Raw genomic sequence first — 43,527 nt, 5'->3', positions numbered from 1 at the left:
GGGGGGTGGGGGTGGTGGAGTGTGGAGGTGGGTGGGTGCTGTAGCGAGCCCCCCCCCCCCCCCCCCCCCCCCCCCCGGGGGGGGGGGGGGGGGGGGGGGGGGTGGGGGGCCAGTTCCGCTCGGCGTAACGAGTCCGGATTGGGACCTGCTTTGCGGCCCCCCACCCCAGCCCTCCCCACCGCAAGCGGGGGGAGGGAGAACGCCTCGATCGGCAGTCGCATTCCGCGTCTAGACGGACAGCCGAAGGTTGCGGGAACCGAGATCTACGGTGCCGACGCGGCGCCCGACGACGCGCTCTGGCTGCGGGCCTTGCGCTCGCCCCATCCGCGCGCGCGCTTCACGCTGGGCGATCTCGATGCCTTCGTCGCGGCCCGGCCGGGTCTGGTGCGGGTCTTCACGGCCAAGGACGTGCCGGGCGAGAACTCCTTCGGGATCTATCCGCATCTCAAGGACCAGCCGGTCTTCTCGACCGGCGAAACGCGCTATCGCGGCGAATGCGTGCTTGCCATCGTCGGCGAGAAGGAGGCCGTCGAGGCGATCCGCATCGACGAGTTCCCGATCGCATGGGAGCCCCTGCCCCCGATGATCGGCAGCAAGGCGGCGCTGGCAGAGACCGCCTTTGCCTTGCATGACTTCGTGCCGGACAATGTGCTGACGCGCGGCCGGGTCGAGCGCGGCGATGTCGAGGCCGGCTTCGCGCAAGCCGCCCATGTCGCCAGCGGCGCCTTCGAGACCGGCTTCGTCGAGCACGCCTATATCGAACCCGAAGCCGGCGTTGCCCGGCGCGTCGGCAACACGATCGAGGTCTTCGCCTGTACGCAGGCGCCCTATATGGACCGCGACGAGGTCGCGCGCGTCATCGGCCTGCCGCTGGAGAGCGTGCGCATCGTCCCTTCAGCCTGCGGCGGCGGCTTCGGCGGCAAGCTCGATGTCTCCTTGCAGCCGATGCTGGCGGTTGCGGCCTGGGTGCTGGACCGGCCGGTGCGCTGCGTCTTCTCGCGCATCGAGTCGATGATCTCCTCGACCAAGCGCCACCCCTCCTCGATCCAGGCCAAGGCCGCTTGCGATGCGGAGGGCCGTCTCGTCGCCTATGCGATGGAGGGCGATTTCGACACCGGCGCCTATTCCTCCTGGGGGCCGACAGTGGCCGGCCGTGTGCCGGTGCATGCGACCGGGCCCTACAAGGTCCCCCATGTCCGCAACCTGTCACGGGCGATCTACACCAACGGCCCGCCCTCGGGCGCGTTTCGCGGCTTCGGCGTGCCGCAGGCCGCGATCGCGCAGGAGACGCTGTTCGACGATCTCGCGGAGGATGCCGGAATCGACCGTCTCGCATTCCGGCTGCTCAACGCCATCCGCGCCGGCGATACGACTCCCTGCGGGCAGTTGCTGGAAGCCAGCGCCGGCCTGGCCGAATGCCTGGAGGCGCTCAAGCCGCATTGGGGCAGGCTGCTGGCGGATGCGGCCGCGTTCAATGCCGGCGAGGGCCGGACGCGACGCGGCGTCGGCATCGGCTGCATGTGGTACGGCATCGGCAACACCGGCATGTCCAACCCCTCGACCATGCGCGTGACGCTGTCGGGCGATGGCCGCCTGGTCTTCTGGAACGGGGCCGTCGATATCGGCCAGGGCTCGACCACGGTTCTGACCCAGATCGCGGCGGATGCGCTGGGCCTGCCCGTCGCGCGCTTCGAGCTCGTGGTCGGCGACACCTTCCGGACCTTCGACGCCGGAAAGACCTCGGCCTCGCGCCAGACCTTCGTCTCCGGCCGGGCTGCGGAGGCGGCTGCAGCGGCGCTGCGGGCCGAGATCCTGCGCCTGACCAATGCCGGGCCGACCGCCAGGCTGTCGCTCGACGGCACGATCGTGACTGTCGAGGAGAACGGCGTCGTCGCGCGCGTCGATCTCGCCGCCCTTCCCGCCAAAGCCGACGGCACCGTGCTCGAAGGCATCGGCTCCTTCGACCCGCCGACCGTTCCGCTCGACGCGATGGGCCAGGGCGTGCCCTATGCGACCTATGGCTTCGCGGCGCAGATCGCCTCGCTCGACGTCGACCTCGATCTCGGCACGATCAAGCTGAACCGCATCGTCGCGGCCCATGACGTCGGCCGCGCGATCAACCCGATGCTGGTCGAGGGCCAGATCCATGGCGGCATCGCCCAGGGCATCGGACTCGCTCTGCTGGAGGAGTATCTGCCCGGCCGCACCGAGAACCTGCACGACTACCTGATCCCGACCGCCGGCGACGTGCCTGCCATCGACATCATCCTGGTCGAGGACCCCGAGCCGCTCGGCCCCTCCGGCGCCAAGGGCATCGGCGAACCGGCCCTGGTCCCGACGGCGCCCGCAATCCTCGGCGCGATCCGGCACGCGACCGGTGTCACGCCGCGCCAGGTGCCGGTGCTGCCGCATCGGCTGTGGGAGTTGCTGCGCGAGAAGGAGGGCCGCTCGTGAACGAGCTCAACCCGATGCCGGCGCAGGACGATGTGCTGGCCGAACGCTCGCGCAAATTCGGCGTGTCCGAGGGCCAGGACGGCATCGTGCGCTGCGATGCCTGCCCGGTTTTGTGCCGCATCAGGCCCGGCCGTGCGGGCGCTTGCTCGCGCTATGCCAATGAGAACGGGCTCCTGGTGCGCACCGACCCGGTCGTGCTGCTGGCGGAGGCCGTGAGCGAAGGCCAGCCTGTCGTTCCCTTCGCCGAGAAGGCCGAGGATTGGGCAGGCGACATCCTGCCGGCGAACCGCACCTTCGTCACCGGCATCGGCTCGGGCACGACCTATCCCGACTACAAGCCCGCGCCCTTCATCGTCTCGTCGCAGCATGAGGGCGTCGATACGGTGACGGTGGTGACGGAAGGCATCTTCTCCTATTGCGGCGTCAAGGTGAAGATCGACACCGACCGGCATCTCGGCCCGGAGACGGCCGCCGTGCGCAGCAACGGCGAGCAGGTGGGCCATGTCACGACGGCCGAATACGGCTCGCAGATGCTCTCGCTCGGCGGCGTCCGCCATCTCACCGGCGGCTCCAAGAAGGAAGGCAACGCCACCTGCGAGGCGATGCTGAAGCTGAGCAATGGCGAGGCGGTCGAGCTGACGATCGATGGCGGCCACGGCGTCATCGTCCAGGCTGGCCAGGCTCCGATCGTCGACGGCAAGCCGGAGACGCGGATGCGCGTCGGCTGCGGCTCCGCCACGGTCGGCATCTTCGCGCAGCAATGGCAGGGCCATGTCGACGAGGTCATCGTCGTCGACGACCACATCACCGGCGTGCTCAGCGAGCATCAGGCCGGACGCGTGCTCGACATGCGCCCAACCGGCATCCGCGTGCGCGGGCGCAAATCGACCCCGGGCCGCTATTTCCAGGTCGCCGAACCCGGCCTCGGCTGGGGCGGCACCGACATCACCGACCCGCTCGCGATCATCCAGAAGATCGACCCGGCCACGGCCTGGCCCGGCATGCGCCTGCTGATGACGTCGACGACGGGCGAAGATTCGGCCTTCTTCATCCTTGACCAGGATCTGATCCCGATCGAGGCGCAGATGCCTGCGGCGGTTGCGCAGGTGGTCGAGCGCATCGGCGAGAATTGCGAGCCCTCGCTGTGCACCGTCACCTTCGTCGCCGGTGCCGGCGGCTCGCTTCGTGCCGGCGTGACCGAAAACCCGGTGCTGCTGACGCGCTCGGTCCAGTCAGGCACGACGCGGGTCACGATGGGTGGCGCGCCGGTCTACGTCTGGCCGGGCGGCGGCATCACCGTGATGGTCGATGTCCTGCGCATGCCCAGGAACGCCTTCGGCTATGTGCCGACACCCGCCATCGTGGCGCCGATCGAGTTCACGCTGTCGCGCGACCTCTATCTCGCCTCGGGCGGCCATGCCGACGAGATCGTGCCAATCGAGCGGGTGCTGCGGGCGCATGGCGGCCAGGCCCGGATCGAGGCGGGGGCCGCCGAGAACCCCTGGCCGCTCAGGCGTGATGGCGGCTGAGCGCGCGACGACTTTCCCTTGTCACCCGTCCAGGCTTTAGACTGACCGCTTGTGGAAGCGGGAACGGGATGAAGACCCATCAGCGCGTGCATCTGGCCGATCGCCGCCTGCATCTGCAGGAAGGCCCGATCGACCTCGTCATCGCGGCCTTCGGTGGGCCGCGGGCGGTCGCGCGCGCCTATGCCGCCGCCGAGGACCGCTTCGAGGGGTTGCTGACCGAGCTGGTCGGCGAGATGCGCCTGCTGCGCCAGCCGCTCGATCACCAGCCGCCCTCATTGAAGGGCGCGACGGCGCAGCGGATGGCGCGGGCCTGCTGGGCATTCCGCAGCCAATACATCACGCCGATGGCGGCGGTGGCGGGCGCTGTCGCCGACACGATCCTGCTCGCCATGGTCGAGGCTTCGCCGCAGCTAGAGCGCGCCTATGTCAACAATGGCGGCGACATCGCGGTGCATCTAACGCCGGACAATCCGCTCGACATCGGCGTCGTTCCCTCCCTGGCGAAGGCCTATCCCGAGGGTTTTGTGCGGCTCGAAGCGGATAGCCCGGCGCGCGGCATCGCGACCTCGGGCTGGCGCGGCCGATCCTTCTCGCTGGGCATCGCGGATGCCGTCACCGTGCTCGCCCGCAGCGCCGCCGAGGCCGACGCGGCAGCGACCATCATCGCCAATGCGGTCGACATCGCTCATCCCGCCGTGACGCGTCGCCCCGCGCGCGACCTCGACCCCGACAGCGACCTGCGCGACCTGCCCGTCACCGTCGATGTCGGCCCGCTCCCTGCCGAGGCGGTCGCCGCGGCGCTCGGATCGGGTGTGAGGATGGCGGAGGCGCTGCGGCGCGACGGGCTGATCGAGGGCGCGCTGCTGGCGCTCGCGGACGAGTGGCGCAGTGTCGGTGGGATCGTGGCCATCTCGCGTCATGGTCGGGCCTGACCCGACCATCTCGGGACCGGTGAGGCTCATTCTGCATGAGATTCTCGGGTCGACGCTTCGCGCCGCCCGAGAATGACGGCGGCGCGGTCACACCGACAGATATTGCGACCTCACCGCCTCGTTGCCCTTGAGCTCGTCCATCGTGCCGGTGAAGCGGATCACCCCCTTCTCGATGATGGCGGCGCGGTCGGCGACATTTCCGGCGAAATGCAGGTTCTGCTCGGAGATCAGCACGGTCAGCCCCTCGGCCTTCAGGGCCAGGATGGTCTTCGCCATCTCCTCCACGATCACCGGCGCCAGTCCTTCGGACGGTTCGTCGAGCAGCACCAGCCTGGGGTTGCCCATCAGGGTACGCGCGATCGTCAGCATCTGCTGCTCGCCGCCCGACATCGCGCCGCCGGGCCGGTCGCGCATGCGGCCGAGATTGGGGAAGAGCGCAAACAGCCGCTCCGGCGTCCAGTGCGGCGCGTCGCTGCGGGCCGGGCGCTGGGCGACAGAGAGGTTTTCCATCACGCTCAGTTCCGAGAAAATTCGCCGGTCCTCCGGCACATAGCCGATCCCCAGGCGCGCGATCTCGAAGGGTTCGCGGCCATCGACCCGCTGCCCCTCGAAGCTGACCGATCCGCCGGCCGGCGGCACCAGCCCCATCACGGACTTCATCGTGGTCGATTTGCCGGCGCCGTTGCGGCCCATCAGTGCCAGCACCTCGCCGCGATTCATGGAAAAGCTGACGCCCTGCAGGATATGGGCGCGGCCGTAATAGGCGTCGAGCGCCGTGATCTCGAGCATGGCGCTCATCTCAATGCCCTCCCGAGGTCGCGCCGGAGCCGAGATAGACGGCGCGGACATTGGGGTCCTGGCGGACCTCCTCGGCGGTGCCATGAGCGATCAGGCGGCCGCGATCGAGCACGATGACGGCGTCGGAATGGGTGAAGACGACATCCATGTCGTGCTCGGTGAAAAGCACTGCGATGCCCTTTGCTGCGGCGATCTCCGCCGTCAGCGCCATCAGGTCGATGCGCTCGCGCGGCGCCATCCCGGCCGTGGGCTCGTCCATCAGCAGAAGCCGCGGCTGATTGGCCAGCGCAACGGCAAGTTCGACGCGCTTCAAGTCACCATAAGCCAGAACGCCGCAGGCCCGCTCGGCCTGGGCGGCCATGCCGACCTGGGCAAGCAGCACGTCGGCCGCCTCGCGATGCCGGTCACGGGCCCGGCCGAACGGACTCCAGATCCCGCCGGCATGGGAGATCAGCGCCATCTGGACGTTCTCGCGCACCGTCATCGAGGTGAAGGTCGCGGTGATCTGGAAGGTGCGGCCCACGCCCATGCGCCAGACGATGCGGGGTTTGAGGCCGGTGATCGGGCGGCCAGCCAGCAGAACCTCTCCGCCATCGGGCCTGAGCTGGCCGTTGAGCATGTTGAAGCAGGTGGTCTTGCCGGCACCGTTGGGACCGATCAGCGCCAGCATCGTGCCGGGCAGGACCGAGAAGGAGACGCCGTCGACTGCGCGCACGCCGCCGAAGGATTTGGCGAGATCGCGCACGACGAGGACCGGCTCGCTCGCCGCCACGGCGGTCGCGATCTGCGCGGGCGAGAGCGTGCTCACGGCTTGACCTCCGCCAGCGCAGGGGCGGGTTCCGGCTCCTTGCGCCAGCGCTCGCGCAAGGCCAGCGCGGCCCCGACCAGCCCGCGCGGAAACAGAACGACCAGCAGCACGATCGAAAGCCCCAGCACGAAGCGCCAGTACATCGTCATCTTCGTCAATTGCTCGCTGAGCCCGGCATAGGCGAATGCGCCGATGATCGGCCCCGATACCGTCTGGACGCCGCCGAGCAGCACCATCAGCAGCGCGTCGACCGAGCGCGGGATCGCCATATAGGTCGGGAAGACCGAGCCCTTGAAAAAGGCGAACAGCCCACCGGCAATGCCGGCGCAGAAGGCCGCGACCGCAAAGGCGACCCACTGGATGCGGACGACGTCGAGCCCGATCGCCTCGGCGCGCAGCGGGTTGTCGCGCGCGGCGCGTAAGGCGTAGCCGAAGGGCGAGAAGATCGTCAGCCGCAGCGCCACGATCGAGGCGGCGCAGACAGCCAGCGTCAGATAATAATAGGCCGGCTTCGAGACCGCCCAGGCAGAGGGCCAGACGCCGAGGATGCCGTTGTCGCCGCCGGTGAGATCGACCAGCTGGAAGGCCGTCGCCCAGGCAATCTGCGCGAAGGCCAGCGTCAGCATAGCCAGATAGACGCCCGAGAGGCGCACGCAGAACCAGCCGAAGACGACACCCGCGATACCCGCCAGGAACGGCGCCAGCAGCAGAGCCGGCTCCATCGGCGCGCCCCACCATTTGACCGCGAGCGCCGCTCCATAGGCGCCCAGCCCGAAATAGGCGGCGTGGCCGAAGGAGGCCATGCCGCCCGGCCCCATCATGAAATGCAAGGAGGCGGCAAAGAGCGCGAAGATGACGAGTTCGGTCAGCGTCAGCAGGATGTGGTCGGGGGCCACCAGCGGAGCGAGCGCCAGGATCACCAGCCCGATCAGCCCGGCGAGCTTGGTCAGGCCGTCGGCCGGCAGCAGCAGCGGCTCGGCTGGACCATGAGCGCGTTGATGGCCGACCGGCGCCTTGCCCATCAGCCCATAGGGCTTGACCACGAGAACGACGGCCATGACCAGAAAGACGAGGACGAGGGTGATCTTGGGAAAGATCAGGATGCCGAAGGCGTGCAGGATGCCGATCAGCACGGCGGCGAGATAGGCGCCCGTGACGCTGCCGAGCCCGCCAACGACCACGACCACGAAGGCCTCGGAGATCATCGACAGGTCCATGTGCAGCGTCACCGCCTCGCGCGGTAGCTGGAGCGCGCCGCCCAGGCCCGCCAGCATCGAACCGAAGGCGAAGACCGAGGTGAACAGCAGGCGCTGGTTGACGCCGAGCGCGCCGACCATCTCGCGGTCCTGCGTCGCGGCCCGCACGAGCGTGCCCCAGCGCGTCTTCTGAAACAGCAGCCAGAGGATCAACAGCACGATCGGCCCGACCGCGATCAGGAGCAGTTCATAGGTCGGGAAGCGATTGCCGAAGAGGATGACGAAGCTCTTGAAGCCCGGCGCGCGCGGCCCGACCTTGTCCTCCGCGCCCCAGAGGCCGAGCGCCACGTCCTGCAGCATCAGCACGACGCCGAAGGTCGCGAGCAACTGGAAGAGCTCCGGCGCCTGATAGATCCGTCTGAGGATCAAGACCTCGATGACGACGCCGATCAGCCCCGTCAGGGCCGCCGCCGCCAGCACGCCGCCCCAGAAGCCGAGCGCGTCCGCCGGTCCGAAGCGCCCGACCAGCGTCCAGGCGAGATAGGCGCCGAGCATATAAAGCGAGCCGTGGGCGAAGTTCACGATCCGCGTGACGCCGAAGATGATCGACAGGCCCGATGCGACGAGGAACAGCGACGAGGCCGAGGCCAGGCCGTTCAGCGTCTGGTTGAGGATGAGGTCGATCATGGCGATTCCGTCATTCCGGGGCGGCGCGTAGCGTCGAACCCGGAACCCACGACTGGGCGAGACACAACACACCGCGGCGGCGAAGGCTCACCCGGTCGTGGGTTCCGGGTTCGATCCTGCGGATCGCCCCGGCATGACAGTCCTCACCCGGCCGGGCGCAGCAGCTTCACCTCGGCATCGCTGGGCAAATACTTGGCGCCATCCCGATAGCTCCAATCGACCATGACACCCTTGCCGTCCTTCAGCGCGGTCTTGCCGACGAAGGCGCCCAACGTCGACTGATGATCGACGGCGCGATATTCGGCCGCACCGAAGGCGGAGGGGAACTTCAGGCCCTTCAGCGCATCGACCAGCTTCTCCGTGTCGGTCGAGCCCGCCTTCGTCAGCGCAGCCGCGATCGAGTTCATCGTGTCGAAGCCCACCACCGAGCCCAGCCGGGGATAGTCGTTGAACTTCTTCATGTAGGCCTCGCGGAACTTGACGTGTTCCGGAGTCTTGATGTCGGCTTGCGGATAGCCGGTGACGATCCAGCCGACGGGGGCCTCGGCGCCGAGTGGATCGAGATATTCCGGCTCGCCGGTCAGCATCGAGACCACCGTCCTGCCTTCGAACAGGCCGCGCGTATTGCCCTGCCGGACGAAGTTCGTCAGGTCACCGCCGAAGGTGACGTTGAAGATCGCATCCGGCTTGGAGGCCTCCAATGCCTGCACCGTCGCACCGGCGTCGATGCGGCCGAGCGCCGGAAACTGCGGTGTCGCGAACTCGACATCGGGCTTGGCCTTCTTGAGCAGTTCGGTGAACCACTTCACCGCCGACTGGCCGTATTCGTAGTTCGGCGCGACGATCGCCCATTTTTTCGCAGGAAGCTTCGCGGCCTCCTCGACCAGCATCGCGGCCTGCATGTAGGTCGAGGGCCGCAGCCGGAAGGTGTAGCGGTTGCCCTTGGCCCAGACGATGGCATCCGACAGTGGCTCGGAGGCGACATAGAGCTTCTTGTTCTGCAAGGCGAAGTCGGCAATGGCGAGGCCGACATTGGAGAGGAAGCCGCCCGAGAGCAGATCGACCTTCTCGGCATTGATCAGATCGCCGGCATGGCGCACGGCGTCCTCCGGCTTGCCGGCATCGTCGCGGAAGATCGTCTCGATCTTGCGGCCGAGCACGCCGCCGCCCGCATTGATCTGCTCCAGCGCCAGTTCCCAGCCCTGGCGATAGGGCTTCAGGAAGGCGGGCTGAGCGGTGTAGCTGTTGATCTCGCCCACCTTGATGGGCCCCGCCCCTTGCGCCCACAGGGCGGACGGGGCGGCAATCACGGTTGCTCCGGCGGAGGCGCCGGCCAGAAAACTCCGACGGTCGATCGTCATCGCTGTTCCCCATCTCTGGCCCGGTGGCGGATGCCCCGAGGTTTTTGTCTCTTGGACAGATGTCGCATGCCGCCGACCTCACGTCAGCCGGCAAATTCATTTGTATGCCTACGAATTTGAATAGGGGCAAACTGACTGTCAACGCCTAAAAAACGGCACTGGCTGAGCCAATACGAGGCGATTTCGGCAGGCAGGAGCGCCTGAAATCCAAGCACGCGACGCCTGAGAGTGCCGGTGGCGAAGCATGCTCAAAAATAGGACAATGATGCTGCCCTTTTGCGCTTGCGGACGGGGCGACCCGCACCTATGTCTGCCGCACCGCAGCAGCGATGCTGCGTCGCCCTCCTTGGGCGTTTCCTCCCTAGACTTGGGCTGCGCTCACGCGTGGCCCTTTTTTTTGCCCGGTTGGGCGCCAGGCTGACGGAGCCGTGCCGACAGTCATGTCCGTCCGGAACGACCGCTGCGGCCAACGGTCGAGATCGATTTTGCGGTGCAAGCGTTCGCGCCTCAGCGCGCGAACCTGACCGGCACGGCCAGCATGACGGTGCTGCCGCCCAATCCCGCCGGTGGGGCCGGAACCGGACTGGCGCGGCGCACCATCGCCACCGCCTCCTCGTCCAGGACCGCGTCGCCGGATCCGCTGACGAGGCGGGCGGACAGCACCCGCCCGGACCTGTCGATGCTGAAGGCAACTTGCACCGTGCCGGGGCTCGCCCCGCTGGGGAAGCGCTTGTAGCGGTTGAGGTGGGCCAGCATCGTGCCGCGCCAGCTCGCGGGTGACACGGACGGAGCCGAATCGGCGCCCTGCGACGGTGCCGCCGCGGTCGGCGCAGCCTGAGCCTGCGCCGTGGGCGCGCTGGTGCGCTCGGCCGGCGGCTTGTCCCGGTTGATCGGCTTGCGGCGCTCGACGACTTGCTTCCTGGGCGGCGGCTTACGCTCGACGACCTTGGGACGCGGCTTGAGCGCAGGCGGCGGCGGAGCCAGCACAGCAGCCGCATCAGGCAACGTCGGCAACTCCGGAATCTTGATCTCGGGCTCGGGCTGGGCGACGGGCTGCGGCTCCACGACCGGCGGGGGCTCCACCGGCGGCGGCTCAACGACCGGCTCGCGCAGCGGCGGCTCGGGGTCCGGCGGCTTCTCGACGACGGGTTCCGGCTGCGGCTCGGGCTGGGCCTCTTCCATCTGCGGACCCGGCGCAACTTCCTGCGGCGGCGCCTCGGGCGCGACGGCAAGCGGCGCGAGCTCGATCATCACGGCAGCGGGCGGCGTGCCCATGGCCGCCTCGGCGCGCTGCCAGCTCACGATCATCCAGCCGGCCGCAACATGTGCACCCGCGACGACGACCATCGCCAGCGCCCATCGCAAGGCCGCCGGCCACAACCGGGAGCCCAGCGAGTTCGAGCGATGGGCAAGGTTCCCGAGCGCGCTCATGGCTTCGCCGCTCCGCCCGCCGGCGCTGCCTGTGCCGCGCCCTGCCCTGTGTCCTCCAACCCGACCAGGCCGATCTTCAGATAGCCCGCCTGCCTGAGCAGGTTCATCACCTCCATCAATTCGCGATAGGCGACAGCGCCGTCGGCGCGCAGGAAGATGCGCTGCTCGCGGTCGTTGCTGGTGCGGGCGTCGAGCGTCGGCCCGAGCGCCTCGCGCGCCACGCCGTCATTGCCTAGCGCTAGCGAGAGGTCGCCCTTCACGGTCAGGAAGATCGGCGTATCCGGGCGTGGCTGGGGCTGCGCGTTCGACACGGGCAGATCGACCGCGACATCGACCGTGGAGAGCGGGGCCGCGACCATGAAGATGATCAGCAGCACCAGGATCACGTCGATGAAGGGCGTGACGTTGATGTCGCTGACCTCGCCGAGGTCGCCATCCTGCGAGTCCTTGAGCGAGACGGCCATGGCTCACTCCGCAGGCACGCGCGGAAGCGACGCGGCTGGCTGCAGTGCCGGCTGCACGGCATGCAACGAAGCACGGGGCGCAGCCGCTGCTGGAGCGGCGAGCGGCTGGCGGCGCTGGCGCTCGAGATCGCGCGAGAGGTGCTGGAGAATCTCGCCCGAGGCGTCGGCAAGCGTCGCGCGGTAGCCGGTGATGGCGCGGGCGAAGACGTTGTAGATGATCACGGCCGGAATCGCCGCGACGAGACCGATCGCGGTCGCCAGCAGCGCCTCGGCGATGCCCGGAGCCACCACGGCGAGATTGGTGGTCCTGGCCTGGCTGATGCCTATGAACGCGTTCATGATGCCCCAGACCGTGCCGAACAGGCCGACGAAAGGCGCCGTCGAGCCGATCGTGGCGAGCAGACCGGTGCCGCGCGCCATCGAGCGCCCCGCCCACGCCTCGATCCGCGAGAGCGCGATGGCGACGCGTTCCTTGATGCCGTCCTCGCCGAGATCCGAGGAGCGCTTCGTCTCCGTCAGCGCCGCACCCAGAAGCGAGCCGACCGCGCCGCGCATCTGGCCGCCATCGCCGGCGATCAATCCGGCGGCGTCTTCAAGCGAAGCCGCGGACTGGAGACGACGCAGGGCGCGCCCTGCCCCGGCCTTGGCCGTTGCGAGCTCGATCACCTTGGCAAGCCAGATCGTCCAGGTCACCAGCGAGGCGAAGGCGAGCCCCACCATCACGCCCTTCACCACGATGTCGGCCGCCAGGAACATGCCCCAGGGCGAGAGGTCATGCGGCAGGGCGGGCAAGGCGGCAGGCGTGGCCTGCGGAGCCGTAGAGGGAGCCGGGTGGGCGAAGGACGGAGGCGCGATGCCCATTTGCGGGAAAGCCGGCGGGACCGCAGTCGCCGGAGCGGCCGGCGTCGCGACCGGCGCCGGAGACGACGCGGGTGGCTGGGCTTGCTGGGCCGAGACGGGGGCCTGGCTCGTCGAAAGACAGAACAGGGCGAGCGTCGCCCAACGCGACAGGAGCGTCCCGGGCATGGCTCGCAGCCGGCGCGGCAAATTGAAGGACGACACCGCCTTCTCCTTGGAATAATTAAAAAAAGCCTTTGCGATCAATGCGATGCACGGCAACACGCCTCGGCCAATCGGCACCGCATGTCAAGCTGGAGCTGGCCTGCAGGCATGCGCTCTCTGCCCTTCCGAGCGAGTGATCGGAGCGGGAACCGGGACTTCCGGCGAGCGATTTTCAGATGAATGAGCGGGGCGCGGGAGACCCTATCCGGGCCGTGATGGCATCGCCTGACGTGGCCGGTGGGTACGGCCGGCCGCGCTACTCCCGCTGCGCGTCCGGGAAGCGCGCTCCAAACGCCCCTTCCCGCTCCGGCGGCAGCCGCACGCGCAGGGACAGGGCGCCGTCCTCGGCGTCCTCGCGTTCAAGGATCTCGCCATTGGCATGGAGCCAGGCCAGCGATTTGCCGTCGCCGGGCGCCAGCGCCAGACGGTAGACCGGCCGGCTGCGGGCGATGCGTGTCTCGATCGCATCGGTCAGTCGGCCGATCCCGTCTCCGGTCAGCGCCGAGACCAGCACCGGGCGCGAGACCTCCGGCTTCAACCCGGCGAGGCCCAGCTGGCGCTCGCGCTCCTCGGGCGCCAGCAGATCGGACTTGTTCCAGACCTCGACGACGCGCTGTCCGTCATCGGGGTCGATACCGAGATCGCGCAGGATGCCTTGCACATCGGCAGCCTGGGCCTGCGTGTCCTCATGGGCGACGTCGCGGACATGCAACAGCACGTCGGCCTCGATCGCATCCTCCAGCGTGGCGCGGAACGCGGCGACGAGCTGCGTCGGCAGGTCGGAGATGAAGCCGACCGTGTCCGACAGCATGATCCTGGCGCCATGCGGCAGCTTGAGGGCGCGCGCGGTCGGATCGAGCGTCGCGAACAGCATGTCCTGCGCCAGGACCTCGGCCGAGGTCAGGCGGTTGAACAGCGTCGACTTGCCGGCATTGGTGTAGCCGACCAGCGCAACCACCGGGTAAGGCACGCGCTTGCGGCTGGCGCGATGCAGCCCGCGCGTGCGCTTGACCGCCTCCAGATCGCGCTCGATCTTGGTCATGCGCTCCTGGATGATGCGCCGGTCGGCCTCGATCTGGGTCTCGCCGGGACCGCCGAGGAAGCCGAAGCCGCCGCGCTGGCGTTCAAGGTGGGTCCAGGACCGCACCAGGCGGCTCTTCTGGTAATTGAGATGGGCAAGCTCGACCTGCAGCGCGCCCTCTTTGGTGCGCGCACGACGGCCGAAGATTTCGAGGATCAGGCCGGTGCGGTCGATGACCTTGCAACCGAAGGCCTTTTCGAGGTTGCGCTGCTGCACCGGCGACAATGCGCAGTCCATCACGACGAGGCCGATCTCTTCGATCCCGATGCGCTCGGTGATTTCCTCGACCTTGCCCTTGCCGAGATAGGTGGCCGGGCGCAGCGCCGTCAGCATGACCTGGATCGGCTCCACGACCGTCAGGTCGATCGCAGCCGCGAGGCCGACGGCCTCATCGAGCCGGGCCGCGAAGGAACGCTGGTTGGCATCGCTGACGCCGCGACGCTGTTGATAGGGGCCGATGACAAAGGCCCGGGTATTGGCCGCGATCTCGCGCTCGATGGCGTCGAGCGGCTTGACCGCCGCCCGCGCCTCATCCGCATCGCTGCGGGTGCTCACCGGGGTCAGGCCTTGTCCTGTTCCTCGGGCTCGAACAGCTGCACCGGGTGCCCGGGCATGATCGTCGAGATCGCGTGTTTGTAGACCAGCTGGGAATGACCGTCGCGCCGCAGCAGCACGCAAAAATTATCGAACCAGGTGACGACGCCCTGCAGCTTCACGCCGTTGACGAGGAAGATCGTCAGCGGAATCTTCTGCTTGCGTACATAGTTGAGGAACGTGTCCTGTAGATTTTGTGCCCGCTCTGCGGCCATGGGTAGCCCCTGTTGTTGGGATCGCTCATCGGGTTCAGGCCCGCGATCCATTTCGTCCCGTTCGCGGCTCAGGCGGATGCCTGCCGCTTCGGCACACCGATCTCTTATTAGATCGTCGAGTCAGCCGACAACGCAAGTGCAACATTGCTTTGTTGCGGGGCGATCTGCCTGCGTCTTGCGCAGACCCGCATGCAGGATGCGCCTGTCTGCTCAGCCGACGCCGAGCGATTTCAGCTTCCTGTGGAGCGCCGAGCGCTCCATGCCGATGAATTCCGCCGTGCGCGAGATATTACCGGAGAAGCGGGCGATCTGCGCGATCAGGTACTCGCGTTCGAAGATTTCGCGGGCGTCTCGCAATGGCAGGCTCATCAGCCGCTCCCCGCCTGAGCCCGACGGCGTGGTCGGCACCATGGCGCCAACCTCGGCCGGCAGCATCTCGACCGTGATGTCGGCGGTCGGATCGCCCTTGGTCAAGATCATCAGCCGTTCGACATTGTTGCGCAGTTCGCGAACGTTGCCCGGCCATTCATGCGATTGCAGCACGGCCATCGCGTCCGATCCGATCCGGCGCTTGGGCAGGCCCGACGCGACCGAGATCTGCTCCATGAAGAACTCGATCAGTTCCGGCACGTCCTCGCGCCGCTCCGACAGAGCCGGCACCTTGACCGGCACGACGGAGAGGCGATGGTAGAGATCCTCGCGGAAGCGGCCGTCGGCGATGAGCTGCGCCAGATCGCGGCTGGTCGAGGAGACGATGCGGACATCGACATGGACGCGGGTCGCGCCACCGACGCGCTGGAAGTTCTGGTCCACCAGCACGCGCAGGATGCGGCTTTGCGTCTCGCGCGGCATGTCGCCGATCTCGTCGATGTAGAGCGAGCCGCCATGCGCCTCCTCGAGCGCGCCGACACGGCGCGAGCGGCCCTCGCCGGCTTCGACGCCGAACAGCTCCTCCTCCATCGTCTCGGGCGTGATCGTCGCGGCGTTGATGACGACGAAGGGGCCCGATGAGCGCGTCGAGGCCTCGTGCAGGGTGCGCGCGGCGAGCTCCTTGCCGCAGCCGGGCTCGCCGGTGATCAGCACGCGCGCATTGGTCGGCGCAACGCGATCGATCGTCTGGCGGAGCTGGTTCACCACGGTGGAGTGCCCGACGATGCGGCTGGCCTGGGTCGAGCCCTTCTTGAGCTCGCGGACCTCGCGGCGCAGACGCGAAGCCTCCAGCGCCCGCTCGGCGACGAGCACGAGCCGATCGGCCTTGAAAGGCTTCTCGATGAAGTCGTAGGCGCCGCTCTTGATCGCCGAGACCGCCGTCTCGATGTTGCCATGCCCGGAGATCATCACCACGGCGAGATCGGGATGGCCCTGCTTGATCAGTTCGAGCACCTGCAAGCCGTCGAGACGGCTGCCCTGGAGCCAGATGTCGAGAAAGACAAGGTTGGGTCGGCGCGCCGCGATGGCCGCCAGCGCCTCGTCGGCGGAGCCAGCCTTTCGCGTCCGGTAGCCTTCGTCCTCGAGCAGGCCGGCCACCAACTCGCGGATGTCGGTCTCGTCGTCGACGACCAGAATGTCAGCGCTCATAAGGGTATCCCATCCTGCGTTTCCCGTGCGGCCACGCGGGTCGATCCTTGGTCGCCGCGCTCGCCGTCGGGGTTCTCATCGGTTGCCGGCCCGGTTTCGGGGAACCAGAGCCTGATGCGGGCGCCGCGCTTGCCCTGTGCGGCGTCGGGCCGATCGAGCAATTCGATGCCGCCGCCATGGTCCTCGAGGATCTTGCCAACGATGGCCAGGCCCAATCCGGTGCCGCCTTCGCGGGTCGTCATGTAGGGCTCCAGCAGCTTCTGGCGCTGGTCGGCCGGGAGCCCCTTGCCGTTATCGACCACGTCGATGACGATCCGGCCATCCTCGCGCCGCTCGAAGGCAATGTCGATCTTGCCCGGGCCGCGTTCGTCCATCGGCACGGCCTCGATCGCCTCGGTCGCGTTCTTGATGACATTGGTCAGGGCCTGCGAGATCAGCCGCCGGTCGAACCGAGCCAGCACGGAGCCTTCCGGCAGGTTCTCCGAAATCGTCAGTTCCGGATTGCCGACGCGCATCAGGAAGACGATCTGGCGCACCGTCTCGGCGATGTCGTCGCGCATCAGCGAGGGCTTCGGCATCCGCGCGAAAGACGAGAATTCATCGACCATGCGGCGAATATCCTCGACCTGACGCACGATCGTCGCCGTACATTGCTCGAAGACATCCTTGTCCTCGATGATGACCTTGCCGAACTTTCGCCGGATGCGCTCGGCCGAGAGCTGGATCGGCGTCAGCGGGTTCTTGATCTCATGGGCGATGCGGCGCGCGACATCGGCCCAGGCCGCCGTGCGTTGTGCCAGGACGAGGTCGGTGATGTCGTCGAGCGTGACGACGAGCCCGGCACCGCTGCCCTCGCCCTCGCGCACCGCCCGGACATTGACCATCCGGTCGCGGCCGCCGCGCGTGATCGCGATCTGGCCGGCGCTCTGGCGCTGGCGCCCCTGCAAGGCTTCGGCGACGAAGGCGGCGATCTCGGGGGCGACGAGGGAAATCGATTCGCCGAGCAGCCGCCCGCCGGTCCCCAGCAAGCTTTCGGCGGAGCGGTTGATGATGGTGATGTGGCCGTCGCCATCCAGGCTGAGCACGCCTGATGACACGCCCGACAGGACGGTCTCGGTGAAGCGCCGCCTGCGGTCGATCACCTCGCTGGCGGTGACAAGCCCGTCGCGCTGGCGGCGGAGTTCGGCTGTCATCTTGTTGAAGGTTTCGCCGAGATGGGCAAGGTCGCCCTCGGATCTTCGAATCGGCACCTGGACATAAAAGTTCCCGCTCGAAACCTGATCGGTGGCGTGGATCATCCGCCGGATCGGCGCGACGAGACCGTTGGCGAAACTCAGGCCGAGCCAGATCGCCGACAGCAGCAGGATCACCGCGATCAGCCCATACATCGAGGCGAAAGCGATCTGCACGCCCTTGCGCCGGGCATCGATCGACAGGTACTCGGCTGCCGCCCCCCTGGCCACGGACGGGAACTCGACCGCGAGCGGATCGACCTCGCGCGCAATGTGCAGGAAGGCGTTGTCATAGGCCGGCAGCTTGACCAGAGCCCCGAAGATGCGCCCGCTGGAGGGAATGACGCAGATCGGCTCGGGCGCCGACTGAGCATCCTCGAAAGCCGCGGCGTCGGGCTTCGGCGCGCCGCGCAGGACGTCGATATTGGCCCGCGCCAGCACCTTGTCCGGCGGCTGCATGATCGCGGCAACGGGCACACCGAGCGCCGTCGCCCGCGAGGTCAGGAAGGTATCGAACCATTTCCGGTCGACGTCATAGGCCGGTTTCGCCCGCGACAGATCGTCGGCGAGGATGCGGATCTCGCGACCGAGCGATTTGCACTGAGACGCCGCATAGGCATCGGCGACCTCGACGGACCGGAAGATCGCATCGCGCATGCGGTCGGAGAACCACGGCTCGAGGCCGCGCTCGATGGTGATGGTCGCGATCACGGCGACCAGTACGGCCGGCAGCGCCGCGATGATGCTGAACAGGCCGACGATGCGCACATGCAGCCCGGCAGCGGCGGCACCCGCCCGGCGTGCGCGGATCAGCACGGCGGCCTCGAAAGCGACGACGACCAGCAGCAGCAAAATCAGGAAGGCATTGAGGACGAAGACGCCGATGACGACCTCGTGGACCGGGGCGACAGGCGTGACCCCCGACAGCACGAGGAATGTGACCAGCCCCGATACGAGCGCGAACACGACCACGGTGGCGCCAAGCCAGCCCGAGACGCGGCGCGGCGTATCCTCGGCGCGCGGTGCAATCCTGGCGTCACTGGCAGAGGTAGACACGATTTCGAACAACTCCCGGACCTCCGGAGCCCTGGACGGACCCGGTCGGCGCGCGGCACTGATGCGCCGCCGCAACGGTGTTGTCAAAATATGACATATGAAAGGCGGACTCGGCCTGCCCTCCAAATCAGCGTGGCGAGCGGACCACCTGCATGTCGAGCTCGCGTATTTTCTTCCTCAACGTGTTGCGGTTGAGGCCCAGCAGCTCTGCAGCCCGAATCTGATTGCCGCGCGTCGCGGCGAGCGCAGCCGCGATCAGCGGCGGCTCGACCTCGCGCAGGATGCGATGATAGAGGCCGGGCGGTGGGATGTTGTCGCCGAAGCCGCCGAAATACTGGTTCAGGTGGCGCTCGACCGAACCCGACAATGTCTCGGCGCGCTCCTGCGAGGAAGCGCCGGAGAAGCTCGTCGTCGCGCTTGCCGGTTGCAGCTCGGCGTCCACGATCGGCGCCGTGATGGTTTCCTGGGGATAGAGCGCAGCAAGGCGGCGCACGAGATTCTCGAGTTCGCGGACGTTGCCCGGCCAGCGATAGCGACGCATCACGTCCATCGCTTCCGAATCGATCTGCTTGCGCGGCAGCCCTTCCTTCTCGACCAGCGTGAAGAAATGGCGCGCCAGATCCGGAATGTCCTCGACGCGCTCGCGCAAGGGCGGCAGGCGGATCGGCACCACGTTCAGCCGGAAGAACAGGTCCTCGCGGAACAGCCCTTGCGCGATCGAGATGCGCAGATCCTTGTTTGTCGCCGCCACGATGCGGACATTGGTCTTGATCGGGGTGCGGCCACCGACAGTGGTGTACTCGCCTTGCTGCAGCACCCGAAGCAGGCGTGTCTGGGCCTCCATCGGCATGTCGCCGATCTCGTCGAGGAAGAGCGTTCCGCCCTCGGCCTGCTCGAAGCGGCCGGACGATCGCGTCAGCGCGCCGGTGAAGGCACCCTTCTCATGGCCGAAGAGCTCGGATTCGATCAGGTCCTTCGGGATGGCCGCCATGTTGATGGCGACGAAAGGCCCGTTCTTGCGCTTGCCGTAGTCGTGCAGGGCGCGCGCGACCAGCTCCTTGCCGGTCCCGGATTCGCCGTTGATCATCACGGTCAGGTCGATCGGCATCAGCCTGGCCAAGGCCCGGTAGACGTCCTGCATCGCCGGCGAACGGCCGATCAGCGGAATGTCGTCGGGTTCGGCGGCAACCGAGCGCCCGCCATCGCCGCGCGGGCGAGACAAGGCACGGCCGACGATGGCGACGAGTTCCTTGAGGTCGAATGGCTTGGGGAGATATTCGTAGGCGCCGCGCTCCGACGCCTTGATCGCCGTCATGAAGGTGTTCTGCGCGCTCATGACGATGATCGGCAGCTCCGGCCGCACGCGCTTGATGCGCGGCAGCAGGTCGAAGGCATTGCCGTCCGGCATCACCACGTCGGTGATGATCAGGTCGCCCAACCCCTGGGCGGCCCAGGTCCAGAGCGTCGCCGCCTGGCCGGTCGTCCGCACCTCGTATCCAGCCCTCGCAAGGGCCTGATTGAGGACGGTGCGGATCGCGGCATCGTCGTCCGCGACAAGAATGTTACCGGTCGGCATTCACTGTGGTCCTGTAGGCCTTACGCTGTCTGTCGCGCCCGAAGTTGGTGCAGCGGCAGCAGAATCCTGAACGTCGTGCGGCGAGAGACGGATTCGCATTCGACGATTCCGCCGTGATCGCCGATCACTTTGGCGACAAGTGCAAGTCCAAGGCCACTGCCCTGCGCCTTGGTCGTGACGAAGGCATCGAAGAGATGCGGAAGAAGATCGGCAGGCACGCCTGGGCCATTGTCGCGGACGCCGATTTCGAGCGGCAGCGCGATGCGGCCCGACGAGCCCGCGACCTGCATGCGGATGCCCGGCCGGTAGGCGGTGGTCAGGGTGATCTCGCCGTCGATCGACTGGGTTCCGATCGCTTCCGCTGCATTTTTCACCAAATTGAGCAAAACCTGAACGAGTTGGTCGCGATTGCCGGAGACGGGAGGCAGAGAGGGATCGTAGATCTCGTTGAAGCGGATATGCCGCGCGAAGCCCGACTGCGCCAGCCGCTTCACATGGTCGAGCACATCATGGACGTTGACCGGGTCGCGCTCGGTGGGACGTTCGTCGCCGAACAGCTCGACCCGCTCGACCAGCTTCACGATCCGGTCGGTTTCATCGCAGATCAATTGCGTCAGCATGCGCTCGCTGTCAGGAACAGTCGCCTCGAGAAGCTGGGCGGCGCCGCGAATGCCCGAAAGCGGGTTCTTGATCTCATGGGCGAGCATGGCTCCGAGCGCCGTGATGGACCTCGCTGCCCCGCGGTGGGTCAGTTGTCTGTCCATTTTTTCAGCAATTGTCCGTTCTTGCAGCATAAGCACGACGGTATCGCCGTGACCGGGCAAAGGCGACGCAAAAACATCGACCACCCGATCGGAGCCCAGCCGCGGCGAGCCAAGGTCGAGCCGGTACTCGCTGACGCTCGAGCCGCGCCGCTGGACCTCCTCGACGAGAGCAAGGACCGGGGAGCCGAAGGCGATCAGGTCGTCGATACGCTGGCGCTTGAGCACGACGGCGCTCGACTGGAAGAAGTCCTCCGCCGCGGTATTGGCGTAGAGGATGCCGTGGCCATCGCCGACGACCACGACCGGCATGGGCAGGACATTGAGGGCCTGCATCTCGATCGGATCGAGCAGATAATCATCCATGCTCTTTCCGCCACTCTCGGCGACCGCCATCGTCATACGCGTTACCCTTGGCTTCAGGCCGCAACGCGGCTGTACTCGACAGAAAACAGGCGCGTCATCGCCTCGATCACCTGGCTCGGCTCGTCCGCCGTCAGAAGGACGCGGCGCCGATCCTGATCAGGGTGGCCGCCACTGGCGACAGCATCATCGGCATAGGCCGCCAGGTGCTTGCGTGCATGGCGGACGCCATGAGCCTGCCCCATCAAGCTCAGCAGACCTTCATAGTGCTCGCGCGCCAGCGCCAGCTTCTGCGGCAGCGTAAGGTCCGGCACTGGCCGCCCGGTGAGCTGTGCGCCGATCGCGCCGACCAGCCAGGGCCGCCCCAGAGCAGCCCTGCCGACCATGACGAAGTCGGCGCCCGACTGCGACAGGCAGGCGCGCGCATCGGCAACGTCGTGGATGTCGCCATTGGCAACGAGCGGAAAATCGCCAGCCTCGCGTACAGGACGGATCGCCTTCCAATCGGCGACGCCCTTGTAGAATTGCTGGCGCGTGCGGCCATGCACGGTGATCATCCCTGCGCCCGCGGAGACGGCGCGCCGCGCCAGTTCCGGCGCATTGCGCGAAGCATCGTCCCAGCCGAGACGCATCTTGACCGTCACCGGCACTTTTACCGCAGCGACCGCGGCCTCCACCAGCGACACCGCATGGTCGAGATCGCGCATCAAGGCGGAGCCGGCCCAGCCGCCGGTCACCTTCTTGGCCGGGCAGCCCATGTTGATGTCGACGATCGCGGCGCCGTTCGCCTCGGCCAGGCGAGCCGCCTCGCCCAGCCAGTGCGGATCGCAGCCGGCCAGCTGCACGACATGGGGCGAGATGCCAGCGCCTTCGGCGCGGATCCTTGCTTCCTCGCTGCCACGCACGAACTCATCCGATGCGACCATCTCGGAGATGACGAGCCCGGCGCCGTGGCGCGCGGCAATGCGGCGCATGACGATGTCCGTCACGCCGGACATCGGGGCCAGGAACGCGCGCGACACCAGCCCTGCGCCAAGCGAAGAGATGATGCCAGGGCCTGAATTTGAGGCAACCTGCATTGTGCTTATTTATTGGACATTGTGACAGCTGCGCAAGAGCCGCGCGTCGATATTGCATCGCATCATTGCCGCACCCCCCTGCCGCACCCACAGCGCCGTTTCCGGCTTGGCGATCCCCGCCCCTGCGACTATCACCGAACCTCACGCAGGACCAATAGCCGTGACCGCCGAACCACATGACAACACCTTGCCCGTCGCGGCGCTCATCGTCGCGGCCGGTCGCGGCCTTCGCGCCGGAGGCGATGGCCCCAAGCAGTATCGCCTGATCGGGGGGCGCCCTGTTCTCGATCATGCTCTGGCGCCGTTTTTGGCGCAGCCGGCTATCAGTCTGATCGCGGTGGTGATCGGGGCTGGAGACGAGACACGCTATGACGGCGCAGTCGGCCACATAGCCGATGCCCGGCTTTCATCACCGACGCCGGGGGGCGAGACCCGCCAGGACTCGGTCCGGCTCGGTCTGGAGGCGCTGGCGGAAGCAGGCTTCGATGGCTCGGTGCTGGTCCATGACGCGGCTCGCCCCTTCGTCTCCGCCGCGCTGATCGGCGCCGCGATCGAAGCCATCGGCGCCAACGGCATCGCGGCGATACCGGCCCTGCCGGTCACGGATACCATCAAGCGTATCGACGTCGCCGGCCAGATCGCCGAGACGCCGCCGCGCGACCGGCTCGTCAGCGTGCAGACGCCTCAGGCCTTCCGCTTCGAGGCGCTCCTGGCGGCCCATCGCGCTGCCTTCTCCGCAGGCCTGGACGGCTTCACCGACGACGCGGCGCTGATGGAATGGGCCGGGCATCCCGTCGCCACCTTTCCGGGCGAACCCGCGAACCTGAAGCTGACCCACCCCGAGGACTTCATCCGCGCCGGCGCACCGGCCGCAGGCAACCTGGTCGTTCGCGTCGGCACCGGCTACGACGTACACGCCTTCACCGATGGCGACCATGTCTGGCTCGGCGGAGTCCGGATCGCCCATGATCGTGGCGTGCTGGCGCATTCCGACGGCGACGTCGCGCTCCACGCCTTGACCGACGCGCTGCTGGGAGCCTTGGCCGAGGGCGATATCGGCACGCATTTCCCGCCGAGCGATCCCCAATGGAAGGGCGCGGCCTCGCATCGCTTCCTGAGCTTTGCCGCTCAGCGTGTCCGGCAGCGCGGCGGTCGGATCGATTTCCTCGACCTCACCATCGTCTGCGAGGCGCCCAAGGTCGGGCCGCATCGCGAGGCGATCCGCCAGGCCATCGCGGTTGCAGCCGGCATCCGCGTCGATCAGGTTGCGATCAAGGCGACGACCTCGGAGAAGATGGGTTTCACCGGCCGCAGGGAGGGCCTTGCGGCCCTCGCCACCGCGACGATCCGGCTGCCGGAACAGGAGTAGCTGATATGTTCGACCTCGATATCCGTTCGCTCGCCGCAGAGCTGCTGAATATCAGCCGAGAGCGCGGCACCACGGTCGCGACCGTCGAATCCTGCACGGGTGGTCTCGTCGCCGGCGCGCTGACGTCGATCTCCGGGTCGTCCAGCATGGTCCTGGGCGGACTCGTGACCTATTCCAACGAGGCCAAGACGATCCTGGCCGGCGTTCCGCCGGAATTGATCGCGCAGCACGGCGCCGTCAGCGAGCCGGTCGCGCGCGCCATGGCGGAGGGCGGGCGGGACAGGCTTGGCGCCAAGCTGACAGTCTCGATCACTGGAATCGCCGGGCCCGATGGCGGCAGCGAGGCCAAGCCGGTCGGCCTGGTGCATTTTGCCTGCGCGACGCAAGGCGCGACGCTGCATCGCGAGAAGCGGTTCACCGTCGTCGGCCGCGACGAAATCCGTCGCGTGAGCGTGCTGGAAGCTCTCGATCTGCTGCGCGAGGCAGCGCTGGCGCAGCCCTGACCGCATCAGCGACAAAGCGCCAGGTGTTCAGGGGGCGGTGACCGCCGTGCTTACGCTACCGCCATAGACGAGATCGGCGCGGCGTTCGAAGGCTTCGGCGAATTTGCGGAAGGCCTTGTCGAACATCGCCCCCATCAGGAGCCCAAGCATGCGGCTGGCGAACTCATAGGAGATGAAGAAGCCGATCTCGCAGCCGCTGTCATGCGGCTTGAAGGTCCAGCGGTTTTCCAGATAGCGGAACGGCCCGTCGACATATTCGACCAGGATCTTGAGATTGGCGGGATCGAGCGTCACCCGGCTGGTGAAGGTCTCACGGATCGCCTTGTAGCCGACGCTCATATCCGCCAGCAGAACTTCGCTGCCGCCTTCGCCCGGCGTCCGGCGGCGCACCGTCAAGCCCTCGCAGAGCGGCAGAAATAGCGGGTATTTCTCGACATCCGCGACGAGCGCGAACATCTGCTGCGGCGTGTGCTTCACCCGGCGGGTGTTGTTGAACATCGGCATGAGCGGAGCGGCAGCCTCAGCCGGTCTTGGCGGCGCGGGCCGCGCGCAGCTGCGCGAAATCCTCGCCGGCGTGATGCGACGAGCGCGTCAGCGGCGTCGAGGACACCATCAGGAAGCCCTTCACATAGGCGATCGATTCGAACCCCTTGAACTCCTCGGGCGTCACGAAGCGGATCACGGCGTGGTGCTTGCGCGACGGCGCGAGATATTGGCCGATCGTGATAAAGTCGACATCGGCCGAGCGCAGGTCGTCCATCAGTTGCAGGATCTCGTTCCGCTCCTCGCCGAGGCCGACCATGATGCCGGATTTGGTGAAAATGGTCGGATCGAGTTCCTTGACCCGCTGCAGCAGCCGCAGTGAGTGGAAATAGCGCGCGCCCGGCCGAACGGTGAGGTACTTGCCCGGTACGGTCTCGAGATTGTGGTTGAAGACGTCCGGCTTCGCCGCGACCACGACTTCGAGCGCGCCGGGCTTGCGCAGGAAGTCCGGCGTCAGGATCTCGATCGTGGTGGCGGGCGAGGCCTTGCGGATGGCGCGGATCACCTGGGCGAAATGCTCGGCGCCGCCATCCTTGAGATCGTCGCGATCGACCGAGGTGATGACGACATGCTCGAGCCCGAGCTTGGCGACGGCCTGGGCGACCTTCGCCGGCTCCAGCACATCGAGGGCCTGCGGCACGCCGGTCTTGACGTTGCAGAAGGCACAGGCGCGCGTGCAGGTGTCGCCCATGATCATGAAGGTGGCGTGCTTCTTCTCCCAGCACTCGCCCATATTGGGGCAGCCCGCCTCCTCGCAAACTGTGACGAGCTTGTTTTCCTTGACGATTTTCTGGGTCTCTGCCCATTTCGGCGAGCCTGGCGCCTTGACGCGGATCCAGTCCGGCTTGCGCAGGATCGGATTCTCCGGACGCTTCTGCTTCTCCGGGTGGCGCGGCGGTTCCGACACGCCGGGACCTCCGGCCTTGGGATTGCCGACATTGGGTCGCGGATCGCGATTGAGCAGGTCGAGGACGAGAGCCATCGGGACATAATCCATCGCGGCGGCCCGCTGGCCGCCGCCCGCCCTCTAGCTAATCGCCCCGGAGCGTCAGGGCAACCTCGTCAGGTCCCGCCTCGCGCCGTCCGGACATGCGAATGCGTCAATTGCGACCGCGCGCCGCGTTCCAGATCACGATCACGATCACCGCACCGACGACTGCTGCCGCGAGCGTCCGCCAGAAACCGAAGATCTGGATGTCCATCAGCTCGGCGACCCGGCTGCCGAGGAAGGAGCCGGCAACGCCGACCAGCATGTTGGTGAAGAGGCCGTGATCCGCCGAGGTCAGGCGCTCGGCGATCCAGCCGGCGAGCATGCCGATGAAGATCGTAGCGAAGAAACCATAGCCCGGCTGGGCCATCGTTGCGGCGAAGTTTTCCATTGGTCGTCCCCCAGAGCCTTACGCGCATGCGCGCCGATCAAACAATCCGCCATCGCCCAAGTTCCCTCGGGCGATATTTCTTCAGGCGATGAATCGCGCCAGCAGCACGACGAGAATGGCGCCGATGACCGCCATCGCCGCCTCGTCGAGCACAGCATGGCCGGTGCGTACGCGCCAGCCGGTCAGCCTGACCAGCCCCTGCCCGACCAGCATGCCGAGCACGCCGACGACGGCATGGCGCAACAGCCCGCCGCCGCCCACCACCAGGCTCGCGGCGAATCCGGTGACGACGCCGAGCGCCACCGTCGGCGCGATCACGCGCCAGTCGAGCACAAGACCGCGCCCCGGCGGCAGGACCTCGACCCTGTCGTCGGGAATGATGCGGTCGGCGTTGGGAGGCTTGCGGGTGCGAGGGGGCATCGGCCGAATGTGGGAGGGAACGGACCAGAAATCCAGACGCGCCTTGCGATGTCGCGCCCGAACCCCGGCGTCATGAGGCGCGTAAGACGCAGACCTCGGCACGACGGATGCAATCGGATCTTGGCGAAAGTCGGATCAATCGACCGCAATCAACGCCGCTGCAACACGTCGGTCCTCGCCGACGAGCACGTTGTAGGTCCGCGCTGCCGCCCCCGTCGCCATGCCCTCGACGGTGATGCCGCGCTCGGAGAGCAGGCTGCGCCAGGCCTGCGGAATGAAGGCGATGTCGGGGCCGGTGCCGATCAGCAGGAAATCGATCGACTCGGCCTCGTCCAACACTGGCTGCAGCGTGTCAGGCGTGATCTCGGAAAAGCGCGTCACCGGCCAGATCCGGATGCCTGAAGGCGTCGCCAGGACCGAGCCGCGATGGCTCATGCCGGCGAAGCGGAAGCCACCCGCGCCGAAGGCGTCGAGCTGGTGTCGGCCGGGAACGAAGCCGTCGAAGCGGGCCATGGCGGATTCCGCGCTGCGCGTCAGGCCTTGGCCTTGGCCTTGCCCGCAGCGACCGACTTTTCGAGAGCGTCCTCGCGGGCCGCCATGCTGCGGACGTCCATGTAGAGCAGCACCGGCGTCGAGATGAACATCGCCGAATAGGTGCAGACGACGACGCCGAACAGCATAACGAGCGCGAAGCCCTCGATCGCCGAGCCGCCGAACAGCACGAGAGCGATCAGCGCCAGCACCGTCGTGGTCGAGGTGATCGCGGTGCGCGACAGCGTCGAATTGACCGAAAGGTCGAGCAGGTCTGCGACCGGCATGGTCTTGTAGCGCCGCAGCAATTCGCGCGTGCGGTCGAACACCACCACGGTCTCGTTCAGCGAATAGCCGACAATGGTCAGGATCGCCGCGATCGAGGTCAGGTTGAATTCGAGCTGGGTGATCAGGAAGAAGCCCATCGTCAGCACGATGTCGTGCAGCGTTCCGAGGATCGCGCCGATCGCGAGCGGCATTTCGAAGCGGAACCAGAGATAGATCAGCACGCCGACGATCGCGAGCACGACGCCCAGCGTTCCCGCCTGGACCAGTTCGCCGGAAACGCGCGGGCCGACGGTCTCGACCCGGCGGAAATCATAGGTCGACGAGAAGGCGTCGCGCGCCTTGACGACGACCTGCTGCTGCGCGACTTCGCCGCCCGGCTGCAGGGCAAAGCGCATCGAGATTTCGCCGCCGGAACCGAATTCCTGGACCTCGGCCTCGCCGAAGCCGAGCCCATGCGCCGTCTGGCGCACTGAGGCAATGTCGGGCCGTCCGGCCTTCGACTGCATCTCGATCAGCGTGCCGCCGCGGAAATCGATGCCGAAATTCAGGCCGATCGTCAGGAACAGCGCGATCACCAGCAGCGAATACGCGGCCGAGAACGGATAGCTGAAGCGCCGGAAGCGGACGATCTTGAAGGTGGTGTTATCGGGAACGATGCGAAGCAGACGCATGCGCTGATCTCCTCAGTTGGCTTGCGTCAGAACGGAAGGGTCTTGGGACGGGCCCAGCGATACCACAGCGCGATCAGCATCCGGGTCAGCGTCACCGCCGTGATGACGGTGGTCAGGATGCCGAGGATGAAAACGACCGCGAAGCCGCGCACCGGGCCAGAGCCCAGCGAAAACAGCGCAACCGCCGCGATCAGCATGGTGACGTTGGAGTCGATGATCGTGGCGAAGGCGCGCTGGAAGCCGGCCTCGAGCGCCGAGACGAGGCTGCGGCCCTGATGGGCCTCCTCGCGCATGCGCTCATAGATCAGCACGTTGGAATCGACCGCCGTGCCGATGGTCAGGACGATGCCGGCGATGCCCGGCAGCGTCATCGTCGCACCCAGCACCGACATCAGCCCGAAGATCAGGCAGACATGGACCAGCAACGCGATCGAGGCGATGAGGCCGAACACGCCATAGGTCGCGATCATGTAGATGATCACCAGCACGGTCGCGATCAGGGTCGCCATCTTGCCGGCCTGGATCGAGTCGGCGCCGAGGCCCGGGCCGACGGTGCGTTCCTCGACGATCGTCATCTTCGCCGGCAGCGCGCCGGCGCGCAGCAGAATGGCGAGGTTGTTGACCGATTCGACGGTGAAGTTGCCCGAGATCTGGCCGGAGCCGCCGGTGATCGGCGACTGGATGACCGGCGACGAGATCACCCGGTTGTCGAGCACGATGGCGAGCGGGCGACCGAGATTTTCCGTCGTCGCCTGGCCGAAGCGCTGAGCGCCACGGATGTTGAAGCGGAAGTTCACGATCGGCTGGCTGGTGCGGGAATCGAAGGCGGGCTGTGCGTCGACGAGGTCAGCGCCCTCCACGATGACGCGGCGTTCAACAGGCACCAGCGAGCCGCCGGCATCGTTGGACGGCAGCATGTCGACATCACCAGCCTGGCTCTCTGCGACCATGCGGAACTGCAGCTTGGCGGTCTGGCCGAGGATGTCCTTCAGCCGCTGCGGGTCCTGCAGGCCCGGCACCTGGACGAGAATCCGGTCGAGGCCTTGGCGCTGGATGTTGGGCTCGGTCGTGCCGAGCGCGTCGACGCGGCGGCGCAGCACCTCCATCGCCTGCTCGACGGCACGGCGGACCCGCTCATTGGCGCCGCCCTCCGTCACCGAGAGCTGGATCAGCCCGTCGGGCTGCTCGGCGATGTCGATGGTGTTGTTGCCCGACGGCCCGAAGGCCCCGAGCGTTCCCACAGGCTGGGCCAGTTCGCGCAGCTTGGGCAGGAGCTTCGCCCGGTCCGCAGCTTCCGGCACACGCACGCTGACGCCGCGCGCGGTCATGCCGATGCCGCCCTGGAAGCTGATGCGCTCGTCGCGCAGGATGCGGCGGACGTCGTCACGCAGCTGCATCACCTGACTGCGGACGAGATCGGCGCGGTCGATCTCGAGCAGCACATGCGAGCCGCCCTGCAGGTCGAGGCCGAGCACGACGGCATGGATCGGCAGCAGGATGCGCGGGATCCAGGAGGGAGCGCCGGCCTCGATCGCCTTGCGCGTCTCGGGCGAGAACAGGTTCGGCAGGGCAAAGCCGCAACCGAAGAGCAGGACGAGCAGGACGACGATGACCTTGCGGGTCTGGAAACGGAGCATCTGCGGAAACAGCCTTGTTGTCGTGCGCCGGCCCGTCGAGGAGCCGGAACCTGATATTGCCCCGCCGGGGGCTGGTTCAGCTCTTGACTGGCTCGCTCTTGGTGCGGACGTCGGTGATCATGCCCTTGACCAGGCGCACGCGGACGCCTTCGGCGATCTCGACTTCGACCTCGGCGTCGTCGATCACCTTGGAGACCTTGGCGACGATGCCGCCGGCCGTGACCACCGTGTCGCCGCGCCTGACGTTCTTGAGCAGCTCCTGATGCGACTTCACCCGCTTCTGCTGCGGCCGGATGATCAGGAACCACATGATCACGAAGATCAGGACGAACGGCACCAGCGACATCAGCATGTCTGTGGAGCCACCGGCGCCAGCGGCTTGGGCAAAAGCGGGGGTGATCACGAAAGGGCTCCTTCATCGCGGCGGCGCAACGCACCACCGGCCGCAGGGCGCGGCACAGTTCGGCACAGGCTTAAAAAATCGCGCGGACTATAGCCAGCGACGCCGGTAAATCAACCGGATGGCCGGGGTGCCCCGGCCGCGCTCATCACCTATGGGCTCAGCGCTATTCGCGCAATGGCCTTGCACTTCCGTCAGCGGCGCGCTTTACCGTTTCCAGACCGTAACGCCGGGTACGGTTACGGACCGACATTGCGAAAGCCTGCTTCATGACCGACCTCGCGACAGACCAGACGCTCGCCACCCTGCTGCGTATCGCCAATGCGCTGGAGCGGATCGCTCCCCCGGCTCGCAAGGCCGCCGACCTGACGCTGGCTGATGCCTTCGTCTGGCACCCGGCCGGCTCGGAGCTTGCGCCCGTCGCGAAGGTCAACCGCGTCGCGCTGTCGCTGCTGCGCGGCGTCGATCGCGTCCGCGACACGCTGGCCGAGAACACCGAGCGCTTCGCCAAAGGGTTGCCGGCCAACAATGTGCTGCTCTGGGGCGCGCGCGGCATGGGCAAATCCTCGCTGGTCAAGTCCGTCCATGCCGACACCAACCGGCGCCTGAAGGGTGAAGGCTCGCAGTCAGGCCCCCTGCCCCTGAAGCTGATCGAGATCCACCGCGAGGACATCGAAAGCCTGCCCGTGCTGATGGGGCTGCTGCGCCCCGACGCGCATCGCGCCATCGTCTTCTGCGACGACCTCTCCTTCGACGGCGAGGACACCTCCTACAAATCGCTCAAGGCCGCGCTCGACGGCGGCGTCGAGGGCCGGCCCGGCAATGTCGTGTTCTACGCCACCTCGAACCGGCGCCACCTGATGCCGCGCGACATGATGGACAATGAGCGTTCGACCGCGATCAATCCCGGCGAGGCCATCGAGGAGAAGGTCTCGCTGTCGGACCGATTCGGCCTCTGGCTCGGCTTCCACAAATGCAGTCAGGACGAGTATCTCGCGATGATCGACGGCTATGTCGGCCATTTCGGGCTGGCGATCGCGCCCGAGACGCTGCGCCAGGAGGCGCTGGAATGGGCGACGACCCGCGGCTCCCGCTCCGGCCGCACCGCCTGGCAGTATATTCAGGATCTGGCGGGACGGTTGGGGAAGCCGCTGGAGGGGTGAAAGACGCCCGTCATTCTAGGGCGAAGCGAAGCGCAGAGCCTGAGAATCTCAGGCAGGAAAAGGCGCGAGCACGAGATGGTCGGATCAAGCCCGACCATGACGCATCCGAGTCAAAGCTTGCGCAAGGCTTCCGACAGCCTGTCGAGATCGACGCCCCTGCCCTCCCGGAAGGCCAGGCGCTTCTCTGGCCCCAGATAGGGCTTGATCACGGAGACGTTGAAGAAGCAGGGCGCCGACTTGCCGGAGCAATTCACCGAGCGACCATGCGTGACGGCGACCTTGACGGGTGTCGCCAGCCCGGGGACCGACACCGAAATATCGACGACATTGTCGTCCTTGAGGCCGCCGACGACCAGCGACGCCTTGTCGGCACGAACGATGCCGCTGACGACGACGTAGTATTTGCCACGCTGGCCCACCACCTCGTCGACATACCACCGGCCCTTCATATCCTCACCGGCATCCGTGCCGGTGCGATAGGCTTGAGCCAGGCCGGTATAAACGGACTGGTAGTCGTCGCGAACGGCATTCTCCGCGACGAAACTGACCTTCGTCCCGACCGCCGCCGCGATCTCCGTCTTCACCGCCTCGTTGGGGAAGGTGCCTGTCAGCGCGATGCCATCGATCCGCGTCGAGGTCAGCGTCGTCGGCGCAGCCTCGCCCGGCCGCCGCTGCAATGGAATGTCGTCCGAGAGGCGTATCAACGTCGCCGTCGACTGGTCGAACAGATAAAGCGTTCCCGGATTGAACAGACCCGCATTGCGGTAGCCGAGCCCGGCACTGCGCGAGAAGCTCAGATCCGCTCCGAAATCACCGCCGTGACAGCCCGCGCAGAGCGCTGCCAGCGCCAGGCCAAGAATTGCTCGCATGTCTCATCCCCCACCCCATATACAACTTATGCATGTATAAACGACACATGACAAGCATAGGGCGAGAGATCGGCGGCAGGCAAAAAAATGGCGGGGCGGCCTGTCCTGGGACCGCCCCGCCTTGTTCCGACCGGCGGGGTCTCGCGGAGACCGGTCGAAGGGAAACTCGGACGAGATCAGTTGTTGAGATAGGGGGTCGGATCGACCGGCGAGGAGCCCTTGCGCAGTTCGAAATGAAGCTGCGGCGAGGAGACGTTGCCGGTCTGGCCGGATTTGGCGACGACCTGGCCGCGCTTCACCGTCTCGCCGCGCTTGACGTTGAGCTCGCCGGCATGGGCATAGGCCGAGACATAGCCGTTGGGGTGGCGGATCAGGACGAGATTGCCGTAGCCCTTCAGCTCGTTGCCGGCATAGGCGACGGTGCCGCCCTCGGCTGCCTTGATCGGAGTTCCCTCCGGCACGGCGATGTTGATGCCCTCATTGCCACCACGGCCGCTGAAGCCGGCGATGACGCGGCCACGGGCCGGCCAGCGGAAATCGGCCTTGTCGCCAGCCTCTTCCGGCTTGGCGAGGCTCGCCGTCGTGGCCGGCTCCGGCTCGGATTTCGGCACGGCGGTGATCTTCGGCTCGGTCGCCGGCGCGCTGGCGACCACGACAGGCTTCACCTTTTCGACGACCGGCTTGGCCTCGGCGGCGACGGGCTTGGCCACGGGCACCGGCTTCACGGCGGCAACGACGGGCTTGGCGGCAGGCTGAGCAGGAGCGGCAGCAACCGGCGCGGACGCCTTGGCGGCAGCCTTGGCCTTGGCCTCGGCGGCGAAACGGGCGCGCGATTCGCGCATCGCCAGCGCATTGGCCTCAGCCTTTTCCTTGGCCTCGGCGGCAGCTGCGGCCTTCGCCTGAGCAGCGCCCGCCTTGGCATCGACGGGAGCCTTCGCAACCGGAGCCACCCTGGCGCGGGCATCCTGCACCGGAGCGACCGGGCGGATCGGCGCGACCGAAGCCGCGGGAGCCGGCCCGGTGACGAAGCGCGAGGCATCCGAGCGCGTCTCGGCCGGAGCCTGAGCGACCTGCTGCCTCGGAGCGGGCGCTGAACCGCCAGCGGCAGCGTTATAGACGGGAATCGTCAACCGAGAGCCCGGCGCCACGCTGGCGCTGGACAATCCGTTCGCCGAGATCAATGCCGCGCGCGGCACGCCGTAGCGCGAGGAGATCGTGTCGAGTGTCTCGCCCTGGGCGACTACGATCGGCGTGCCGCCCTGAGCGCTCCAGCCCGAGGCATTTCCGACGACAGGCTGGGGAGCCGCACTGCGCAGCGCCACGGCCGATTGCGGCGGCGGCAGAGGCTGCGAGCGAACAGCACTCACGGCCGGCGCAGGCGTCGAATACACCGGAGCGTTGACGGAGCGACCGATCGAGCCGGTGGTCGCCGGATCGCGCGCCGGGGCCGAGGCCTGGGCGCTCTTGAATGGACTGGCGAAGGGCGTGTCCGTGAAGCGAATCGCCTCCGACGAGCAGGCACTGACGCTCACCGCCAGGAAGCACGCCGTCGACGCGCGAAGGACGAGGCTGAAATTGACCGATCCGGCTTGGCTACGCATGGAACTGGCACTCGCGAACAACGCAACTCGATAGCCAGCATTAAAGCCCCGTTCAGGTTACGAAAGCGTTTCGCACCGCGCCGTCACGTTTGCTTTTTCGCAGGCCGTCGGCAGATCGATCAGAACCAACTCAAGGACGAGTGGCTGCCCTCGGCGCTAAGCAGCCTAAAGCGCCCGCGCCAGCCCCGGCACCAGCGGCGGCAGGCGCACCATCGGGCCCATGGCGTGATCGAAGCCGCCATCGGCCAGCCGCGTCACCACCACGCGCCGCGCCGCGCCCTCGACGCGCAGCGCCCCGACAAGGCGCCCGCCCGGCGACAGCCGCATCATCAGTGATTCCGGGATGGCGTGGGTGACGCCGTTGACGAGGATTCGGTCGAAACGCCCCAATGTCCGATCGGCCTGGAAGCCGTCGGCATGACGCAACTCGACCGCGCCGCCAAAGCCGCTGCCCTCGACACGCTCATGCGCCGCCAGAGCCAGCGTGCGATAGCGCTCGAGCGAGACCACCTCGCCCCCCATCGCCGCCAGCAGCGCCGCGACATAGCCCGAGCCGGTGCCGACCTCGAGCACGCGGGCGGCAGGCTGCATGTCGAGCGCGGTCAGCAGCGCCGCGACGGTGTGCGGCGCGGTCATGGTCTGGCCGCAGGGCAGCGGCACCGAGACGTCCTGGCGGGCGAGATCGGCGAAGCGCGACGGCGCGAAGCGTTCGCGCGCGACCTTCTCCATGGCGCGCAGGACGGTGAGATCGCGCACGCCCTGAGCGCGCAGCGACAGCAGGAAGGCGACGGTGCGCTCACCCTCGCTGGCCGGCGCTTCCTCGCTCATGCTGCCGTCCTCCGTCATTGCGAGGAGCGCAGCGACGACGCAATCCAGGGGCCGGCGAGCCAGCTCCCCTGGATTGCTTCGCTACGCTCGCAATGACGGTCCGGCATCAAGCGAACACCCGCGCGAAGCGGGTCAGCGTCGGCTCATGGGTCAGGTCGAGTTCCAGCGGTGTCACCGAGATCTTCTTCTCCGCCAGCGCCCGCAGATCGGTGCCGTTGGCCGGCTCGCTCTTGCTGCGCGCGAAGGCGATCCAGAAATACGGGTTGCCGCGGCCGTCCTGGCGCGGCTGCAGCTGCATGAGCTCCTGATCGCGCCGCCCCTGCACGGTGACCGCGATGCCGGCAACCTCGCTCGCTGGGACATTGGGGAAGTTCAGGTTGAACAGCACGTCCTTGGGGATGCCCTCCTCCAGCAGCCGGCGGATGATGCCGGGCGCATGGTGCTCCGCGCAGTCCCAGTGGATCTGGTCGCGCCCGCCGGGGCCGTAACCCTGGCTGACCGCGATCGAGCGAATGCCGAGCAGCGTGCCTTCCATCGCGGCGGCGATGGTTCCGGAATAGGTCACGTCCTCGGCGACGTTCTGGCCGCGATTGACGCCCGACAGCACGAGGTCGGGCCGGTTCTCGATCATGATCGAGCGCGCCGCCATGATGACGCAGTCCGTCGGGGTGCCGGTGACGGCGAAGCGCTTCTCGGAAATCTGCCGCAGCCGCAACGGGTTCGACAGCGACAGCGAATGCGCCACGCCCGACTGGTCGGTCTCGGGCGCGACCACCCAGACGTCGTCGGACAACTGCGCCGCGATGCGCTCCAGCACCGCAAGCCCCTCGGCGTGGATACCGTCGTCGTTGGTGACGAGAATGCGCATGGTCAGAGGTCTTTCATCGCCAGACAAATCGAAGCGGCGAACCGCGACAGGGCCCCTCTCCCCTCGCGGGAGAGGGTTGGGGTGAGGGGGCGCCGTGCGCATCCCGATACGCCGGTGGAAGGGAGGCAACCCGAAAGGTCACGGCGCCCCCTCATCCGGCCGCTGCGCGGCCACCTTCTCCCGCGAGGGGAGAAGGAAAGAAGCGTCGCGCCGTCGCTTGCCGGCATCACGCCTTCTCGATCTTCGTCACGCCGCGCATATAGGGCACCAGCACGTCGGGCACGGTGATCGAGCCGTCGGCGTTCTGGTAGTTCTCCATCACCGCGATCAGCGCGCGGCCGACAGCCGTGCCCGAGCCGTTGAGCGTGTGGACGAAGCGCGGCGCGCCGCCCTCCTTGGCCCGGTAGCGCGCATCCATCCGCCGCGCCTGGAAATCGCCGCAGACCGAGCAGGAGGAGATCTCGCGATAGGTCTTCTGGCCGGGCAGCCAGACCTCGATGTCGTAGGTCTTCTGCGAGGCGAAGCCCATGTCGCCGGTGCACAAAGTCATCACCCGATAATGCAGGTCGAGCTTCTTTAGCACGGCCTCGGCGCAGGACAGCATGCGCTCATGCTCCTCGGCCGATTTCTCGGGCGTGGTGATCGAGACCAGTTCGACCTTCTCGAACTGGTGCTGGCGCAGCATGCCGCGCGTATCACGCCCCGCAGAGCCGGCCTCGGCCCGGAAGCAGGGGGTCAGCGCGGTGTAGCGGCGCGGGAGTTCTTCCTCGGAGAGGATCGATTCGCGGACAAGATTGGTGAGGGGGACTTCGGCGGTGGGGATGAGCCAGCGTCTCGCGCCCGGGTCGTCGACAATGTCAACGAGCATCCTCCGAGCGAGTTCGTCGGCCCTCTCATACTTTTCCATCGCAGACAGGTGGCCAAGGTTGGCAAAAGTGCGCGGCCCCTCGCTCTCAAACTCCGCGATCGCTGCGGCCCTAATCTTCTCAGCGATCCAACCTGGCGACAGCGAACCCGGAGTGATCGCGTACTGGTCGTCACGGAATTTCGGCAGTTGCGCCGTACCGAACATGACTTCGTCGCGCACCATCAGCGGCGGCATCACCTCGGTGTAGCCATGCTCCTCCGTATGCGTGTCGAGCATGAACTGCCCGATCGCCCGGGAGAGCCGCGCGATCTGCCTCTCCAGCACGACGAAGCGCGAGCCGGAGAGCTTGGCCGCCGTCTCGAAATCCATCTGTCCGAGCGCTTCGCCGAGCTCGTAATGCTCCTTGGGCTGGTTGACGCCGATGAGCCGCTTGCCGGTCTCCTCCGGCTTCACGCCATGGGTCGACTTGACGACATTGCCGTGCTCGTTGGCGCCATCAGGCACGTCGTCGTTGGGCGTGTTGGGGATCGCCGCGAGCTGCTCGTCGAGCGCGGCCTTGGCGGCCTTCTCCTCGGCCTCCAGCGCCGGCTGCAATTCTTTCAGGGACGCGACCTCGGCCTTGAGTTGCTCGGCGAGGACAACGTCCTTCGCCCCCATCGCCTTGCCGATCTCCTTCGACAGCGCGTTGCGGCGTTCCTGCGAGGCCTGGGCCTTGGCGATGGCGGCGCGACGGGCGTCGTCGAGCTTGAACAACGCGTCCGACGAGGTCTCCTTGAAGCTCCTGCGCTCAAGACCTCTGTCGAACGCCGCGGCGTTCTCGCGAATCCATTTGATGTCGTACATCGTCGTCAGGCCATGCCGTCAGGTTTTGGGAACAGCGTGATGCTCTAGACCGGGATCGCGCGCGAGGGAACAGGGATCGTCGCGCCCGAGCATCCTGCGGGAGACGGTGCAGGCGCCGCCCGCCCTGCCCCGAACTTGACCAGCCGGGCCTCCACCGTGCATGACCGGAGGCCAAAATCCATGGTCCCGGCCGATGCGCATTCTGCTGATCGACAATTACGACAGCTTCACCTGGAACCTGGTCCACCTGATCGGCGGGCTGGGAGCGCAGGTCGATGTGCGCCGCAACGACGCGCTGACGGTCTCTGAGGCGCTCGGGGACGATCACGACGCGATCGTGCTCTCGCCCGGTCCCTGCACCCCCAACGAGGCCGGCATCTGCCTCGACCTCGTGCGCGAGGGTGCGGGGGTCAAGCCGATCTTCGGCGTCTGCCTCGGGCTCCAGGCCATCGGCCAGGCTTTTGGCGGCGACGTCGTGCGCGCTCCGCTGCCGATGCATGGCAAGGTCTCGACCATCGAACACAAGGCGCGCGGCCTGTTTTTTGGCATCAACGGGCCGCTGCAGGCGACGCGCTATCACTCGCTGGTGGTCGCCCGCGAGACCTGCCCGGCCCATCTCGAGATCGAGGCCACGAGCGGGGACGGGCTGATCATGGCTTTGTCGCATCGCAGCCTGCCGGTGCATGGCGTGCAGTTCCACCCCGAAAGCATCGCTTCCGAGCACGGCGCCACGATCCTGCGGAATTTTCTCGATCTCGCCGAGCGATGGCAGCGCGAGCATGAGCCCGCCGCCTTAGCCGGCGCCGTCTGATCCCGCCCATTTTCAAAGCTGCTGCTGCACAGAGTTCCCATGGACGATTTCAAGCCCTTCATCGCCAAGGTCGCGACCGGAGCCTCGCTGTCGCGCGACGAGGCCCGCGACGCCTTCGACACGATCCTGTCCGGCGGCGTCACCAATGCCCAGGCGGCCGCCTTCCTGATGGCGCTGCGCGTGCGCGGCGAGACGGTCGAGGAGATCACCGGCGCGGTCGGCGCGATGCGCGGCAAGATGCTGACGGTCAAGGCGCCGACTGATGCGATGGACATCGTCGGCACAGGCGGCGATTCGTCGGGCTCCTACAATGTCTCGACGCTGGCGGCGATCATCACGGCCGCCTGCGGCGTGCCGGTCGCCAAGCACGGAAACCGGGCGGCATCCTCGAAATCCGGCGCCGCCGATGTGCTGATGGCGCTGGGCGTCAAGGTCGGGCTCGATCCGGAGGCGACCGAGCGCTGCATCGCGCAGGCCGGCGTCGGCTTCATGTTCGCGCCGACGCATCATGCCTCGATGCGCCATGTCGCGCCGGTGCGCGTCGAGCTCGGCACGCGCACGATCTTCAACCTGCTGGGACCGCTCTCCAATCCGGCCGGCGTCAGGAAGCAGCTGATCGGCGCCTTCTCCGAGACGTGGCTCGAACCGATGGTCAAGGTGCTGGCGACGCTCGGCTCGACGCGGATCTGGGCCGTGCACGGCTCCGACGGGCTCGACGAGATCACCACCACCGGGCCGACTCGCGTCGTCTCCCTTCAGGACGGCAAGGTCGAGAGCTTCACGATCAGCCCTGACGATGTCGGTCTGCCGCGCGCCAGGCCCGAGGATCTGCGCGGCGGCGAGCCGGCCCAGAATGCAGCCGCACTGCGGGCGGTTCTCGACGGGCAGAAGACGGCCTTCCGCGATATCGCGGCCTTCAACGCCGCGGCAGCTCTCGTGGTCGCGGGCAAGGCCGCCGATCTCAGCGACGGGCTGGCGCAGGCGACCGCCGCGCTCGATACCGGCAAGGCCAAGGCGACGCTGGCTTCGCTCGTCGCCTCCTCGAACGCGTGAGGCGGTGATGACCGACATCCTCGCTAAGATCGAGGCCTATAAGCGCCGGGAAATCGCAGCCGCCAAGCAGGCCGTGCCCATCGGGCAGATCGAGAGCCGCGCGCGCTCCACCCCCAAGCCGCGCGGTTTTGCCAACGCACTCTCGGTGAAACTCGCGGAGGGGCGCCCAGCGCTGATCGCTGAGATCAAGAAGGCCAGCCCCTCCAAGGGCCTGATCCGCGCCGATTTCGACCCGCCGGCGTTGGGGCGGGCCTATGCGGCGGGCGGCGCGGCCTGCATTTCGGTGCTGACCGACGGCCCCTCCTTCCAGGGCCAGCCGGAGTTCCTGATGCAGGCGCGCTCGGCGTCGGGCCTGCCGGCGCTGCGCAAGGATTTCCTCTACGATCCCTACCAGGTCTTCGAGGCGCGGGCCTGGGGCGCCGACTGCATCCTGATCATCATGGCCGGCGTCGACGACGCCACCGCGCGCGATCTCGAAGCGACCGCCTTCGAGCTCGGCATGGACGTTCTCATCGAGGTCCATGACGAGGTCGAGCTCGACCGCGCGCTTGCCCTGAAAAGCCCGCTGCTCGGCATCAACAACCGCGATCTGCGCGATTTCAAGGTCGATCTCGCGGTCACCGAAAGGCTGGCGCCGCGCGTGCCGGCTGAGCGCATCGTCGTCAGCGAGAGCGGCATCTTTAGCCATGCCGACATCCTAAGGCTGAACCGTATCCGCGTCGGCACCTTTCTCGTCGGCGAAAGCCTGATGCGGCAGGCCGACGTTGCCGCCGCGACGCGCGAACTCCTCACTGGAATGCAGGACAGCGCAGCGTGAGCCAGCTCAGCCATCTCGATGCGCGCGGACAGGCCCATATGGTCGATGTCGGCGACAAGGCCGAGACCTCGCGCACCGCCATCGCGGAAGGCTGCGTCGTGATGCAGCCGCAGACGCTGGCGATCGTGCGCGACGGCGATGCCAAGAAGGGCGACGTGCTGGGTACCGCCCGTCTCGCCGGCATCATGGCCGCCAAGAAGACGCATGAGCTGATCCCGCTCTGCCACCCGCTGCTCATCAGCAAGGTTACGGTCGATCTGGATCTGGACGAGGCGCTGCCGGGCGTGCGCGTGCGTGCCGAGGTCAGGATGAAGGGCCAGACCGGCGTCGAGATGGAGGCGCTGACCGCCGTCAGCGTCGCCTGCCTGACGGTCTACGACATGGTCAAGGCGGCCGACCGCGCCATGCGGATCGAGGGCATCCGTCTGGTCCACAAATCCGGCGGCAAATCCGGCACCTTCACTGCCGGCGGCACTGAGGCGGAGACGCTCTGATGGCCCTGACCCCGGTCCCGGTCGCGCTCGAGGCCCTGCTCGACAGCGTGCCGAGGCCGACCGCGGCCGAGACCCTGCCGCTGGCGCAATGCGCCTGGCGCGTTCTGGCGGCAGACGTCACCGCGCTGCGGACGCAGCCGCCCTTCGCCAACTCGGCCATGGACGGCTATGCCGTGCGGGCGGAGAACCTGGCGCCCGGCACGGCGCTTCGGGTCATCGGCGAATCTGCGGCGGGCCGTTCCTTTGCCGGCTCGCTCCATCCGGGCGAGGCCGTGCGGATTTTCACGGGGGCGCCGATCCCCGAAGGCGCCGACACGATCCTGATCCAGGAGAATGCCGACGGTGTCGGCAGCGATACCATCCACGTTCGCGAATCCGCGCCCAAGGGCAAGTTTATCCGGGCGGCTGGTCTCGACTTCACGACAGGCGACGTGCTGCTCAAGACAGGGCGCAGGCTCGACAGCGCGGCGCTGGGCCTGGCTGCGGCGGCGGGGCACCCTGCCCTGCCAGTGCGCGCCAAGCCGCTGGTCGCGATCCTGGCCACCGGCGACGAACTCGTGTCGCCCGGAGAGACCGTCGGGCCCGACCAGATCGTCGCGTCCAACAGCTTCTCGCTGGCAGCGATCGTCGAGCAGGCCGGCGCGACCGCGCTCGATCTCGGCATCGCGCGCGACAATTACCCCGACCTCGCTGCGCGCATCGAGCGGGCGCGCTCGGCCGGCGCCGACGTGCTGATCACGCTCGGCGGCGCCTCCGTCGGCGCGCACGACCTCGTGCAGGAGGCGTTGACGCGGGCCGGCATGGCGCTCGGCTTCTGGAAGATCGCGATGCGGCCGGGCAAGCCGATGATGACCGGCCGCCTGGGCGAGATGGTCGCCGTCGGGCTGCCCGGCAATCCGGTCTCGTCGATCGTCTGCGGCCATCTTTTCGTCGTGCCTCTGATCGAGGCGCTGCTGGGCATGCCCGAGCCCGAGCGGGACCGCAGCGAACCCGGCATCCTCGGCCGCGACATGCCAGCCAATGACGAGCGCGAGGATTATCTGCGCTCAGGCCTCGTCCTGACTGAAGCCGGCTGGGAGGCGACGCCGTTCGACCGGCAGGATTCCTCGATGCTGGGCCTGCTGTCACAGGCGCAGGCGCTGGCGATCCGCCCCGCCTTCGCGCAGCCGGCCCGGAAAGGCGATCCCTGCCGCATCATCCGGCTGCGCTGAACGCCGGCTCCGAGCGCGTTCGACTTGCGGAACACAACACGAACAGCTATGGTGTTCGTGATTTGTTTCGAATCTGCGCCCAATTCCAGTTATCATCGCGCCGGCGGGGACCATGCTGACACGCAAACAGGCCGAACTGCTTCGCTTCATCCAGGAACGCCTGCGCGAAAGCGGCGTGCCCCCCTCCTTCGACGAGATGAAGGACGCGCTCGATCTGAAGTCCAAATCGGGCATCCACCGGCTGATCATGGCGCTGGAGGAGCGCGGCTTCATCCGCCGCCTGCCGAACCGGGCCCGCGCGCTCGAGGTTATCAAATTGCCCGAGGGCGCAGGCGGTCAGCCGGCCGTGCGCGGCCGTTTCAATCCGTCGATCGTCCAGGGCGGGCTCGGCAAAGATTCGGGGATCGGCAAGGCCAAGCCGGTTGAGAGCGTACCCGAGGATGCGCGCGGGACGATCTCGATCCCGGTGATGGGTCGCATCGCGGCCGGCACGCCGATCTCGGCGATCCAGAGCCGCAGCCACAGCGTCGCGCTGCCGGCCGACATGCTGGGGAATGGCGAGCATTACGCGCTCGAGGTTCGCGGCGACTCGATGGTGGATGCCGGCATTCTCGACGGCGACACGGTCGTGATCCGGCGCCAGGACAGCGCCAATACCGGCGACATCATCGTCGCCCTGATCGACGACGAGGAAGCGACACTGAAGCGGTTGCGCAAGCGTGGTTCCTCGATCGCGCTGGAGGCTGCCAATCCAGCCTATGAGACGCGCGTGCTGGGGCCGGACCGGGTCAAGATTCAGGGCCGTCTGGTCAATCTGATGAGACGCTACTGACGGCGCGGCGTTAAGGAAGGCGTTCCGGCTCGGCGTGGTCCACTGGCGGCGCTGCAGCTTGCGCTGTCGGTACGGTCTGTCGTGTCGGCGATGATGGCGGCGCCGCCGGCTTGCGGCTCCAGGGCCGGTCGCCGCTCTGCTCGGACGCATGGCTGCGCCAGCCGCCGATTCGGCGCACCAGTGCGGTGGCGCCATCTCGGCTCAAGGCCGTTCGGTCGACGAGCTTTGCGGCGCAGGGGGCAGTCCAAGGGATCGGCGTGACCACGAGATCGGCGCGCCGGCAATCCTCGATGATGGCGAGACGGTCGCGGGCATAGGCGATGCTGCGGCCATCCCTCGTGGCGATCACGCAACCGAGGGCATCGCAGGCCGCGCCCTGGCGCAGCGTCGGGTCGTCGGGATTGCGGCCGTCGCCATCTGCGGTCAGCCATTGCTGCAGGACAAAGCGGCTCGGCTTGCCGGCCAGGATCAGGAGATCGTCCTTGCCGCGTACGGCGATGCCGGAGCCGTCGCGCTCGATCAGGATATCGGGCCGCTCGGGCTTGGCTGCGACCGCGACGCCCCCGATCAGCGGCAGGATGGCAAGCAGCCGCAGTTTCGTCGTCCAGAGCGTGATCCAGAGCAGCGAGGCGGCGAAACAGGCCAGCGCCGCCGGCCCGAAGGCTGCGATCACCAGTGTCGAATGATCGATGATGGCGACCCAATGCGCCAGCTTCAGCACGACCTCAGAGGCGAGGCCCATCAGCCACCAGGCCGGCGCGTCGAGTCCGAACGGATAGGCCAGCACGCCGAAGACAGCCGCCGGCATGACGCAGAGCGAGACGAAGGGCAGCGCCAGCGCATTGCCGAGCAGGCCGAAGGGGTTGAAGGTCTGGAAATGATAGGCGCCGAAGGGCGCGGTCGCCGCCGTCGCCAGCAGGGTCGTGATGACGATGCCGGTGGCCGCGATCCAGAGCGGGCGGATCGGCCAGGGCCATGTCGAGGGCGGCTGCGGTCGGCCGCGATTCTCCCAGCGCTCGGCGAAGGCGATGAGGGCGGCGACCGCGCCGAAGGACATCTGGAAGCTAGGCCCCAGCAGCGCCTCGGGCTCGCGCAACAGCACGATCATCGCGGCCAGCGCGAGGTTGCGCATGCTCAGCGCCGCGCGATCGACCAGGATCGCGCCGAGCATGACGAGCGTCATGATCAGGGAACGCACGGTCGCGACGTCGCCGCCGGAGAAGACGCAGTAGCCGACCGCGCCGATCATCGCGGCGATGGCGGCGAGTTTC

The 43,527-nt window shown here is 67.5% G+C and carries 40 protein-coding genes (1 of these 40 only partly in view); 12 read left to right on the top strand and 28 right to left on the bottom strand.

What is annotated here, in order from left to right; all coding sequences use genetic code 11:
• The first annotated feature begins 150 nt into the window (after positions 1–150).
• The 3 genes from AE618_RS05375 (at position 151) to AE618_RS05365 (ending at position 4,915) form a co-directional block, all read left to right on the top strand.
• A complete protein-coding gene (locus AE618_RS05375; protein ID WP_248310756.1) occupies positions 151–2,454 on the top strand; it encodes a xanthine dehydrogenase family protein molybdopterin-binding subunit in 2,304 nt (767 codons plus the stop codon).
• 14 nt (positions 2,455–2,468) lie between these two features.
• Positions 2,469–3,983, top strand: coding sequence for a 6-hydroxynicotinate reductase (locus tag AE618_RS05370; protein ID WP_054208030.1), 1,515 nt, complete (start codon positions 2,469–2,471; stop codon positions 3,981–3,983).
• A gap of 68 nt (positions 3,984–4,051) precedes the next feature.
• Positions 4,052–4,915, top strand: coding sequence for a UPF0280 family protein (locus AE618_RS05365; protein ID WP_054207986.1), 864 nt, complete (start codon positions 4,052–4,054; stop codon positions 4,913–4,915).
• An 87-nt stretch (positions 4,916–5,002) separates the two neighbouring features.
• On the opposite strand, the gene AE618_RS05360 is transcribed toward AE618_RS05365, so the two are convergent.
• The 14 genes from AE618_RS05360 to dusB form a co-directional block, all read right to left on the bottom strand.
• Positions 5,003–5,713 (bottom strand): ABC transporter ATP-binding protein, encoded by a 711-nt coding sequence (locus tag AE618_RS05360; RefSeq protein WP_054207985.1) that lies wholly within the window; start codon positions 5,711–5,713, stop codon positions 5,003–5,005.
• Between the two features lies 1 nt (position 5,714).
• A complete protein-coding gene (locus AE618_RS05355; protein ID WP_054208029.1) occupies positions 5,715–6,485 on the bottom strand; it encodes an ABC transporter ATP-binding protein in 771 nt (256 codons plus the stop codon).
• Between the two features lie 32 nt (positions 6,486–6,517).
• Positions 6,518–8,404 (bottom strand): ABC transporter permease, encoded by a 1,887-nt coding sequence (locus AE618_RS05350; protein WP_054207984.1) that lies wholly within the window; start codon positions 8,402–8,404, stop codon positions 6,518–6,520.
• Between the two features lie 143 nt (positions 8,405–8,547).
• Positions 8,548–9,765 carry an ABC transporter substrate-binding protein gene (locus tag AE618_RS05345; RefSeq protein WP_054207983.1) on the bottom strand — a complete coding sequence of 406 codons (1,218 nt, stop codon included), beginning with the start codon at positions 9,763–9,765 and terminating at the stop codon, positions 8,548–8,550.
• 507 nt (positions 9,766–10,272) lie between these two features.
• Positions 10,273–11,196 (bottom strand): TonB family protein, encoded by a 924-nt coding sequence (locus AE618_RS05340; protein ID WP_054207982.1) that lies wholly within the window; start codon positions 11,194–11,196, stop codon positions 10,273–10,275.
• Positions 11,193–11,660, bottom strand: a complete 468-nt coding sequence (gene exbD, locus AE618_RS05335) for a TonB system transport protein ExbD (RefSeq protein WP_054207981.1) — start codon at positions 11,658–11,660, stop codon at positions 11,193–11,195. Before exbD ends, AE618_RS05340 begins: the two co-directional genes overlap by 4 nt.
• Positions 11,661–11,663: 3 nt before the next feature.
• A complete protein-coding gene (exbB, locus tag AE618_RS05330; protein ID WP_248310755.1) occupies positions 11,664–12,722 on the bottom strand; it encodes a tonB-system energizer ExbB in 1,059 nt (352 codons plus the stop codon).
• A 256-nt stretch (positions 12,723–12,978) separates the two neighbouring features.
• Positions 12,979–14,358, bottom strand: a complete 1,380-nt coding sequence (hflX, locus tag AE618_RS05325; protein WP_054207980.1) for a GTPase HflX — start codon at positions 14,356–14,358, stop codon at positions 12,979–12,981.
• Positions 14,359–14,363: 5 nt separating this feature from the next.
• Positions 14,364–14,612 carry an RNA chaperone Hfq gene (gene hfq / locus AE618_RS05320; protein ID WP_054207979.1) on the bottom strand — a complete coding sequence of 83 codons (249 nt, stop codon included), beginning with the start codon at positions 14,610–14,612 and terminating at the stop codon, positions 14,364–14,366.
• Between the two features lie 210 nt (positions 14,613–14,822).
• Positions 14,823–16,190: a sigma-54-dependent transcriptional regulator gene (locus tag AE618_RS05315; RefSeq protein ID WP_054207978.1), complete on the bottom strand. Its 1,368-nt coding sequence runs from the start codon at positions 16,188–16,190 to the stop codon at positions 14,823–14,825.
• Entirely contained in the window at positions 16,187–18,478 is a 2,292-nt protein-coding gene (locus tag AE618_RS05310; RefSeq protein WP_248310754.1) for a sensor histidine kinase NtrY-like, read from the bottom strand. The genes AE618_RS05315 and AE618_RS05310 overlap by 4 nt, the downstream gene beginning before the upstream one ends.
• Before the next feature lie 127 nt (positions 18,479–18,605).
• Positions 18,606–20,054, bottom strand: coding sequence for a nitrogen regulation protein NR(I) (ntrC, locus tag AE618_RS05305; protein WP_054207977.1), 1,449 nt, complete (start codon positions 20,052–20,054; stop codon positions 18,606–18,608).
• Positions 20,055–20,074: 20 nt separating this feature from the next.
• A complete protein-coding gene (locus AE618_RS05300) occupies positions 20,075–21,181 on the bottom strand; it encodes a two-component system sensor histidine kinase NtrB (RefSeq protein WP_054208027.1) in 1,107 nt (368 codons plus the stop codon).
• Between the two features lie 53 nt (positions 21,182–21,234).
• The gene (gene dusB / locus AE618_RS05295; protein ID WP_082365002.1) at positions 21,235–22,257 is read right to left on the bottom strand and encodes a tRNA dihydrouridine synthase DusB; all 1,023 of its coding nucleotides are present in this window, start codon (positions 22,255–22,257) and stop codon (positions 21,235–21,237) included.
• A 160-nt stretch (positions 22,258–22,417) separates the two neighbouring features.
• On the opposite strand from dusB, the gene AE618_RS05290 reads away from it, so the two are divergent.
• Together AE618_RS05290 and AE618_RS05285 are read left to right on the top strand one after the other, a co-directional pair.
• On the top strand, positions 22,418–23,626 hold the full coding sequence (locus tag AE618_RS05290) for a bifunctional 2-C-methyl-D-erythritol 4-phosphate cytidylyltransferase/2-C-methyl-D-erythritol 2,4-cyclodiphosphate synthase (protein WP_248310753.1): 1,209 nt from the start codon (positions 22,418–22,420) through the stop codon (positions 23,624–23,626).
• Between the two features lie 5 nt (positions 23,627–23,631).
• Positions 23,632–24,129: a CinA family protein gene (locus AE618_RS05285; RefSeq protein ID WP_054207976.1), complete on the top strand. Its 498-nt coding sequence runs from the start codon at positions 23,632–23,634 to the stop codon at positions 24,127–24,129.
• 27 nt (positions 24,130–24,156) lie between these two features.
• On the opposite strand, the gene AE618_RS05280 is transcribed toward AE618_RS05285, so the two are convergent.
• From AE618_RS05280 to yajC, 8 genes are all read right to left on the bottom strand, one after another.
• Positions 24,157–24,633, bottom strand: coding sequence for a type II toxin-antitoxin system RatA family toxin (locus tag AE618_RS05280; protein ID WP_054207975.1), 477 nt, complete (start codon positions 24,631–24,633; stop codon positions 24,157–24,159).
• 16 nt (positions 24,634–24,649) lie between these two features.
• On the bottom strand, positions 24,650–25,654 hold the full coding sequence (lipA, locus tag AE618_RS05275; RefSeq protein ID WP_054207974.1) for a lipoyl synthase: 1,005 nt from the start codon (positions 25,652–25,654) through the stop codon (positions 24,650–24,652).
• A gap of 118 nt (positions 25,655–25,772) precedes the next feature.
• Positions 25,773–26,051 (bottom strand): GlsB/YeaQ/YmgE family stress response membrane protein, encoded by a 279-nt coding sequence (locus AE618_RS05270; RefSeq protein ID WP_054207973.1) that lies wholly within the window; start codon positions 26,049–26,051, stop codon positions 25,773–25,775.
• Between the two features lie 81 nt (positions 26,052–26,132).
• Positions 26,133–26,471 carry a GlsB/YeaQ/YmgE family stress response membrane protein gene (locus AE618_RS05265; protein ID WP_248310752.1) on the bottom strand — a complete coding sequence of 113 codons (339 nt, stop codon included), beginning with the start codon at positions 26,469–26,471 and terminating at the stop codon, positions 26,133–26,135.
• A gap of 135 nt (positions 26,472–26,606) precedes the next feature.
• Positions 26,607–26,984, bottom strand: coding sequence for an Mth938-like domain-containing protein (locus AE618_RS05260; protein WP_054207972.1), 378 nt, complete (start codon positions 26,982–26,984; stop codon positions 26,607–26,609).
• A 20-nt stretch (positions 26,985–27,004) separates the two neighbouring features.
• Positions 27,005–27,961 (bottom strand): protein translocase subunit SecF, encoded by a 957-nt coding sequence (secF, locus tag AE618_RS05255; protein WP_054207971.1) that lies wholly within the window; start codon positions 27,959–27,961, stop codon positions 27,005–27,007.
• Positions 27,962–27,987: 26 nt separating this feature from the next.
• Entirely contained in the window at positions 27,988–29,598 is a 1,611-nt protein-coding gene (secD, locus tag AE618_RS05250) for a protein translocase subunit SecD (protein WP_054207970.1), read from the bottom strand.
• 76 nt (positions 29,599–29,674) lie between these two features.
• Positions 29,675–29,950, bottom strand: coding sequence for a preprotein translocase subunit YajC (gene yajC, locus AE618_RS05245; RefSeq protein WP_054207969.1), 276 nt, complete (start codon positions 29,948–29,950; stop codon positions 29,675–29,677).
• 317 nt (positions 29,951–30,267) lie between these two features.
• Here yajC and AE618_RS05240 point away from each other — a divergent pair, with 317 nt between their 5' ends.
• Positions 30,268–31,161, top strand: coding sequence for an ATP-binding protein (locus AE618_RS05240; protein WP_054207968.1), 894 nt, complete (start codon positions 30,268–30,270; stop codon positions 31,159–31,161).
• A 110-nt stretch (positions 31,162–31,271) separates the two neighbouring features.
• Here AE618_RS05240 and AE618_RS05235 read toward each other — a convergent pair whose 3' ends face one another.
• From AE618_RS05235 to serS, 5 genes are all read right to left on the bottom strand, one after another.
• Positions 31,272–32,030 (bottom strand): hypothetical protein, encoded by a 759-nt coding sequence (locus AE618_RS05235; protein ID WP_054207967.1) that lies wholly within the window; start codon positions 32,028–32,030, stop codon positions 31,272–31,274.
• A gap of 176 nt (positions 32,031–32,206) precedes the next feature.
• On the bottom strand, positions 32,207–33,631 hold the full coding sequence (locus AE618_RS05230; RefSeq protein ID WP_054207966.1) for a LysM peptidoglycan-binding domain-containing M23 family metallopeptidase: 1,425 nt from the start codon (positions 33,629–33,631) through the stop codon (positions 32,207–32,209).
• 165 nt (positions 33,632–33,796) lie between these two features.
• Positions 33,797–34,459, bottom strand: a complete 663-nt coding sequence (locus tag AE618_RS05225; RefSeq protein WP_248310751.1) for a protein-L-isoaspartate O-methyltransferase family protein — start codon at positions 34,457–34,459, stop codon at positions 33,797–33,799.
• A gap of 106 nt (positions 34,460–34,565) precedes the next feature.
• Positions 34,566–35,327, bottom strand: coding sequence for a 5'/3'-nucleotidase SurE (gene surE / locus AE618_RS05220; RefSeq protein ID WP_054207964.1), 762 nt, complete (start codon positions 35,325–35,327; stop codon positions 34,566–34,568).
• 226 nt (positions 35,328–35,553) lie between these two features.
• Positions 35,554–37,038, bottom strand: a complete 1,485-nt coding sequence (gene serS, locus AE618_RS05215; RefSeq protein WP_054207963.1) for a serine--tRNA ligase — start codon at positions 37,036–37,038, stop codon at positions 35,554–35,556.
• Positions 37,039–37,231: 193 nt separating this feature from the next.
• Between serS and AE618_RS05210 the strand changes: the two genes are divergently transcribed.
• The 6 genes from AE618_RS05210 to lexA all read left to right on the top strand — a co-directional run bounded on the left by AE618_RS05210 (position 37,232) and on the right by lexA (position 42,256).
• Positions 37,232–37,849 (top strand): anthranilate synthase component II, encoded by a 618-nt coding sequence (locus tag AE618_RS05210; RefSeq protein WP_054207962.1) that lies wholly within the window; start codon positions 37,232–37,234, stop codon positions 37,847–37,849.
• A 39-nt stretch (positions 37,850–37,888) separates the two neighbouring features.
• Complete coding sequence (gene trpD, locus AE618_RS05205) at positions 37,889–38,902, top strand: anthranilate phosphoribosyltransferase (protein WP_054207961.1); 1,014 nt, start codon at positions 37,889–37,891, stop codon at positions 38,900–38,902.
• Between the two features lie 4 nt (positions 38,903–38,906).
• On the top strand, positions 38,907–39,719 hold the full coding sequence (gene trpC, locus AE618_RS05200) for an indole-3-glycerol phosphate synthase TrpC (protein ID WP_054207960.1): 813 nt from the start codon (positions 38,907–38,909) through the stop codon (positions 39,717–39,719).
• A complete protein-coding gene (gene moaC, locus AE618_RS05195; RefSeq protein WP_054207959.1) occupies positions 39,716–40,213 on the top strand; it encodes a cyclic pyranopterin monophosphate synthase MoaC in 498 nt (165 codons plus the stop codon). Before trpC ends, moaC begins: the two co-directional genes overlap by 4 nt.
• Positions 40,213–41,424 (top strand): molybdopterin molybdotransferase MoeA, encoded by a 1,212-nt coding sequence (locus tag AE618_RS05190; protein ID WP_054207958.1) that lies wholly within the window; start codon positions 40,213–40,215, stop codon positions 41,422–41,424. The genes moaC and AE618_RS05190 overlap by 1 nt, the downstream gene beginning before the upstream one ends.
• Positions 41,425–41,536: 112 nt before the next feature.
• Positions 41,537–42,256, top strand: a complete 720-nt coding sequence (gene lexA / locus AE618_RS05185; protein ID WP_054207957.1) for a transcriptional repressor LexA — start codon at positions 41,537–41,539, stop codon at positions 42,254–42,256.
• Between the two features lie 10 nt (positions 42,257–42,266).
• Here the strand turns inward: lexA and AE618_RS05180 are convergent, their stop codons facing one another.
• Positions 42,267–43,527, bottom strand: partial view of a ComEC/Rec2 family competence protein gene (locus tag AE618_RS05180; protein WP_197280676.1) — the 3' portion only. It continues 944 nt past the right edge of the window; the window shows 1,261 of its 2,205 coding nt (coding positions 945–2,205); its start codon lies off the right edge, out of view — the gene reads right to left on this strand; the stop codon is at positions 42,267–42,269.

Source organism: Allobosea vaviloviae (assembly GCF_001298265.1).
Lineage (GTDB): Bacteria > Pseudomonadota > Alphaproteobacteria > Rhizobiales > Beijerinckiaceae > Allobosea > Allobosea vaviloviae_B.
The sequence above is the reverse complement of the archived record's forward strand: the minus strand, read 5'-3'. Positions and strand labels throughout refer to the sequence as shown.

What these genes read in the sequence shown, in the direction of transcription:
- AE618_RS05370 (WP_054208030.1), top strand. Translation starts at nt 2,469, where the DNA reads ATGCCGGCGCAGGACGATGTGCTGGCCGAACGCTCGCGCAAATTCGGC.
- AE618_RS05365 (WP_054207986.1), top strand. Translation starts at nt 4,052, where the DNA reads ATGAAGACCCATCAGCGCGTGCATCTGGCCGATCGCCGCCTGCATCTG.
- AE618_RS05360 (WP_054207985.1), bottom strand. Translation starts at nt 5,713, where the DNA reads ATGAGCGCCATGCTCGAGATCACGGCGCTCGACGCCTATTACGGCCGC.
- AE618_RS05350 (WP_054207984.1), bottom strand. Translation starts at nt 8,404, where the DNA reads ATGATCGACCTCATCCTCAACCAGACGCTGAACGGCCTGGCCTCGGCC.
- AE618_RS05345 (WP_054207983.1), bottom strand. Translation starts at nt 9,765, where the DNA reads ATGACGATCGACCGTCGGAGTTTTCTGGCCGGCGCCTCCGCCGGAGCA.
- AE618_RS05340 (WP_054207982.1), bottom strand. Translation starts at nt 11,196, where the DNA reads ATGAGCGCGCTCGGGAACCTTGCCCATCGCTCGAACTCGCTGGGCTCC.
- exbD (WP_054207981.1), bottom strand. Translation starts at nt 11,660, where the DNA reads ATGGCCGTCTCGCTCAAGGACTCGCAGGATGGCGACCTCGGCGAGGTC.
- hfq (WP_054207979.1), bottom strand. Translation starts at nt 14,612, where the DNA reads ATGGCCGCAGAGCGGGCACAAAATCTACAGGACACGTTCCTCAACTAT.
- AE618_RS05315 (WP_054207978.1), bottom strand. Translation starts at nt 16,190, where the DNA reads ATGAGCGCTGACATTCTGGTCGTCGACGACGAGACCGACATCCGCGAG.
- ntrC (WP_054207977.1), bottom strand. Translation starts at nt 20,054, where the DNA reads ATGCCGACCGGTAACATTCTTGTCGCGGACGACGATGCCGCGATCCGC.
- AE618_RS05300 (WP_054208027.1), bottom strand. Translation starts at nt 21,181, where the DNA reads ATGGATGATTATCTGCTCGATCCGATCGAGATGCAGGCCCTCAATGTC.
- dusB (WP_082365002.1), bottom strand. Translation starts at nt 22,257, where the DNA reads ATGCAGGTTGCCTCAAATTCAGGCCCTGGCATCATCTCTTCGCTTGGC.
- AE618_RS05285 (WP_054207976.1), top strand. Translation starts at nt 23,632, where the DNA reads ATGTTCGACCTCGATATCCGTTCGCTCGCCGCAGAGCTGCTGAATATC.
- AE618_RS05280 (WP_054207975.1), bottom strand. Translation starts at nt 24,633, where the DNA reads ATGCCGATGTTCAACAACACCCGCCGGGTGAAGCACACGCCGCAGCAG.
- lipA (WP_054207974.1), bottom strand. Translation starts at nt 25,654, where the DNA reads ATGGCTCTCGTCCTCGACCTGCTCAATCGCGATCCGCGACCCAATGTC.
- AE618_RS05270 (WP_054207973.1), bottom strand. Translation starts at nt 26,051, where the DNA reads ATGGAAAACTTCGCCGCAACGATGGCCCAGCCGGGCTATGGTTTCTTC.
- AE618_RS05265 (WP_248310752.1), bottom strand. Translation starts at nt 26,471, where the DNA reads ATGCCCCCTCGCACCCGCAAGCCTCCCAACGCCGACCGCATCATTCCC.
- AE618_RS05260 (WP_054207972.1), bottom strand. Translation starts at nt 26,984, where the DNA reads ATGGCCCGCTTCGACGGCTTCGTTCCCGGCCGACACCAGCTCGACGCC.
- secF (WP_054207971.1), bottom strand. Translation starts at nt 27,961, where the DNA reads ATGCGTCTGCTTCGCATCGTTCCCGATAACACCACCTTCAAGATCGTC.
- secD (WP_054207970.1), bottom strand. Translation starts at nt 29,598, where the DNA reads ATGCTCCGTTTCCAGACCCGCAAGGTCATCGTCGTCCTGCTCGTCCTG.
- yajC (WP_054207969.1), bottom strand. Translation starts at nt 29,950, where the DNA reads ATGCTGATGTCGCTGGTGCCGTTCGTCCTGATCTTCGTGATCATGTGG.
- AE618_RS05240 (WP_054207968.1), top strand. Translation starts at nt 30,268, where the DNA reads ATGACCGACCTCGCGACAGACCAGACGCTCGCCACCCTGCTGCGTATC.
- AE618_RS05235 (WP_054207967.1), bottom strand. Translation starts at nt 32,030, where the DNA reads ATGCGAGCAATTCTTGGCCTGGCGCTGGCAGCGCTCTGCGCGGGCTGT.
- AE618_RS05230 (WP_054207966.1), bottom strand. Translation starts at nt 33,631, where the DNA reads ATGCGTAGCCAAGCCGGATCGGTCAATTTCAGCCTCGTCCTTCGCGCG.
- AE618_RS05225 (WP_248310751.1), bottom strand. Translation starts at nt 34,459, where the DNA reads ATGAGCGAGGAAGCGCCGGCCAGCGAGGGTGAGCGCACCGTCGCCTTC.
- surE (WP_054207964.1), bottom strand. Translation starts at nt 35,327, where the DNA reads ATGCGCATTCTCGTCACCAACGACGACGGTATCCACGCCGAGGGGCTT.
- serS (WP_054207963.1), bottom strand. Translation starts at nt 37,038, where the DNA reads ATGTACGACATCAAATGGATTCGCGAGAACGCCGCGGCGTTCGACAGA.
- AE618_RS05210 (WP_054207962.1), top strand. Translation starts at nt 37,232, where the DNA reads ATGCGCATTCTGCTGATCGACAATTACGACAGCTTCACCTGGAACCTG.
- trpD (WP_054207961.1), top strand. Translation starts at nt 37,889, where the DNA reads ATGGACGATTTCAAGCCCTTCATCGCCAAGGTCGCGACCGGAGCCTCG.
- AE618_RS05190 (WP_054207958.1), top strand. Translation starts at nt 40,213, where the DNA reads ATGGCCCTGACCCCGGTCCCGGTCGCGCTCGAGGCCCTGCTCGACAGC.
- lexA (WP_054207957.1), top strand. Translation starts at nt 41,537, where the DNA reads ATGCTGACACGCAAACAGGCCGAACTGCTTCGCTTCATCCAGGAACGC.